The sequence below is a fragment of the Pseudomonas sp. HP_08 genome, from assembly GCF_055284095.1.
The window spans coordinates 1-56,568 of the sequence record NZ_JBTOQC010000054.1 but is presented as its reverse complement, the minus strand read 5'-3'; the positions used below and the strand labels follow the sequence as shown (position 1 = coordinate 56,568).

Genomic DNA, 56,568 nt, shown 5'->3' with positions numbered 1-56,568 from the left:
CGAGTTGATCACCCTGCAGCAGATCGAGGCGCTGAAAAGCGGCCGTATCGACATCGGCTTTGGCCGCATGCTGTTCGACGACCCGGCGATCACCCAGGAAGTGCTGCGCGAAGACCCGCTGGTCGCCGCCCTGCCCGCCGGCCACCCGCTGCTGGCCGGCCCCGTCAGCCTGGAACGGCTGGCCGAAGAGCCCTTCGTGCTCTACCCCGGCAACCCACGCCCCAGCTACGCCGACCATGTGCTGGGCATCTTCAACCGCCAGGGCTTGAAGATTCATGTGGTGCAAACGGTCAACGAACTGCAGACGGCGATCGGCCTGGTGGCGGCGGGCATCGGCATTACCTTGGTGCCTGCCTCGGTGCAGCGCTTGCACCGGGATGATATTGGCTATAGCGAGCTGCTCGACAGCAGCGCGACCTCACCGATTGTGATCAGTTGGCGAGCCGGGGATGGCTCGGAGTTGTTGCGGCAGTGTTTAAGGGAGGTACGGGAAATGTGACATTTCAGTCAAGGACGACAGGTTAACGGCCTTCGTGGCTAAAGCCGCTCCTACGAGCCAGTGCCAATCAGTAAGCCTCGACGCGGTCTGTGTAGGAGGCAGCTCTGCTGGCGAATACAGTGGTGCAACCGCTACAAATGTCAGGAATAGTAGTGCTCTAAAACCAAAAACACCCCGAGCCAGTCGAGGTGTTTTCACTCTGCCAGACAGCGCTTTAAATCACAGCGTCCATTTCAACGAGACCATCAGGTTACGCGGATCGCCATACACGCCACTGCCGGAACCGGTCGGGATGCCCTGCCAGTATTTTTCGTCGGTGACGTTGTTGAGGTTGACCCGGCCATCCCAGTTTTCATTGAAGCGGTAGCCGGCCATCAGGCCCAGTACGGCGTAAGAGTCCTGTGTGGCGTAACCGGTGCCAACGACGTTGAAGGTTTCGCTCTGGGCGAAGACGTCGGCGCCCACACGCCATTTGTTCAGGTTGCCCGGCAGGTTGTAGGAGGTGGCAACCTTGAACAGATGTTTGGGCTGATTAGGGGCGAACAGGCGGCCTTCGTTACGCTCGTTGGCATCTTTCACGTATTGGCTGAGCACATAGGTGTAGGACGCGGAGAACTGCCAGTCCGGGGTCAGCGCACCGGTCAGTTCGGCGTCGATACCGCGGCTGCGCACTTCACCGGCGGCCTCGTAGCAGGTGCGGTTTTGCGCCTGGCAAGCGGCTGGCTGGGCGGTCAACGCATAAGCGCGATTTTCCTGGGTCATGTCGAACAGTGCCACGGAAGCGTTCAGGCCTCCGTCGAAGTACTCACCCTTGATACCGATTTCGTAGCTTTCGCCGGTCATCGGGTCGAGCACCGTACCGCTGGCGTTCTCCTCACTTTGCGGCTTGAAGATCTGGGTGTAACTGCCGTACACCGAATAGGTGTCGTTGAGGTCGTAGATCACGCCAGCATACGGAGTGACTTCTTGAGTCACCTTGTACGAATCACCGCTGACACGGTTTTCGTAGTCGAACCAGCTCAGGCGGCTGCCAACGATGACATGCAGTGGTTCGATCGGATTGAAACGCGCAGCGGCGTAGACACTCTTCTCGATGCTGGTGTTACGGCCGGCATACGGGTTGCGTACAGCCGACGATGGCTTGGCAATCGCGCTGTGGCTGAAATTGTAGGGGTCGATAGCTGTGCCCTGCCCCCACCATCCGCCACTCTGGTCGAACTTCTCTTCGCGACGACTGGCACCGAACACCAGTTCATGTTCACGGCCCAGCAACTGGAACGGTCCGGACAGCGTGGCATCGAGGTTGGTCTGGTCGTCGGTGTTAAAATACTGGCCCGAGTACTGCTCCAGGACGGGGCCGTTGTAGCTCAGGTAACTGGAAAACGTATCCGCCTCGGCCCAGATCTTCTGCGCCGCCACCTTACCGGTCCAGCCGTTATCGAAGCGGTGGGTCAGGTCGGTAAACAGGCTGTAGTTGTCCTTGTCCCAGTACGACCAGTCGTTACTCAGGAAGGTCGAGCGCGAAAGCCCCAGGTTTTCACCATTCGGACCACTGGGCAGACTGCCCCAGTCGGAGGTGTTGTCGTCGCGCTGCTTGGAGGCCCCAATCGTCCAGGTGGTGCGCTCGCTCAGATCGGCTTCGACGATGCCGTAGAAGGTCTGGCGTTCACTTTCGCGCACATCCTGAAAGCTGTTGCCGGTCTGTGCAGCGGCCACGACACGGCCACGCAGGGTGCCGGATTCGTTGAGTTTGTTCGACGCATCCACCTCAAGGCGATAACGGTCCCAGCTACCGGCGCTGGTGGTCACGCTGACCTGCGGCGTGGCGGTCGGACGCTTGCGCACCAGATTGAGGGTCGCTGCCGGGCTACCGGCACCGGTCATCAGGCCGGTGGCGCCACGCACCACCTCGACCCGGTCGTACATCGCCAGGTCAGCCCCGGAAATAGTGTCTTGGGTGAAGCTGCCCACCGTGGTCGGCAACCCGTCGTACATCAGGTTATCGATCTTGAAACCGCGCGACAGGAATTCCAGACGGTCCGATCCGTACTTGCGCAGGGTGATACCGGGGGCGTACTTGACCAGTTCATTGAGGTCATTCATGCCCTGATCTTCGATGCGCTGACGGGTGATCACGCTCACCGACTGCGGGGTTTCGCGGATCGATAATGGCAGCTTGGTCGCGGTGCTCATGGCACCGGTGGTGTACGACTGCGTCCCTTCCGTGGTCGCAGCGCCGGCAAGGTTGCCCTGCGCATTAATGTTGACGCTGTCCAGGTTCACGGTGCCCGTCGCTGGCGGGGTGGTATTGACCGGAGCGGCCAGTGCGTGTGCCGAAAGCCCTAGGGCGATGGCGCCGGGCAGCATGGGCAAGAAGGGACGAATCATCTTGTTTTCCTACAGTGATCAGAGCGGTGGACTACGTGAAAGGCGGCGAGGTTAGCATCTTTTAACAACAGCAAATAGCAACGATTCGTACTTGCAGCCACATCCGGTCGGAATATTTGTTACAGGTTGTACGACGTCGCCTCTCTTCTGCTTATCCAATAGCTAGAGCCTTTAATCACTCCACAGGGGTTATTTTTGTTTTGTTAAGACAGACCTTCGCGTTAATCAGTTTTTTGCATAATAAAAAATCAGATAATTATTTATTTTCACTATTAGCTTATTCCTAAAAAGAATTTTCCAGAGCTTTTTTATAAATATACGATTCAAGCCAGATCCCCACCGGGCACCTCCCGGACCGCAAGCGACACCCGAGCGACCCCACCACCACCGCATCGCTCCAGAACAATCAGACACGCGCCGCACCGCTCACACACTTGGGTCGGGCAGGCGCCCAAAGCCAATACGGCATGCCGCCGCCAACCGGCATCGCCAACGCTGTCATCTGGAAATGCATTCATGAATCAACCGTTATCGATCACTGCGCGCCCCTTTCTGAAAACTGCTCCGGCGCGTGCCGGCATGGCTTTGTCGAGCCTGACGCTGGCCTGCCTGCTGGCGCCCGCGGTGCAGGCTGAAACCGCCGAGGATGCGCGCCTTGATACTGTCACTGTCATTTCCACCGGGGTGCGTGGGGCACAACGGACCGTGGCTGACAGCCCGACGCCGATCGATATCATCAACGCCGACCAACTGCTCAAGACCGGGCGTGCCGAGTTGTCGGAGGCCATTTCCAAGCTGCTGCCGTCGTTCAACTTCGGCGCCAACACCTCGGGCTTTCAGTCCACCACCCGGCCGCTGACCAACCGCGGCCTGGGCCCGGCCTACACGCTGGTGCTGGTCAACGGCAAGCGCCGCCATAACGGCGCGATGCCCTCTGGCGGTAACGTCGATACCAGCGGCGCCAACGCCGTGGACCTGGACCTGATTCCGGTCAGCGCCGTGGAGCGCATCGAGGTGCTGAAAGACAGCGCCGCCGCGCAGTACGGCTCCGACGCGGTAGCCGGTGTGATCAACGTGATCCTCAAGTCCGGGCCTTCCGGCGGCCACTTCGAGACCAGTTATGGCCAGTTGACCGATGGCCAGGGCGAGAACATCAAGTTCGCGGGTAACAAAGGCTTCGCCATCGGCGATGGCGGCTTCCTGCAACTGTCCGGCGATGCGCGCAAGCGCAACCAGGCGTTTTTGTACGACAAGGCCGATGCCAACTACCGTGGCTACGCGCCGGGCGATGCACGCCAGGACACCTGGGACCGTCGCGCCCTGAAGAACGGCGACCCGGACCTTGAGGCGTTCAACCTCGGTTACAACGCCGAGCTGCCGCTGACCGACAGCACCAAGGTGTATTCCTACGCCACCTACGGCGAGCGCGATGCACAGATTTACAACAACAAGCGCCTGGCCTACAGCACCGCGTCGATCCCGGAGCTGTTCCCCGATGGCTATGACCCGCTGAACAATATCAAGGACACCGACTGGCAGTTTCTGGTCGGCGGCAAGGGTGAGATCGGCGAGTGGAACTGGGACCTGTCGACCACTTACGGGCGCAACAAGAACCACCACTCCAGCGACCTGACCATCAACCCCACGTATGGCCCGTTGTCGCCGACCTCGTTCGATGACCTGGCCACTTTGCAGTTCGACCAGTGGGTCAATAACTTCGACATCACACGGCATTACGACAGCCTGCCGCTGCTGCCCTTCCCTGTGCAGGTGTCGGCCGGTCTTGAGCATCGCTGGGAACGCTTCCAGACCTTCGCAGGTTCCGCCGACGCCTACACAGTCGGCAGCTACACCTACCCGCAGTTTCTTGCCGATGGCAGCCGCAACCCGCTTTACACCCTCAGCACCAACAGTGGCCTGAGCGGCGGGCCGAGCCGTGGCGCGCAATCGGCGCTGGTGATCCGTCCCGAAGACGAAGCGGACCTTGACCGCAACAACTTCGCCGGTTACCTGGACTTCGGCCTGAACCCCAGCGAGCGCTGGTACATCGGCCTGGCCGGTCGGGTCGAGCATTATGACGACATCAAGAAGAACACCTTCGCCCTCAAGCTCAACTCGCGTTACGAACTGACCGACACCGTGGCCGTGCGCGGCACCATCGGCACCGGTTTCCGTGCCCCGTCGCTGACTCAGCTGGGTTACTCGGTGGCCGACAACCGCACCGGCGTCAATGCCGACGGCGTGGTGGTGCCGGCGCTGCGCTATACAGCAACGCCCGGCAGTGCGCTGGCCAAGGCCTTTGGCGCCAGCGAGCTGGACCCGGAGAAAACCCGCAACATCGGCCTGGGCCTGACCTGGCAACCGGCACGCCGCACCAGCGTGACCCTGGACGCCTACGTGGTCGATATCGACGACCGCATCGTGCTGTCGCAAGACATCTATGACCGCGGCAACGGCAGCATCAACAGCACCTTGCGCTCGCTGGGCGTGGCCGAAGGTTCGTGGGTGACTTACTACACCAACGCCTTCGACACCCGCACCCGTGGCCTGGACCTGGTGTTCGACCACCTGACGCCGCTGGGCGGTTTTGGCGATGTGCGCTGGAGCGCCGCATTCAACTGGAACAAGACCACGGTCGAAGGCCGCCGCGACACGCCAGCCGACCTGACCGCCTCGGGCATCTCGGTGGTCGGCCATGCCGCCGAAGGCAACCTGGTCGCCGCCTCGCCGAAAACCAAATGGGTGCTGGGTGCCAACTGGAGCATCGACAAGTTCGTGGTCAACCTGCAAACCACCCGCTACGGCAAAGTCGAAACCTGGGCACAGAACGCCACGGCCGACCGCAGCTTCGACGCCAAGTGGATCACCGACCTGGACATCGCCTACTCGGTCACTGACAACCTGACCGCCAGCGTCGGCGGCACCAACATTTTCAACACCTACCCGGAGCGCAACGGCGTGGTCGCCCTGCCTTCCAACGGCGGCCAGGGCGTGTACGGCAACCCGCCGTTCAGCCCGAACGGCGGCTTCTGGTACACCAAACTGGCGTACGACTTCTAACCAGGCAGCACAAACAATCACGTAGGAGCGAGCGTAGAGCTCGCGAATAGGCCGATAAGGCTCACATATCTTTATTGCCTGGCCGTAAGCATTCGCGAGCTCGCGCTCACTCCTACGGAACCAACTGAGCTTTTGCAAACGCTACACCGGCCCTAAACAAACAGAATTGATACAAGGACGAAACCATGACCAACGCTGTTTTCCCCGGCCGCCTGCTGGCCTCCTTCGCCCTGACCCTGGCCCTTGCGGGTTGCTCGCCATCAGGTGATGAAGCCGCCAGCAAAACCCTGAACATCGCCTTCTGGGGCGACAACACCACGCTGGTCAGTGTCGACCCCTTCCAGGTCTACTGGCTGGAACACCGCGTGCTGCTGCGCAACGTCGCCGAGTCGCTGACCGATCAGGACCCGGACACCGGCAAGATCATCCCCTGGCTGGCCAAAAGCTGGGAAGTCAGCAGCGACGCACTGAGCTACACCTTCACGCTGCGTGACGACGTGACCTTCAGCAACGGCGAGCGCTTCGATGCCAAGGCCGTGAAAGCCGCCTTCGACAGCAACAAGGCGTTCGCCACCGAACTGCCGGCCACCTTCGGCGCGACCTATCTGGCGGGCTTCGACCACGCCGAAGTGGTCGATGACTTCACGGTCAAGCTGGTGCTGTCGAAACCCAACGCGGGCTTTCTGCAAGCCACCTCCACCACTAACCTGTCGATCCTCGCGCCGGCCTCTTACAAGCTGAGCGCCAAGGAGCGTTCGCTGGGCAAGATCATCGGCACCGGCCCGTTCACCCTGGAACACTACACGCCGGAAACCGGCGCCAAGCTGGTCAAGCGCAAGGGGTATCACTGGGCATCAGCCAACAACAAGAACCAGGGCGAAGCCCATCTGGACACGGTGGAGATCAGCTATATCCCCGAAGAAAGCGTGCGCAATGGCCTGTTCCTGCAAGGCAAGGCCGACATTCTCTGGCCGCGCAACCCGTTCTCGGAAGTCGACCTCAAGCTGTTCAAATCCAAGGGCGCGACCATTCAGAGCCGCTCGCTGCCAGGCCCGTCGCTCAACCTGTTCCCCAACACCCGTGGCGAACGCCTGCTGAGCGACAAGCAGATTCGCCTGGCGCTGCAAAAAGCCATCGACCGCAAGACCTACGCCAGCACCGTGTACAACGCTGAATTCCCGGTGGTCACCGGAATCTTCGATGTCACCACGCCGTACTTCAAGGACCAGAGCGCCAAACTGGCCTACGACCCGGCCGGCGCCGAGAAACTGCTCGATACCGCAGGCTGGGCCAAGGGCACCGACGGCTACCGCTACAAGGACGGCAAGCGCCTGAGCCTGAGCTACAACATCAGCCCCGCCGAAACCGCAGGCGACGTGCTGATTCAGGACCAGCTGCGCAAGGTCGGCGTCGACCTCAAACTCAGTGTCGTGACCCGCGCCGAATGGGTGGCCAACAACTCCTCGGGCAACTACGACCTGAGCATCAACTACATGACCCGCGCCGACCCGATCATCCTGCAAACCATCCTCGACCCGCGCGCCGCCAACAGCGCAGCCCTGGCCACCAACATCTACGAGCCGCAAACCCTGGAAAAAGCCAAGGCCCTGTTCGACGCCGGCATCACCGCCACGCAAAGCGCACAACGCGCCCAGGCCTACGGCGAACTGCAAGACCTGCTGATTGACGAAGGCTCGGCGCTGCCGGTCTACGAGCGCGTCTGGCAAGCCGCAACGTCGGCCAAGGTGAAAAACTTCCGCTGGACCGCTGAAGGCTTCGCCCTGCTGGGTGATATCGAACTGGGTGGTAAAAACGAGGCCGGCAAACCATGAACCGCTATCTGATCGGCCGCGTCGGCCAGGCATTACTGGTGCTGTGGGGTGCCTACACCATCACCTACTTCATCCTCTACATGCTGCCGGGCGACACGTTGTCGATCATGCTCAGCGCCTCGGGTCTGGAGGCCGACGCGCTGTCGCCCGAAGACCTGGCCAAGGCCCGCGCCTATTACGGGCTGGACAAGGGCATCTTCGAGCAGTACTTCGACCTGGTCTGGCATGCGCTACAGGGTGACTTCGGTCAGTCGCTGTCGCTCAACCGCCCGGTCGCCGAACTACTTGGCGAGCGCCTGCCGCAAACCCTGGCGCTGGCCGGCATGGCCATCGTGCTGTCGTTGATCGGCGGAGTGGGCCTGGCCTACCTGACGTCCTACGTGCGCTTTGCACCGCTGAAAGTCGCCCTGGCGCGCTTGCCGTCGCTGGGCTTTTCGGTGCCGGTGTTCTGGATGGGCCTGCTGCTGATCCAGGTCTTCGCCTTCAGCCTGGGCTGGTTTCCGGCCACCGGCAGCAAAGGCTTTGAAAGCCTGATCCTGCCCGCCGTGACCCTGGCGATTCCGAGTGCGGCGGTGTACGCGCAAGTGCTGCAACGAGGCTTTCAAGGGGTCTGGAAAGAGCCCTACATCACCACCGCCTACGCCAAGGGCCTGAGCCGTGGCCAGGTGCAGTTGCGCCACGGCTTCAAGAACGCCGCCCTGCCGATCCTGACCCTGATCGGCCTGCAAGTCGGCAATACCGTGTCGGGTGCGGTGCTGGTCGAAACCATCTTCGCCCGTTCCGGCGTCGGTCGTCTGGCCCAGGAAGCGGTGCTGCGCCAGGACATTCCGGTGGTGCTCGGCATCGTTGCCGTGTCGGCGGCGGCCTTTGTCGTGATCAACCTGATCGTCGACCTGCTCTATCCCTACCTCGACCCCCGAATCACTCACGCGCCCAAGGTGTCGTAGCCATGATCCCCACCGATACCCGCCTGTTGCCTGAAAGCACCCTCAAATCCAGCGCCCCGTGGCGCCGACGCAGCCGCCTGCAACGCATCAGCACCGCGCTGCTGCCGTTGCTACGCCGCCCCGGCTTCACGGCGGCGGTGCTGATCGTCGCCTTTGCCCTGGTCGCCGCCCTGGTGCCGTCGTGGCTGACCAGCTTCGACCCGTACGCGACCTCGCCGGTCGACAAGCTCACCGCGCCGAACCTGACCCACTGGTTCGGCACCGATGAACTGGGCCGCGACCTGTTTACCCGCGTGGTGTACGGCTCCAGCCTCTCGGTGCAGGCCGCCTTGCTGGCGGTGGGCATCGCGCTGGTCGGCGGCCTGGGCCTGGGCGTGCTGTCGGGCTTTGCCGGCGGACGGGTCGATGCGGTGATCATGCGCTTCGTCGATGTGCTGCTCGCCCTGCCCGGCCTGCTGCTGGCACTGGCGATCGTCACCGCCATCGGCTTTGGCACCGTGCCGGTGGCCATCGCGGTGGGCGTCGGCATCATTCCGGGCTTTGCCCGTACGACGCGCGCCGAAGTGCTGCGGGTCAAGACCCTGCCCTATGTCGAAGCCGCGCGTCTGGGTGGCGCCAGTTGGGGCCGCACCTTGTTCCGGCACATCCTGCCCAATGCCTGGGGCCCGGTGGCCGTGCTCGCCACCCTGGATTTTGGCGCCGCGATTCTGGCCACCGCGGGCTTGAGTTTTCTCGGCTTTGGCGCTGCACCACCGGCCGCCGAATGGGGCACGTTGATCGCCAACGGCCGGCACTTTCTGATCACCGCACCGTGGGTCTCGCTACTCCCCGGTCTGTTTGTCGTGGCCGTGGTGTTCAGCCTCAACCATATCGCCCGCACCCTTGAGGAGAACCCGCGATGAGCCTTACGCCAGCCCTGATCGACATTCGCCAACTGGCCGTGACCTACGCCTCTGCCGGACAGACTACCCAAGCGGTGCGCGCTGTCTCGTTCAGCGTGGCCCAGGGCGAAACCGTCGCCATCGTCGGCGAGTCCGGCTCGGGCAAATCGACCCTGGCCAACGCCATCCTCGGCCTGCTGCCCGACAGCGCGCGCATCACCGACGGCCAGCTGTGGGTCGACGGCACTGACCTGAGCAACGCCAGCGAACGGCAGAAACGCCAGTTGCGCGGCCGCACCATTGGTCTTGTGCCACAAGACCCGATGGTCAGCCTCAACCCGACCCTGCGCATCGGCCAACAGATCGGCGAAGCGCTGATCCTCGCCCACGGCCGCCGTTACCCGGCGGTCGACGCCGACATCATCGAGCTGCTGCAACAGGTCGGCCTCGACAAACCCGAGCTGCGCGCCCGCCAGTACCCGCACGAACTGTCGGGCGGCATGCGCCAGCGCGTGCTGATCGCCATCGCGCTGGCCGGCAACCCACGGCTGATCATCGCCGACGAACCGACCAGTGCGCTGGACGTCACCGTCCAACGCAAGATCCTCGATCACCTGCAAGCGCTGGTCAGCGAGCGCGGCATCTCGCTGCTGATCATCACCCACGACCTGGGCGTCGCCACCGACCGCGCCGACCGCATTCTGGTGATGAAACAAGGCCAACTGGTCGAGCAAGGCCCGCCCAGGCAAATCGTCGCCAACCCGCAACACGACTACACCCGCGCCCTGCTCGCCGCCGCGCCCGCCTTCGGCCATCGCCGCCAGGCACCGCTGCGTGCATCGGCAGGTGTGAGCCCGATTCTGAGTTTGCAGGGAGTGGGCAAAGTGTTCGAGCTGCCCAAAGTCAAAGGCGAAGACAACCAGTTTGTCGCGCTGCACGACTTGAATCTTGAGGTCTATCCGGGGCAAACCCTGGCCATCGTTGGCGAATCCGGCTCGGGCAAAAGCACCGCCCTGCGCATAGCCCTGGGCCTGGAAAAACCGACCCACGGCCGGGTGTTGTTCGAACAGCAGGACGTCACCGATTTGAGCTGGCGCGAGTTTCGCCCGCTGCGTCGGCGCATCCAGCTGGTACAGCAAAACCCCTTCGCCGCGCTGGACCCGCGCTTCACGATTTTCGACAGCATTGTTGAGCCGCTGGTGTCGTTCGGCCTGCTCAAAGGCGAAGCACTGGAACAGGCGGCGCGGGAGTTGATCAGCCGCGTGCATCTGCCGGTGAGTTATCTGGACCGTTTGCCGAGGGAACTGTCAGGCGGACAACGCCAGCGCGTGGCGATTGCTCGGACTCTGGCGCTGAAGCCGGATTTGCTGCTGCTGGATGAACCGGTGAGCGCGCTGGATGTGTCGGTGCAGGCGCAGATTCTGGACTTGCTCGAAGAGCTGCAAAGGGAGTTGGGGATTGCGTATGTGCTGGTGTCGCATGACCTCTCGGTTGTGGCGAGTGTCGCGCATCAAGTGCTGGTACTGCGCAATGGCCAGGTGGTGGAACATGGCGGGGTGGATCGCGTGTTCAACGAGCCGGAAAGTGACTATACGAAAGAATTGATTGCCGCGATTCCTGGGCGGCCGGCGGAGAGTCTGGTGGCTTGAACATAGATATAAAGATCACCCCCACTCGTAGGAGCGGCTTTAGCCGCGATTGAGTGCGAAGCACTCACAGAAATCTGCGAAACGCTGAAAATTTACGGCTGCTAACGCAGCCGGTCGCGGTGGTCCGACATTCCAGCAAGCGCGCTACCGGCGCTGTGTTTACTGCTCGGCAGCGGTGTGTCAGCAACACAGCACTGCTACCTACAGGACAGTTCAAACCATGGAAATCCGTACCGTCAAGGATGAGGACGTCCCGCAGCTACTGACGCTCTACCGCCATCTCAACCCCGACGACACAGATACCGACCTGGCAGACGCCAAAACAAATCTCGATCTGCTAAACGCTATCCATGCAGCGATATCTTCATCGGCTGCCTGAATAAAAAAATCGTCGCGACCTGCACGTTGATCATCATCATCCTCAACCTCACCCGTGGCGGTAATCAATGAGTCGGACGGTTACGACTTTGATCCCTGTAAAGAGCGAGTGGTAATTGTCACGGTCAATGAGTTCCTCTCGTGGAATGGGCACGATGATGGATGCCTTCCGATTCGATGGCTACGCCAGCATGTCGCCCAACCGACGAAGCCAGCCCCGAACCTCCCCTTCAGGATCTCGCTCATCCAGCATTACCGCCGTCATACAAGGGAAGGCCTGCTGAGCAAGCTTCCTTTTCGCATTGGAATCTTTTAGAGGCTTTCCACTGCCAGAATAAGCTACGAATGCTTCCCCAAAGATCTTGGGTGTTGCTTTGCCCTCAACCGGATGATCGGTGACCTCGATACCGAAACCAAACGCCATCTGGATAGCATCCCTATGCAGGTAGCTTTCAATCTCGTGTTTGGTGGTGACAACTGCCCACGAGCCGTTCTCCCGCTCATTTACCTTCCTAGCGGATTCGGCATACTCAGGTACATCTCCATCATAGATATGCACCTCACGCTTGTTGAGGCCGCGCAAGTAGTGCTGGTTGACCCAATGCTCTAACGTACCTCCGCCGAGGACAACGAAAGCCAGGCGCTCATCAGATATTAGGTTCGGCAGCGTTGCATCAGCTTGATGTAGCGCATAAGACAGAGCCTTCAACGCCAAGACGTCGGTGGGCCCCTCGACGCACACCAAGACTTGGACACGGCTGTCCGGAGTTACGCCAAGCGCTTCTGCTACTTGGCCGAAGGCATCGACCCCTGATTGAATACGCGGTTTCTTAGTCTCAGGATGGCGCGAAACGTAGCGGATACTTTCCTGAGGCAGCGAGGAAGCGAAGCCGGGGCTGTGGGTAGTCAGAAGTACTTGGCAGCCTGGGTCTTCTGACAGGGTCTTGAATGAGTCGATAAGGATGCGTTGGTTATTCGGATGCTGCGCTGTTTCTGGCTCCTCAACAGCATAGATGATGCTGCGCTTAGCGCTGGTTTTGAGACGACGCTCCGCCTCCGCCTTGAAAAAACTGACTAAAACCAATCGCCGTACGCCGCTACCCCTTTTGTTCAACGGGATGCCGTCGTCGGTGTTCAAGCCAAGAGAGAACAAGCTCTGCCATTTTGCTGCGGTGGGCGGGCTGAACTCGGGTGTCAGTTCGCTGGCAAGGTTCGGATCAATCGTGGCTAATGCTGCGTGAGTGCTCTGCGCAATTTCCTCCGCCTTCTCACGCACCTTAGCTTGAATGCGCGCAATATCCTCCTGAACTTCTGCGATCGCAGCAGCTACGGCTGCCTTCATGGGGCTCTGGACCTCGTCATCGGAATCGCGACTACTCCGATCACTTTGGAACAACGCGAACATAGGCAAGTGCGGCTCAATCTGCTCCCAAATCCGCTTTACATCTTCTTTTGGCCTGCCCACCGGGATAGCGACCTCCTGGATCTGCAGGTCGTCGGCGGCGGCCCAAATAGCGCGTCGCATGCCGGGATTGCCCTTCAAAGGGACTTCAATTCCGAGGTCTCTGACTTTTTTCTGAAGCTCTTTCTCTTTCAGTTCTAGCAGATTGCCATAGGAGGCGGCAGTGGGATGGTTAGCGATGACCAAAACCTCTGCGGACGGTTTCTTGCTCGTACAATCGAAGGTCTTTCGGATCTTCAACTGCCCATCCTTGGTCAATAGGTATTCATCGGCCAAACTGGTTTCAGCGCCGGCATCTAGGGTGAGTGAGAGTGGAACATCCGAAAACTCGCATGTAATTGAGACGATTTTTTCAGAGTTGTGAACGTTTGCATCGCCTTGTTCCATGGAGACAATATCCCCGTTGAAGAAGATCTCCAAAGCTTCCAGGATGGTCGACTTACCAATATCATTTCGGCCTACAAAAGTCGTCAAATCGTCGAATACGACTCGAGTTTCTTCCCCATAGCAGCGGAAGTTAGTGACGCTGACTGCTTCTAAACGCATGTTATCGCTCTCCCTGAGCATCGTCTCAACAGCCAGATCGGCTACACGTCGAAAATGCCTTGGAGTAATTTGTGAGGTAACGGGAGTGAATGGATTAGAAAACGCCAGCCCGTCGCCCAAGCCTTAAACCGCACACAAACTCCCCGTTAAATTGATGCCCTTGAGCTAGTCACTTATCTCTCGGCGAGCCTAAAGAGCAAACTGCCGAGCATCAAGGGCACCCACTGACGAGAATCCGCCGCCCTTCTTGAAACTCATGTTATGCACAAAGTTCTTCATCGCATCCGACGGATCAACCGCCTCAAGATTAAGCCCTCCAACCGTGGCCCGTGAAAACGCAACGCTGAGAATCGGCTGTTCTTCCATATGCCCAGTTGCACCATTGATCATGTTATCCAGCGCAGTCACGATCACCAGGTCATCCGGCAGAATGGCCAAAAGCTCTCGCCCCACTCGAAGCGCACAGCTACAGACGTAGTCCTGATGCAATTCATTGAAACGTCCAACCGGCATGGCTTTGGTCGATAACTTTCCACTTTTAAGCAGCGACTTGATTTCTTTCGGAATCACGTGAGAGCCATGGATCGCCAGTCTAGCTTCAAGAACGCCGCTGTCATGCACGATAATATTTATCCCGGAGCCAAGATGCGAAACTTCAGAAAGCGGTTCAAACGCCTCAATGGCATCAAGCTTGGCTTGGTGATCACCACTGAGAATTCGTAAGGTGATGTCTCGCTCATCAGCCCATTCGGAGTGGGCTGTGTTCCACTCTTTGAGTTCTGCCTGATAACGATTTTGATCTTCGATCTGCGCGATTCCAATTTTTGCAATCAACGCATCACGTTGCCGGGTTTCCAACTTGAAAAGGCGCGCCCAAAAATTGGGTCGATACGTTTCTGAATCGTGCTTGGCCGCGAGCTCATGTGAGTCATTTTTCTCAGGTTTTACGGGTTCAGGCTTTGAGAGAACTTGCTTCCACTTGATGGTTTCTCCGCATTCCTTGTGCATGGAAAGGAGTACATCCAGGTGGTTTTCGTACACCTCAACTTCGTAAGCAGCCTGCTCAAGAGCCTCCATCCGGGAGTACTCTTTTTGCTTGCGTTCCAGCTCACGCTGTCTGCGATGAGCGTTGCGCTCTGCTCGCCGTGCCGATGCCTGAAGCGAACGTACAGTCCCTTTCCATCCCATTTTTGCTCTCCTTTGCTAATGGCAAGCATGATGGCACATTAGCGCAAGTCCAATCTAGATAGCAGATATCTACCCCTATCCCCTTAACGCCCCAATAATAAACGCATGCAGACTATTGACCGCCTTCGACCCACGAGAAGCCCGGCTGCGTAGAACCGACACGTCCATCGGTTCAATAGTCCCCACCCCATGCTCACCACTCAAAACCTGAAGCGAGGCCTGCACGCTGCACTGGGTAATCGCCGCAATCGCCAGCCCGCCCTCCACCGCCGCCACTTGCCCGGCAAGGCTGGAGCTGTTGTAGACCACTTTGAATTGGCGCCCCAACTGGGTCAGCGAGTTCACCGCATAACGCCGCGCCAGGCTTTCGCTTTCATACACGGCGATCGGCACCGGGTCTCGCCGCCACAGTTCGAACTGCGGTGAGCCGACCCAGACCATGGGTTCCTTGAACAGCAAAGTACCGGTTTGCGGCGAGTCTCTGGAGACCAATGCAAGGTCCAGATCGCCGCTTCGCACGCGCGGGATAAGCGTGGTCGATTGTTCACAGGTGAGTTCTATTTCTACGCCGGCATAGCGTGGGGAAAAACGCTTCAGCACCGGCGTCAGGTACCTGGCCGCGTAGTCTTCGGCAACGCCCAGGCGGATTCGACCGGTGAGTTCTTCACCATGAAAAGCCGCTTGAGTCTCGGCATGCAGGGCAAGCAGACGCCGGGCGTAGCTCAGCAATGTCTGGCCGTCATCGGTCAGTTGCAGGTGCCTCGGGCCACGATTCAATACCTGCCGTCCCAGTGCGGCTTCCAGCTTCTTCAACTGCATGCTGACCGCAGACTGCGAGCGGTTGACCTCATGGGCGGCGCCTGAGAGAGAGCCGGCATCGACCACGGCCACGAAGCATTTGAGCCAGTCGATCTGCAAATCACCGGCAGACATGGCGGCTTCCTCTATTCGTTAATCGAATGGTAAAGACGTGAATTATGCGCTTTTCATGACAGTAGCTCACTCGCAAGATGTTGCCCTGCATCACCCACTACTGGATTTGATCACATGCCATTCGAGACCTGGTTGCTTTATCTGATTACCTGCTGCGGCATCTCGGTGGTGCCAGGGCCCAATGCGTTATTGGTGCTGACCCACGGCGCCATCCATGGCAGTCGCAAAGCCCTGTTCACGATCAGCGGCGGCGTGCTCGGTTTTGCCATCGTGCTGGCGCTGTGTTCGTTGGGGCTGGGCGCACTGATCCAGGCGTCGGTCACCTGGTTCACGGTATTGAAAGTGGTCGGCGGGCTGTACCTGATCTGGCTGGGTTTCGGGTTGTGGCGCTCGGCACCGGTCAGCCTTGAGACGAGCGTGACTGCACACTTTCGCGGCTGGTCATTGTTTCGCCAAGGGCTGTTATCGGCCATTTCCAATCCCAAGGCACTGCTGTTGTTTGTCGCGCTGATTCCGCCGTTTCTGGACCCGCACAGAAACATCATTGCGCAGACGGCTGCCGTTGCGCTGACGTATGCGGTGGTGGAGTTTATCGTTGAGTATTCGGTGGCCAGCGCGGCGCATAAGGTCAGGCCATGGCTGGCGCGAACCGGGCGGCGATTCAATAAGGTGTGCGGTGGGTTTTTTGTGTTGTTTGGGGTGGCGTTACCCATTCATAGTTGAGGTTGAGGGTTGGGGTCATGGCGAACAGAGATGGAAAGATTTTTATCGGCTGGGACGTGGGCGGCTGGAATTGCGACAACAATCCGAAAAGTCGTGATGCCCTGGTCGTTCTCAACGCCGAGCGCCAACTATTGGGTAAACCGTGGCGCGGAAATCTGCGGTCGACCATTAACGCCTCTACCACGACGAAAGCGTTCGTTAACAGCCTGCTGACGCTGTGTGGTATCGAGATTCATGACCTGGAAGCCTGTAAGGTCACCCTGGCGATTGACACTCCTTTGGGATTTTCCAGACCGCTGATTGATCTGCTCACCTTGGGCAAGACCGCGCCGGCCATCGGCGCGGCTTCTGAAAATCCATATTTGCATCGTCAGACCGAGCACTTTCTGTTCAGGAAGGGCCTGTCACCTCTCTCTCCCATCAAAGACATGATCGGCAGCCAGGCCACCAAGGGCATGCATGTGCTGGGACGCTTTGCGCCTGTTCGAAAACATTGCGGGGTATGGACGGACGGCCAGTTACTGCAAGCCATCGAGGCCTATCCCTCGGCGACCAAGGCGTCTGCGTCGATGGCAAAACTACAGGCTTCGTTTTATAGGGACGCGGTCGTTGATGGCAAAACCATCAGGCAGTTTACTTCCGGCCTTGAACATATTGACCTTCAAGATGCTTTGACCTGCGCCTTGCTGGCATGGATGTTTGTGTTCCAGCCAGAAGCACTCGCACACCCTTTACCCGAGGTCGACCCTCTGGAAGGCTGGATATTTGTGCCTGCAGACGGCCTGAAACTCCAGGATTCTTGATAGCTCTGTTGGCCAGAGGACTGCGCAGTCAAACCCAGTCCCCTGCCCCACTCACATCACTACGGTGCAACCTCCCCATCCGGCACCGGCTCAGGCGGCAAATGATCGATCATCAAATCAATCATGCCCTGCGCCTGAGCAATCAAATGCGTCGTCGCCATGGCTAACGCACGCTGCTGGCCACTCAGACCATCGCCGCATTCATAGGCGGTCGCATTGGCGCAGTTCAGTAATTCCGAGGCGTGGTTCAGTGGGTCTTCAAAGGAAATCAGACACAGGCCCGGGATGGGCAGGAAGGGTGAATCGGGTGGATCTGGAACGATCTTTTTCATCGGGTAAACCTCTCTCGTGGATAAGGATTACCACCCTCTGTGCGGCCAAGCAGATTGGGTGGCAACTGTACAAGGGTTGGCCGACCGGGGAGAGAAGAAGACCCGGCACACCCGAAGGTGTCCCTTGTACAGTTGCCATAACATGCACGCGCAGACAGGCAGCATCCGCAACGGCATCACAAGCGACTGCAATCCTTCTCTCCAGTGGGCGGCCAAGCCCTTGTCGCCAAATCATCAGCGACGCGAGGCAGCCTAGAGAGTGAATTGAGCAGGCGCAAGCGGCCGGCATTTTCTAGGAAATTTCCTGCAAGTAAAAGGGAGGCGTCTTGCGATCAGTGGGTAATCTGGCGTTGAAATGCCGTGGAAAGAGCCCAGACCTTACCGCTGACACAACGCTTTCGCGCAGAAAACGCAGGGCTTGTAGGAGCGCGCTTGTCCCGCGAATGAGTGCGCAGCGCTCACAGAAATCGTCGAAACGCTGAAAACCTACGACTGCTGCGCAGCCGATCGCGGGCAGAGCCCCCTCCTACGGGCCCGTGTTTGATTCGCGACAGCGCGGCGCCAAGGCGGCGAGTGATCTCCTACGGGAGTGTGTGTGCCGCGTGATAGCGCGGAGTCAGTGCAAGAGCCCAGACCTTACCGCTGACACAACGCTCTCGCGCAGAAAGCGCAGGGCTTGTAGGAGCGCGCTTGTCCCGCGAATGAGTGCGCAGCGCTCACAGAAATCGTCGAAACGCTGAAAATCTACGACTGCTGCGCAGCCGATCGCGGGCAGAGCCTCCTCCTACGGGCCCGTGTTTGATTCGCGACAGCGCGGCGCCAAGGCGGCGAGTGATCTCCTACGGGAGTGTGTGTGCCGCGTGATAGCGCGGAGTCAGTGCGCATGGCGTGCTGAACGTATTTGAGAACCCGTTCGTTCTATCAAGCTCGATTAACGTTATTTCAGCCCGCGAAGCGCAGTTGATAGGATTCGTGCTACCGGGACACCGGACCCCTTGCGTACTTAACCTTCCAGGTGCGAACGATGTCCGATGTCGAGCGGCTTCACAGGCATGCGATTGGCGTGCTGTTCAATGATCATTACCAGTGGTTGTACGGCCGCCTGCGTCGTTACGTGCAGTGCCATGCCAGCGCCGAGGACATTGCGGCGGAGACGTTCGTGCAGATTCTGCAAACGCCCGGGCAGGTCACGACCCTTCGTGAGCCGCGCGCGTTGTTGACCACCATCGCTCAGCGCTTGATGTACCAAAACTATCGCCGACGCAATCTGGAGCGGGCGTATATCAGCGCCTTGGCCGAGGAAGGTGAAATGCTCGCCCCGGACCCCGAGCATCTGGCGCAGTTGCTGGAGGCGCTGGAGCGTATCGACCTGTTGCTCAGCCGCTTGCCGAGAAAGGTCAAGGCGACGTTTCTGTTGTCGATGGTCGACGGCATCACCTATGCCGAGATCGCTTGCACGCTGGGTATTTCCCTCAGTTCGGTAAAGCAGTACATGGCGCGGGCCATGGAGCGTTGCTATCAGGTGGGCCTGCAATGAGCCGCGCGGGCATGCCGCCGGCGGCGCAGGACCCGGTGGCCAAGCAGGCGATCGGCTGGCTGGTGTTGCTGCGTTCCGGCGAAGCGCAGGCGCTGGACCGCGAAGCGTACCTGGCGTGGCGGCGGGCAAACCCGGCGCATGAGGCGGCGTGTGCGCATCTGGAGCGCACCCTCGGCGTTTTCCAGAAAACCGAAGGCCACGGCGCCAGCGGCCGGGTGATTCAGCGCACGCTGGAATCGCGCCCTACCCGCCGCGATGTGTTGCAGCGGTCGTTGCTGGGCCTTGGGCTGATGGTCGGTGCCGGTCTGCTCGGCAATCGGGTGGTGCCGCTGCAAGGCTTGCTCGCGGATCTGCACACCGCCACCGGCGAGCGCCGGCGCTTTCGCTTGAGCGATGGCAGCGACCTGATCTTGAACGCGCGCAGTTCGGCTGACGTGCATTTCGACAGTACGGCGCGGCGCGTGCATTTGCACAGCGGCAGCGCGGTGATTCAGGTCGCCAACGACAGCCGCAGCGTTTTCACCGTGACCACGCTGGGCAGCCAGATCGACAGTTCGGGGCAGCGTTTCATGGTGCAGTCCGATAACGAGCAGGGACTGGCGGTGGCCATTCAGGGACCGCTGAAGGTGAGTAATGCGGCGGGCAATCTGTCGTTGCTCAACCCTCAATCGGTGAGTTTCAGCGCCTCTTCGCTCGGCAAGCCGCAGGCGTTGCAAGGCGGTGAGGATGCCTGGACGGACGGGTTCCTGGAGGCACGAAACCGGCCGTTGCTCGAGGTGGTCGAGGCGCTGCGGCCTTATCGCGCTGGCGTGTTGCAGGTCGATCCGCGTGTGGCGGCGCTGAAAGTCAGCGGCCTGTTCCCACTGGACGACAGTGACCTGGCGCTGGCGGCACTGGTGCAGACCTTGCCGGTGGCCTTGAAAATACGCACCGCGCTGTGGGTCGAGGTGGTGCCGAAGCAAACGGCATAAGCTCAGCACCCATCGATCTAGCCTTTTCTTTCGTCTCGCGCCACATCAATGAGTAAGTGCCACCGATACACGGTGGCCATCACTCATGGGGGACGGGATGTCTCGTATATCGGGGAGATTCAAACGGGCGACGCTGGCGCTGGTCATCAGCCAGGCGCTGGCCATGCAGATTGGCGCAAGTCATGTCCACGCCGAGACGGTCACGCAAAGCTACAGCCTGACCTCGGGTTCGCTGGAGCAGGTGCTGCTGAGCATTGCCCGGCAGAGTGGCAAGACCATCTCGTTCGACCCGTCGCTGGCCAATATTCCTTCGTCGCCGGTGGTGGGTCAGTACTCGGTCGAAGACGCGATTCGCCAGGCGTTGCGCGCCACCAGGTTGTCTTTCCGGCAGAGCACCGAAGGCGTGTTCACCGTGGTCGCCACGCCAGCGCCGACCACCAGCGTGCCGCACAGCACACTCGATACCGTGACGGTGACCGGCACCCGGCGCAGCGATGCCACGGTGCTCAACAGTTCGGCGCCGGTGAAGGTGATCACCGCCAGCGAGATCCAGGCCTCATCGGCCACCGACCTCAACGATGCATTGCAAAAGCTGGTGCCGTCGTTCAACTACCCGCCGACCCAGACCAACGCCCGCACCAGCGTCAAGGGCGCTTCGTTGCGCGGGCTGTCGCCGGATCAGACCCTGGTGCTGGTCAACGGCAAGCGCCGTGCGGCCAATGCCTTGCCGCGCACTTCAAGCGGCACCTTTCATGGTTCGCAAGCGGTGGATTTGAGCGTCATCCCGCTGGCGGCGATCGAACGTATCGACGTGTTGACCGACGGTGCCTCGGCGCAATATGGCTCGGACGCTATTGCCGGTGTGGTCAACGTGATCCTCAAGCGCGAACACAGCGGCGGCGCGGTGGATGTCAATTACGGGGCGTTTACCGAGGAGTGGGAACAGCGCAAGCAGATCAATGCCTGGGGCGGTTTCGAGTTGCCCAACGAAGGTTTCCTGACCCTCAGCGCCGGCCTGACCGACAGTGAAGACACCGACCGCGACCCCAATCCTGATTTGCAGCGCCAGTACTTTGCAGGTGACGCCCGCGAAGCCACGGCTGACCGCTATGTCGCCAAGAATAACGGTTCGCCGCGCTACCAGCGCTTGTCGGTGCTGGCCAATGCGGAAATTCCGCTGAGCGATCAGGTGCAGGGCTACGGCTATGTCAACTATGGCAAATACCTGGCCAAGGGCTGGAGCGCGGTTCGCCCGAACGCCGATAACAACGTGCGCGCCCTGTACCCCGACGGTAGCCGCAACTCCACCGAGGCCGAGAACGACGATATCGCCACGGCCTTCGGCGTGCTGTACGAAGACAGCGCGCTGGGCAATTTCGACCTGAGCCTGGCCTACGCCCGCTCTGAGCAAGAACAGAATGTCGATGGCGTGCTCAACCCGACCCTGGGCGTGGACAGCCCCGACTCGTTTCGCACCGGCACGCGCACCAATGAATTGCTCAACCTGAGCCTGGATTACACACGCGAGCTGAACGCGCCGGCCTTGTCCTTTCTGGCCAAGGCGCCGGTGGTCTCGGCCGGCATCGGTTACCGGCGAGAGGAATACAGCTTGAAGGCCGGCGAAACGCTGTCGTGGCTGCTCGGCGGCCAGCCGATTCTGGACGGTCCCAAGGCCGGCCAGTCGACACCGATCGGTCCGGGCATTCGCCCCGACGAGGCCGGCGATTACGCACGCAACGTCTGGGGCGGCTATCTGGGCATCGAGGGCGATATCACCGAAAAGCTTAAAGTCGGCCTGACCGGGCGTCGCGAGTCCTATTCGGACTTTGGCCTGACCGACACCGGCAAACTCAGCGTGCGCTACGACTTCACCCCGGGTTTTGCCCTGCGCTCTTCGTTGAGCACCGGTTACCGGGCGCCAGGGCTTGGGCAGATCGGCTTTGCGACCTCGACCGCGCAGCCGCAAACCGACGGCAGCATTCTGTACACGCGCACCGTGCCGGTCGGCAGTCCGATCGCCAATGCACTGGGTTTTCCGGATCTTGAGCCTGAAAAATCCAAGGGCGTTTCCGCAGGCTTCGTCTGGCAGCCCACCCACGCCAGCTACGTGACCTTCGACGCTTACCGCATCGACATCGAAGACAAGCTGATTCCTACCGACAACATCAGCGGCCCGCTGGTGCGGCAGATTCTCAACGACTCAGGCTACGGCGCGACCTCGGTGGTGCGGGTGTTCACCAACGCCGCCGACACCTCGACCAAGGGTTTCGATCTGGCCGGCAAGTCGCGTTTCGAGCTGGGCGAGTTCGGCAAGCTGGACCTGTCGGCCGGCTACAACGTCAACGTAACCAGGGTCACCAAGCTGAAAAAAGCGCCCGGCCTGCTCAGCGAGCTGAATGTGAACACGCCGGTGGTCACCAAGCTGCTGGAACACCAGTCGCCGCGCAGCAAGATCATTCTCGGCGCCGACTGGGGCCTGGATGACTGGCGCGCCAGTGTCACAGCGATTCGTTATGGCTCGGTCAAGCACATCAGCCTGACCAATATCGAAGCCCAGGATTACTGGCTGGACCCGCAATGGGTGGTCAATACCAGCGTGTCCTACGACGTCAGCCGCGACCTGACCCTGACGCTGGGTGCCAACAACGTCTTCAATTCATACCCCGACCGCTCGCCGTGGTTCGGCGCGACCTCGCCGCCCAGCTGGTCGATGATCACCCCGGACGGCTTCGACGGCCGCTTCGTTTACACCAATCTTTCTTATCGCTTCTAAGCCGCCACGACCCTTCCGCCACAGGAGTTTCACCATGTCCGTTGTCCTTGTCGGCGCGTTTGCCAAACGCGTCATAGACCCCGTTTTGCCCGAGTTACAGGATGAGCAGTTCATTTACGTCGAAAACCTGCGTGAAGCCATCGACCATGTGCATCAGGCAGACGTCATCGTCACCGCCGATCCGCATGCGCCCATCGGCGGCGCAGAGGCCTTGAGCGACTTTGCCCAGGCGCTGCAACAGCCGCACAGCAAGGTGAAATGGCTGCAAGTGCTGACCGCCGGTTACGAAAGCCTGTACGCCGCCGGCGTGCATGACCGGGTGCAGTTGACCCATCAGGGCGGCGCCGTTGCCCCACATGTGGCCGAGCATGCGTTGGGCCTGTTGCTGGGTTTGGCGCGGCAGGTCGATGGCATCACCGACAACACCCGCGCGGCGCGCTGGCAGCGTGAATTCGCCCGGCCGATCCGCTCGCTGTCGGGCAAGACCCTGGTGATCGTCGGCTACGGCCATATCGGCCGCGAAGTCGCACAGCGCGCCAAGGCCTTCGGCATCCACCTGATCGGCGTGTCGCGACGGGCGCCGCAGGACACCGGGTACCTGGATGAAGCATACCCGCTGTCGGCCTTGCCCGAGCTGTTGCCGCGCGCCGACCTGCTGGTGCTGAGCATCGCGCTGACGCCTGAAACCCGCCATCTGATCGACGAGCAGGCACTGGCACAACTCAAGCCTGGCGCCCTGCTGGTCAACGTCGCCCGCGGCGGGATCGTCGATACCCAGGCGCTGCGCAAGGCGCTGGAAAGCGGCCACCTCGGCGGCGCGGCACTGGATGTCACCGAGCCCGAACCGCTGCCCGCCGATGACCCGTTATGGCAGGCGCCCAACCTGCTGATTTCGCCGCACACCGCCGGCGCCGGCAACCTCAATATCGGAGCGCGGATTGGCGCGACCTTTGTCGAGAACCTGCGGCGTTTTCGCAGCGGTGAGCCGTTGCTGCATTTGGTCGCCGGCAGCGAGGTGGCGTCATGAAAATCGTCAAGGTCGAGGACTTTCATGCCTATGCCGGGTTGCGTAACGCCGCCTTCCTGAAGATCACCACCGATGAAGGCATCGTCGGCTGGAGCGAGTTTCCGTCCAACAAACAGGTGATTCCGGTCATCCACAGCTTTGCCGAGCGCTTGATCGGCCTTGATCCGCGCGAGGTCGGGCGCATCAGCACGCTGCTGCATGCCTCGACCTATCACGCCTTCGGCGGCCTCAATCACCTGGCCATCGCCAGCCTGGAAAATGCCCTGCTGGACATTCAGGCCAAGGCGCTCGGGGTGCCGGTGTACGCGCTGTTTGGCGGACCGTTTCGTACCCGGCTGGACCTGTACTGGACCCATTGCGGCAGCTTTCGTGTGGCACGGGCGAAGTTCTACGAAGAAGAACTGGGCCTGGCGCCGGTGCGCACGCTGGACGACTTCAAGCGCCTGGGCGAAGAAGCCGTGCGTGACGGCTTCCGGGCGGTGAAGACCAATCCGGTGATCTTCGGCCCCGACAAGCCGCGCATGTTCAATGGCGGCTGGCGGCTCGACGAGGGCCAGTTGTCGATCGAGCGCAACCCGCAGCGGCCCTTCATCCGCAGCATCCTCGAGCAACTCGAAGCGTTGCGCGACGGCATCGGCCCCGACAGCGACTTGATGCTTGACCTGGCGTTCAACCAGCGCACCGAAGGCATTCTGCGCATTGCCCGCGCACTGGAGCCGCTGGACCTGACCTGGCTGGAAGTCGAGACCAAAGACCCCGAGGCGCTGGGCGTGATCCGGCGCAGCACGCGCACGCCGATCGCGTCGCTGGAAACCCTGTACGGCATCAACGAGTTCCGGCCGTTCATTGCCGGCTACACGGTCGATGTGCCGATCATCGACGTGATGTATAACGGCGTCTGGCAGGCGGTGCGCATCGCCACGCTGGCCGATGCCTTTGAAACCAATGTGGCACCGCACAACCCCAGCGGTCAGTTGGCCAGCCTGCACAGCGCGCACTTTGCCGCCTCGATTCCCAACTTCCGGATTCTCGAATACCGCTGGGATGAAGCGCCATGGTCGGCGAGTTTTCTCACCCATCCCAATGTGGTCGAGAACGGTCAACTGGTGCTCTCGGACCGGCCCGGCTGGGGCTCGGACATCAACGAGGAGGCGCTCAAGGAGTGGCCGCCACGGCCGCTGCCATGAACGGCATGGCACAAAGAGCCTGGCGCTGGTTGCGCTGGCTGCCGTTGTTGGCGCTGCTGACGCTGGTGTTCCTGTGGCCGCTGGTGATGCTGCTGGTCGGCACCTTTCGCACCGCGCCGCTGGGCATCGGCGGCGTGTGGACCACCGCAGCCTGGGGCGACACTTTCACCACGCCGGGCACCGCCGGCGCCATCGGCAATTCGTTGCGGCTGGCGCTGACCTCGACCCTGTTTGCCACGCTGATCGCGGCATCGCTGGCGTTTATCGCCGAGCGCACCGACCTGGCATTACGGCGCTGGATCACCCCGGCGCTGATGCTGATGTTCGCCACACCGGCGCTGCTGTATGCGATGGGCTACAGCCTGATAGGCAACCCGCACAGCGGCATGCTCAACAGCGCGCTGGAGCATCTGGGCCTGCCGCGCCTGAGCCTGGACATCGAGTCGTGGGGCGGGCTGATCATGGTCAGCGTGTTGAAGAAGGTGTCGATCATTTATCTGTTTCTGATCGGCCCGTTCAGAGGCCTGAATGCCAGCCACGACGATGCCTCGCTGGTGTCGGGGGTCAGTCAGTTCGGCACCTTCTGGCGCATCAGCCTGCCCAGCCTGATGCCGGCGCTGAGCGGTGCGGTATTGCTGGGCATCATCGGCGGCTTGCAGGCGTATGAGATGGTCCTGATTCTCGGCGCACCTGCCGGCATCGAGGTGGTGTCGATGCGGATTCTGGACTTCATCAACGTCTCGATTCCGGCCGATTACGCCCGCGCCAGCGTGCTGTCGATCGTGGTCATCGCCATCGTCGCCCTGCTCTGCTTCCTGCAGGCGCGGCTGCTGGGCAATCGCAGCTTTATCACCCTGGGCGGTAAAGGCAGTGGCCATCGGCGGATTCGCCTGCAGGCCAGCCGCTGGCCGTTGAACGCCGTGGTCGGCGGCTTTCTGATTATCGCGGTGCTGTTGCCGATCGGCGCGGTGATCTTTGCGTCATTCCAGCCGTATCCGGGCCGCTATCAGGACTTTTCGCTGCAGCATTACCTCAAGGTCATCGACACCCCAAGGGTGCTGGACTCGCTGCGCATCACCCTGACCATGGCGATCAGCGTCAGCCTGAGCACCATGTTGCTGGCGGTGTGGGTCGCGCAATCGCTGCGCCGCCTGCGCGGGCGCAAGGCCGGCTGGGTGCGCTTTGCGACCCTGGTGCCGATGGCGATGCCTGGCGTGGTCACCGCGCTGGCCATTACCTGGGCATTTGTCAGCCTGCCCGGCTTCAAGCAGCTTTACGGCAGTTTGTGGCTGGTGATCATCGCGCTGCTGGTGGGCGCCACGCCGTTTGCGATTCAGGTCGCCAACGCCGCCATCGTGCAGATCGCCCCGGAGCTTCAGGAGTCGGCGCGCATCAGCGGCGCCTCGGCTTCGCGGGCAATGGTCGACATCGTGTTGCGGCTGATCGCGCCTGCGTTTTTTGCCGGCTGTTTCATGATCGCGATCATGGTCGTCAGCAGCCTGGAAGTGCCGATGATGCTCAAGGCGCCGGGCCTCAGCCCGCTGGCGGTGTTGATCTTTTCGATGAGCAGCACCGGCGACTATTCCGGAGCTTCCGCGCTGTTGATCCTGTTGCTGCTGACCAAGATCGTGCTGTGGTTCGGCGGCTATTACCTCTATCGCCTTTACAAAGGCACTCGCCAGCGGTTGCACACCCGCAACCTGCAACGCCTTGGCCTGGCACCCGCAACATCGCTGCCCGGCATTGTTTTGTACAAAGGAGCCCAGACATGAGTGGCGTGCAATTAAGCGGCCTGCGCAAGTATTTCACCGAAGACAACAAACCCGGCCAGCAGCCGAAACGCGGTGCCATCGATGGCCTGGACCTGCACATCGAAGACGGTGAGTTCTTTGTCCTGCTCGGCCCCAGCGGCTGCGGCAAGACCACGACCCTGCGCTGCATCGCCGGCCTGGAAGAACCCAGCGCCGGACGCATTGCGATTGGCGGCGAGACGGTGGCAGACCCGCAAAACCATGTGTTCGTGCCGCCGAACAAACGCAACCTGGGCATGGTGTTTCAAAGCTATGCGCTGTGGCCGCACATGAGCGTGTACGAGAATGTCGCCTACCCGCTCAAGCATTCCAGGCAGCACCTCAACAGCCATGAAATCGCCAACGGCGTGGCCCAGGCCTTGCGCCTTGTCGGCCTTGAAGGACATGCCTCGAAGTCCACCACCGAGTTGTCCGGTGGCCAGCAGCAACGTGTCGCACTGGCCCGTGCCCTGGCAGCCAAGCCGCGCCTGCTGCTGTTCGACGAGCCGTTGTCGAACCTCGATGCACAACTGCGCGTGCGCCTGCGCCATGACTTGCGGCGCATTCACGATGAAACCGGGCACACCTCGATCTATGTCACCCATGACCAGGCCGAGGCACTGGCCCTGGCCGACCGTGTGGCGGTGATGAACAACGGCCAGCTGGATCAGCTCGGCACGCCGGCAGAAATATTCCTGACCCCGGCCACCCGTTTCGTGGCCGAGTTCGTCGGCTACGACAACCTGATCGCCGCCCGCGTGACCGCGAGCACCGCCAGCGGTGCGACGCTGGCGCCTGAAGGCTGGCCGCGCGAGGTGCGGGTCAGCAGCCGCAGCCCGCTGCGCCCCGGCCAACGGGCCTGGCTGGCGATCCGCAGCGGCAACCTGCGGATCAATCCGGGTCCGGCGCCACAACTGCAAGAGAACGCGCTGACGGTCAGCCTCGACAAGATCACCTACATCGGCGAGCGCTATCAGGGTGAAGTGCGCCTGGGCGATACGCCGTTGCTGGGCTCGCTGTTTCTCGATCAATGGGGCCGCGGCGTCGACCACGACCGCAGGCTGATCGGCACCCAGGCGCACATTGCGTTTCTGCCCGGTGAAGCCGTCGCGCTGCCGTTCACCGACGAAGAGCTGGCGCAGACGGCGCTCAAGGAGGCGGTATGAATCGCGGCTGGTTGCTGTTGGGTTTAATGCTGCTCGCCGGCTGCGATCAGGCGCCCTCGGTTGCAGCCCACGCGGTGGCGCAGACTCAGGCTCAGCCCAGCGGCACCGCTGCCGAGCAGGCTGCCTTGCTCGATCTGTATCGCCAGGCACTTGCCGCAGGCGAGGACGAAATCGCCGTGTATGGCGCGGCCAGCGACACGCCGTGGCAGCCGCTGTGGCGTGAGTTCAGCATGGCCTTTCCGGGGCTGCGCATCACCTACCTGTTCGTCTCACCGGCGCAAGCCATGTCACGCATCGATGCGGAAGCGGCCACCGGCAAGCGTTACGCCGACATTTTGCTGCAACCGCAAATCGCGATTCCCGATGTGGCCAGCAAGGGTTATCTGGCCGCCTGGCAACCGCCGACGGCCAGCGCACTGGACGCGCATTACCGCGTGCCGGGCGACTATGCCTTCTCGCCGTTTTCCAAGGTCTATGGCCTGGCCTACAACACTGAACGAGTGAAGCCCGAGGAATTGCCGCAGAACTTCGACGAACTGCTGACCCCGCGCTGGAAAGGCCGCATCGGCCTGCTCAGCCCGCTGGGCGGCGCCGACATCGCAGTGGCGACCTTGCGTAAGCACGGCCGGATCACGGACGAACAAATCGGCCTGCTGGCCCAGTACGGCCGCCCGGCACTGGGCTCGGAAACCGGTCCCCTGGAACTGGCGCAAGGTCGGGTCGACCTGTACCTGTGGGCCTACCTGACCGTGGTCACGCGCCAACAGGCACTGGGCGGGCCGATTGCGATCAGGTTCATCCCCGACTTCACCTTCGACTCGCCGTTTGCGATTGCCGTGGTCAAGGACGCCGCGCACCCCAACGCCGCGCGGCTGTTCTCGGCCTGGCTGTTTTCGCCGCATGGACAAAGCGTTCTGGCGCGCGAGTCACACATGCTGACGACCATGCCCAACGCACCGGCTCCGCCCTTCTACCCGACCGAAGTGGCGCTCAGGGACAAGCTGTGGCCCGCCTTGCCGCTGGACCAGGCGCTGGTCGAAACGCGTAAGCAGCGCAATGACCTGCGCAGGCTGTTCTATCGTTGATGCCGTGGGCCTGGAATGCCCGCTACACTGCTGGCCACTTCTCACGGCCGTACCGGGGCTCGCGGTGAAACGCTCCCTGGTACTGCCAGACAGGGTGAAATTGGCCGCATTCGATACCGACGAGGAATTTCATGGCCCAGCGTCGAATCACTCTGATCATGCCTTCCAGCGCCGCTGACGCATTTGAAGCGTTTCACAACCATGCTGTGCGCAAGCAATGGGACACATTGCTGTCTCACGCCAGCGTGGAAGGGGGTGGCAGTCACCCTTATATAGGTGCGATTAGCGTGAATGAGGGACGAGGCTGGAAACGACTGTTTGCCATGCGCACCCGCTTCGTCAACTACCGACCCGCGCAGGTTGCCGCAGCGGTTCTGGTCGAGCCATCGGGTTGCTTCCACGGGTGGGCCGCTTCAATGCGGCATCGTGATATTGATGGGACTTCTTCAGAGTTGATTTACACGTTCAGTGTGCAGTTGAGGCCGCTGTGGCTGGGTCGCATCCTTGATCCGCTGGTCAACAGGATATTTGAATGGGAAACCCGGAATCGTTTCGCGGCGATGGCGGCTTATTTGCGGAGCCGATCTGAAAATTAGAAAACCTGGACGCTTCACCCCTGTATCAGGCAATAACGCTTGAGTTGCGCAGAGGAGTAGATCGCACACTACCCTCTGCTTCAGCAACTCCTTGGTTTATTGAGCCGTTTTCAGCTTGATCACATCACCGGATACCGTCGTGGTGTAGCCGTTCAACACATAAGCCCAAAACCACTTTTCCTGCACTTGCGTATTGATCAGCGCATCGCCGCCTTTGGCCTGGATGGCAGACGTCTGTGCACGGACAAACCGATCGTTTTGACGAATAGGGATGAAACCGAGCAGCATCAAGCCGGTAGCGCTGGCTTCGCTGTGACCCAGGACGGTGTACTGGCTGCTGTCGTATTGCTGAGTCTTCATAGGCGTGCCGGTGCAACCTGCCAAAACCAGACCACAGGCTGCAGACGCCATAATTTTGCTAAAAGACTTCATGTGTAGCTCCATCGAATAACGCCCGGATCCAATTCTCGAGCGGTGACACTGTACCGGCTGAGCTCGCGTTTATAACCTTCAAGCCCTGCCGTGCTGTTGGCGAAGCGGCAACCCACGCTGCCTGCTTCACTCACTTATCTGCCGTGGGTGATAAGGCCACCTTGGAGGGCGTGAATGCCTAAAAGTTCATAATCAAAGCTTTTGTTTTTAATGATTTTCTTGTTGGACCTCAGCTTTTCTTTCACGCCCTCTTTCACTATCGAGGGGTTGCAAGCGATGGCGCAATGAATAAATGCTGCAGGGTAGGAATAGTCTCTCGGCGAGTAAATGACATCATCGATAGTCCGTTCCCCAGGCAGTATGCAGCCGACTATCAGAGGAACATAGTATTGCTCAAGCGCACGCCGGATATGTTGACACACATCACTTGCGTGCTCAGGCCGGGGAACCGCTATCTCGCCGTAAATACTGGGACTGAATTTTTTATCCTGCCTGCCCGAGGTGATAAACGAAAAGCATGCATCACTGCCCAGGTTACTCTTGTAAGGCATGTCTATTTTGGACATGGCCTCAAAAACAGGTCCCCCAAAGACCCACCCCAACAAAGTGAATGCGTGCGCTTTCATCAAATACTGAAAATGCAGCTCCGCGACCAGCTTCTTTTCGAAGCGAAATTTCAGGCCTCTCTTGACGACCGTGACGACCAACTCCTTGCACTCGATATGCTTGAGTTCTTTTTGCAGCTCTTCTTCAAAATGAATCCGGTTTTCCTTGCTCATAGATCCCCACTGCATCAAGCAGATACCCTGCAAAACGGCTTTCCCAACCCACCTCAATTTGCTTCGAATAACGCGTATGCCTTTTCCTGAAGAGCGATCCCGATATCCTCATACCTCTGGATCTCACCCTCATCATAAAACTCATCTGCTGAATTCAACCCAACATATATATCCACAAAGGCCAGTGCCAAGCGTTTAGGAATCGCACTCTGACCTCTGTAATGAATAATCAGACAATCAATAGCAAAAAACAGCTCACTCACCTCCTCCTCGGACACCCGCTTTCTCGTGCGGATCTTCACCGGGATAGAGTTCTCTCCCAGCAGCCTTGCACACACCAATTCAACAGCGCTCTCTGCGTCCATACTCACCTCTCGACAGACGTTAACCTGAACAAAGCTGGCGTTTCCAGGCGACTTTGGCCGAGTGTCCGTTCGGGGTCGGTACCGACCGGAAACACTGTAGGCATCGTCAAAGTATCCGCATAGGCCAAGAACGTCGGGAAAAATACACGTTGCCATGATCGAGTACCGATACATTCCCTCGGCTAAAACCTTTTCGAAGTCAGGATCATCGAGAAGTTTTTCATGGGCTGCCGCCAGTGCATTATTCCCCCTTACCGTGTGTCATAACGTTTGCGAGCCGCATTAAACCCCTCCGACTGTTCGATCACCCACGTCCACAGCGGAATCATCTGCACCAATAACCCCATTCCAAGCTCGGTCAGAGCATATTCGACACGCAAGGGCTTTTCGCCAAAGTCGCGACGAGAGATCAGGCCGTCGCGCTCCAGCTGACGCAGCGTGTGAGTGAGCATGCGTTGAGTGACGCCGTGCAATCGGCGACGTAACTCCGCGTGACGCAAGGGGCTACTCACTCCTAGCGCATGCACCACACCTAGTGACCATCGGTTACCGGAATGACTGAGGATATCGCGCTTGAGACCATCCTCGTCTTCGCTGAGTTCGCGACAGGCATTCTCTGAAAGGCGCACGATTTCCTGAGCATCCAGCCCGCTCGGTATCACCGATGTACCTACTTTTTGCGCATCGATGTCCATGACAAGATTCCTGGCTTCAAGTTAAGTACGTCAAACAGGGGCTCACCATGCAGGCTGCTATTTCAAACGTCAAACAACGTATTCTGGTATTGGGGGCCGGTGAACTGGGGCTTGCCGTGTTGCAAGGACTGGCCGGCCGATCAACCGAATCGGCGAGCATTTCCGTGCTGCTGCGTGAAGCCACTGTGCAGAACTCGTCAATGGAAAAACAACAGGACATTCAAGCCATCAGGAAGCTAGGGGTTGCTGTTGAGACAGCCGACATCACTAATGCCTCCATCGAAGAGCTTGCGGCGGTGCTGGGGCGCTTCGACACAGTGATCAGTTGCGTAGGGTTTGCTGCGGGCCGTGGCACTCAGCTTAAACTGACTGAAGCCGCGCTCACGTCGGGTGTGAAACGTTATATTCCATGGCAGTTCGGTGTTGACTACGACTTGATTGGTCGTGGCAGCCCTCAAGACCTGTTCGACGAGCAACTGGATGTTCGCGACTTGTTGCGTGCTCAATCCCGGACTGAATGGGTGATTATTTCCACCGGCATGTTCACCAGCTTCCTGTTCGATCCAGCTTTCGGGGTCGTTGACCTGGCCGCCGGACAGGTCAATGCGTTAGGCAGCTTTGAAACCATGGTGACGGTGACAACACCGCAAGACATCGGCACGCTCACCGCCGCCATTGTCCTGCACAGCCCGCGCTTTATTAATCAGGTCGTATACACCGCTGGTGACACCCTCACCTACGGCGATTTGGCTGATCTGGTTGAGCGAGTCATCGAACGGAAAGTCGAGCGCCGAGCACTTGGCGTGCAACAGTTGCTGGCAGACCTTGCAGAAAAACCTGACGATAACTTACGAAAGTACCGGGCAGTTTTTGCGATCGGCCGTGGTGTCGCGTGGGATGTAACGAAAACATTCAACGCACTGCATGGAATACCCGTGACCCGCGCAGAACAATGGGCGCAATCAAGTTTGCGTCATGGCCACGGTCGGCAGACGCGCGTTGAGTAGCTGCTTTTTTTCGCCGTACTTGCTGCCGGTCACCTGGTTCCAGTTCGCGGTTTTCTCGCCCCACTTTGTACAAGGCCACGATGCAGTGCAGCACTTTTTCGGCGATCTGGCGCTTGTTGGTCTCGTGCAAGTCGAAGAACTTTCGACGTGCATGGGCCATACATGTCCACCGCATCAAGCAGATGCTGGCAAAATTTTCGGCTCTATGTCGAGGTTCAGGCGAACGCGGTCAAGCGTAAATCGCTCGCCATGACCACGGTTTTTGCCTTGTTCTAGGCTTTGGCAGCAATGACAAGCAATTCGACCAGCAATCGCGAATCAGCCAGCTTTGCCTCGCCACACGCTCGTGCCGGTGCATGTCCTTCGGGCACCCAGGCGTCCCACACTTCGTTCATCGCTGCAAAGTCAGCCATGTCAGCCAGCCAGATGGTCACTTGTAGCAGATGCTCGCGTGACGACCCTGCTTCCTTCAAAAGCGCATCGACGCGTGATAAGGCGGTACGAGTCTGGTCGGCAACCGATTCATGTTTGTCGCCGACCTGGCCTGCCAAATATACCGTCTCGCCATGAGTCACGATTTGGCTCATTCGCTTGCTGGTATGTTGGCGCTTAATGGTGCTCATCAAAAATCCCCTATGGACTGTATCGTTTAAAATCGGCTGACCGAGAAGTGTTGCAGCCAGTCAGGCGCGTTTCCTGCAATGCATTGCGCTACCAGTTCTCCAGTTGCGCCTGCCAGAGTCAACCCGAGGTGTTGATGGCCAAAGGCATAAATCACTCGGGGATCATTTGGCGAAGGCCCTATCACCGGCAGGGAATCTGGAAGGGATGGGCGGTAACCAATCCATTGACGTGCCACTGGTGCAGTGATGCCCATGACACGACGGACGTGGCGCTCCAGATAGTCAAATCTTTTAGGGTTCGCGGGGTCTTTGATTGAGCCTAGCTCGACAGTGCCCGCGACCCTCAGGCGGCCCTCCATCGGCGTCATGTAAAATGCGCTCTCGACAGGGCAGCAGGGTCTGCTGACCAATGGCTGATCCATATCAAACTCGATGTGATACCCACGCTCTGTATCCAGCGGGACGCGGTCACCCAGTTGGGCGGCCAGCAACGCTGACCATGCGCCACTGCATACAACGATTCGGTCTGCCTTATAGGTTTCACCGCCGGCGCCGGACAGCGTCACACCGTCTGCCTGCGACTTAATTCCCGTGATGGTGGCCTTGATGAGTGAGCCATCGGCGACCAGAGGAGCTGCAAGTGCCTCGATGAACGCTTTGGGGTCGTTCATGTGGGATGAGTTCGGGAACATCAGGCCTGCGACAGACTTGCCTTCCAGTGCAGGCTCCATTTGGTCGACTTCTGAAGCCGTGAGCACTTGCTGAGCAATCCCCAAGGCATGGCGCCATTCGATGGCTTGCCGGGCGCCTGCAAAACCGGCATCCGTGCCGTAGCTATAAAGGCATCCGTTGTGGCTCAGACGCCGATTCGCTTGCGGGCACTCATCCAGAAGTGGCGCATAGCCGGTGTAAACGTGCTGGAGAATCTGGTGCAAGGCTTTTGAGTTCGCCTCGAATCGTGAGGTTCTGCATTCGTTCAAAAACCTGAGCAACCAGGGCATCAGTTTGGGCAGCCGGGCCCAGTTGATTACGAAGGGTGACTCGGATGAGAACAGTAGCGACGGCAGCGACGCAAGTATCGAAGGCTGAGCGATAGGCATCACGCCATAAGGCGCCAACGTTCCCGCATTACCAAACGATGCGCCCGAAGCAATGGAGTCGCGCTCGATCAGTAAAACCTTGTAGCCCTGACGTCGGAGCCACAAGGCGGTTGAAACGCCAACAACTCCGGCCCCAATGACGGCCACATCACCGTTGATACGCTGAGTCATCTGTTCAGATCCGGTTGTGCATGTAGAGGTGACCCTGCCGGGCGAGCTGGCTGATCACTTTCAACGCTTTAACAAGGTGCTCTCGGGAAAGAGCGGCCGAGATATTGATGCGCACCGCTTGAGGTGAAAGCTCGGACCTCAGCGTGAATGCGCCTGCGGCAAGCAAGATCACGCCTCGTTCCTGGCACAGGAGCGCAAAGCGTGAGCCAATCCAGGGTTCAGGCAAAACGAGCCATGCATGAGTGCCCGTGGGGCTGTTCTGAAACTCCAGGCCATCCAGATGTTCTGCGAGCAATGACTGGCGTTCGCGTAACTCTTCCTTCTGCTCGGTAACCAGTTGTTCCGCGTGACCTTCTTCGATCAATTTCGCCGCAATCAGCGATGTCAGCGGAGATGTGCTCCAGCAATCGATTCGTTGCATCGTCGATATGTCCTGGACCAGATGCGGCGGCGCAAGAACGAACCCCATCCGCAGCCCTGGCGCAATACATTTTGAAAGAGCAGAAATATAGATCGTCCTGTCCGGCAGCAGGCTCACAAATGGAGGTGGAGAGCTATCCAGCAAAGGGCGATATACATCGTCCTCAATCACCAGAAGGTTGGTCGTGCGGATCACAGCGGCCAGTTCTTCCCTGCGCTCCAGGTCCAACGTGATGGCTGTTGGGTTCTGAATGGAGGGGACCAGAAAAACAAGGCGCGGATCATATTCGTCGCATGCGTTTTTCAGGGCCTCTGGTGACATGCCCCTGGCATCCCCATCGACGCCGATCAGCACCAGGCCAAGTGACCGGCACAGGGCGTTGATCCCCTGATAGGTCACGCTATCGGCCAGCACCACATCGCCTGCATTCGCAAGGCTTCTAAGGGTGCTTGCGATTCCATGCTGGGCGCCTTCAACGATCAGCATGCGTGATGCTTGCGCGGGTACGCCGGTATGGCAAAGCCATTGGGCAGCGGCTTCACGGGCCCAAAGGGGACCTTCTGAAGGATGGTAATCCTTCATATCGATGAAGCGCGGATCGGTGTGGAGCCGAGGTAGCAGCGCGGCTAAAACCCGATTGAATCCAGTTGTCGCGGGTCGGTTGACGCTCAGATCGACCGTGTCCGGATCATTGCTCGGCGCGGACTGGAATTGAGCGGCGGGATGGCGAGCAAGTGATACCTGCGTTCCGCGACCAGGACGGCTTTGCACCAGTCCTTTCTGCTGAAGGACTGCCATGGCCCGGGTCACGGTGGTGATGTTGAGCCCGAGTACGCTTGCGAAGTCCCTGTGCGGCGGCAAACGGTCACCCGGCTGCACCTTACCGCTCTCGATAGCTTGTGCCAAAGCGTCTGCAAGCTGCGCATAGAGCGTCTCGCTATTGCCGCGCTGCAAAGCGGCGCTGGCTTTCAGGTCGTCCAGTAATTGATCAGATGCATTCACGGCGTGCTCTTCCCTATTGTCATGCTTGTAATGCAACAAACGAGACAACTAACAATGTTGTAGTGATTTTTATCCGATAAAACGACCGTTGACAAGCAAAAAGACTCTCTTTAAGGTGGATATTGTAATGCTTGTCATGGTTACAAACAAAAAGACCGGCTGCTACGTCCAGCTTGAATCGAGACCCACGTAACAATCGAACCCATTCTGCCAAGCTCATCATTTTTCGTAGGTGATCTATGTCTGACTCAACATTTGTTACGCAGGGCTTCTCCAGGCGCGGCTTTCTCAAAGCGACTGGCTACGGTTCAATGGCTGCTATTGCATTGGGAGCCTTGGGCCCTGTGTCCAAAGTTTTCGCTGCGGGTGAGCCAATCAAAACCATTCGTCCTGGCTACCTGACGGCGGCATGCCTCGGGGAAATGCCATTGGGTGCGATGCGGGACGGAATGCCAGTGGGTACCGACCTGGAACTGCTCAAAGTCATCGCCGACCGATTAGAACTGAAGCTGGATGTTCAGACTATGGGTTTCCCTGCGGTGGTTGAGGCCGTTCGCTCGGGTCGTGCCGATTGGTTCGGCGGCAACTTCGCCTGGAACCCCATGCGCTCGAAAATCCTGCTCCTGACCGACTCGGTTTTCTACACCAGCGCCTACCTGCTGATGCGTGAAGACGAGCCTTTCACCACATCAATGACCGTGGATGACCTCAAGGGTCGCACCATCGGTAGCTACACCGGCTATTTCTCGATCCCTGACATGAAAAAAGTGCCGGGTGTGAAAGAGGTCAAGCTGTACGACGGCACTGATGCCTGCCTTCGTGACGTCCGGGCCGGACGCCTTGATTTCGCTGTGCTGGACGCCCCGACAATCGACTACATGATCCTTCAGGACCCAAGCCTGAAGCTTAAACAAGTCCCCATCGTTTTCGATGAAAAATACCCGGCCCTGACCGGTAAGTTCGAGGCGATCTGGGGCATTCATCCGCAAAACCAGGACCTGTTCGATGCCGTGAACCAGGGTCTTCGCTGGATGAAGTCTACCCATCAGATCAAGCCTATCCTCGCCAAATACGGCATCAAGAATGACGACTACCTTGTGCCGATGGCCAAAGATGGTCGACTCGGCGTAGACCGGGATGAGAAAGGCAATGTTATCGGTCCGTTCAAGCACGAACCTCGCGACTTTAGCCAAGCCTTCGCCTGAAACGGCGCTGTTTTAACACCTGTCTCATCACTTACGGATAACGCTCATGGCTGTATTGAACCCACTGGTGCGCGTCGAGGGATTACACAAATCCTTCGGTAGTTTGAACGTACTCAAAGGCATCGACCTTACCGTGCAACAGGGCCAGAAGATTTCGCTCATTGGCCCCAGTGGGTCCGGCAAGACCACGTTACTTCGCTGCATCAATTATCTGGAGGAGCCCACTCAGGGCAGTATCTACCTGGATAACGAGCTGATCGGCCAGCGGCTCGTGGGTAACCGCAAGGTGCCCATGGGAGACAAGGACCTGGCCCGTATGCGTGCCGAGATGGGCATGGTCTTCCAGCGCTTCAATCTGTTTCCACACCTCACCGTCCTGGAGAACATCATCCTGGGCCCCATGAAGGTACAGAAGCGCGAGAAGAGAGAGGCCATCGATCATGCTGAAGAGCTTTTGAAGAAGGTCGGTATGCTGGCCAAGCGTGATGCCTACCCAGAGCAGCTTTCTGGCGGGCAGCAGCAACGGATCGCAATCGCACGCTCGCTGGCAATGCGACCCAAGCTGATGCTGTTTGATGAGGCGACTTCGGCGCTCGACCCAGAACTGGTCGGTGAAGTGCTGAACGTGATGCGAAGTCTTGCGGATGAAGGAATGACGATGATTATCGTCACTCATGAAATGCGCTTTGCTGAAAGCGTTTCTGATCAGGTGGTGTTCATGGCCGATGGGAACATCATTGAGCAAGGGCCTCCCCGGCAGATTTTCCATGACAGTGAAATAGAACGAACCCGCTCGTTCATTCGAGCAGTTCAGGAGCACTGATCATGGTTGATAGCAGTTCCTTCGGCAAAGCCTTCGAGATGTTGCCGTATTTCCTGAATGTGCTCGGCATCGGCGCATTGACCACCGTCGGGCTGACCCTGGCTGCTTTCATCGTCGCCGCAGTGCTAGGTTTTTGCCTGGCATTGATGCGGCTTTCACGCCACCGCACGCTGGGTTTTCTCGCCAGCTGTTACCTGGAGGTATTTCGCAATATCCCGATCCTGACACAGCTGTTCATCCTGTATTTTGGCCTTACCTACATAGGCATCACATTGCCTGCCGTCGGCGCCGCGATCATCGGGTTCGGGCTCAACGGCGCAGCGATCCTGTCCGAGGTTTTCAGGTCCAGCATCAAGACTATCGACAAAGGACAGGCGGAAGCTGCGTATTCCATTGGAATGACTCGAAGCATGGCGATGCGCATCATCGTGCTGCCGCAGGCTTTCAAGATTTCCATTCCAGGCATGGCGAACTTTGCCATCGGCCTGCTCAAGGACACCTCACTGGCATCCGCTGCGGCGGTTCCAGAGATGACCTTCAAGGCAAAAATGCTGGTGAGTGAAACCTATCAAACCAACCTTATCTACTTTCTGCTGGCGATCATCTACCTCGCGCTGAGCCTGTTCATTGCCTACTGGGCCTCTCGCACCGAGCGCCGCCTGAAAGTCGTCAAGGAGAATTGAGATGGGATACGGCGAACTGTGGGATGCAACCCACGTAGAACTCCTGGCGGCCGCACTGGCTACCTTGCAGATGGCAATCGGTGCACTGGTGATCGGCTTGATTGCAGGGCTGGCCCTGGCGCTGGCCAGACGCTCATCAAGCGTTCCACTGAGGCGGGCGGCCTCGATCTATATCGAGATCTTCAGAGGAACGCCCGCGCTGGTACAGCTGTTCATCATTTACTTCAGCCTCACGGCCGTGGGGATCGAGTTCAGTTCGTTCATTGCAGCGATTATCGGTTTAGGACTGAATGCTGCTGCCTACCTTGCGGAGATCTACCGTGCCGGTCTTGAAGCGGTGCCCAAGGGCCAGGTTGAAGCAGCCAAGGCCATCGGCATGCCACGGGCGCAGGTGATGCGTTGGGTCGTACTCCCTCAAGCCATCAGGATCGTTCTCGCGCCTATTGGCAACGTCGCGATTTCGCTGCTGAAGGACACCTCCGTCGCCTCACTGATCGCGGCACCCGACCTGATGTTGAGGGCACAAGATCTCAGCGCGGTGTACTTCATGCCGCTGGAGACCTACATCCTGGTGGGCGCGATGTATTTCGCCCTGTGCTTCCCGCTGTCTCTGGGCGTACGATTCCTGGAACGCAAGGGCAAGCGCTGACAACACGGTGCTGATCTGCTGTGCTGTACCGGCACAGCACGAGGACGGCATCCAGCCTGTGGTGCCGGACTTGTAACCACTGACCTTTCACCCACCGGGAGCCAGCACGATGTCTACCCCTGAAATCCTTCAACCTGTTCCGCCCTTCACCCACGAATCGGCCACGCTGAAAGTGCGCCTGGCCGAAGACGGCTGGAACAGCCGCGATGCCGCCAAGGTGGCCTTGGCTTACACCGTGGAAACGCAATGGCGTAACCGCGCCGAGTTCGTGAACGGACGTGCCGAGGCGCAGGCATTTTTGCAGCGCAAATGGAACAAAGAGCTCGATTACCGTCTGATCAAGGAACTGTGGGCGTTTACCGATAACCGAATCGCCGTGCGTTATGCCTACGAATGGCACGACGATTCGGGTAACTGGTTCCGCTCTTACGGCAACGAGAACTGGGAGTTTGACGAAAACGGCCTGATGGCCCATCGGTTCGCCTGCATCAATGACCTGCCGATTCAAGAGTCTGAACGCAAGTTTCGCTGGCCCTTGGGCCGTCGCCCCGATGATCACCCGGGGCTTTCGCAGCTGGGTCTTTAGGCCTACGCCGCAAACCCGCCGTCCACCGTCAGCGCAGCGCCGGTGACCATGCCTGCATTGGGCCCGGCCAGCCATGCCACCAGGGCTGCGACTTCGCCACCGGTGGCGTGGCGTTTGATGGCCATGAAGCTGTGCATGGTGTCTTTCATCGGGCCATCGGCCGGGTTCATGTCGGTGTCGGTCGGGCCGGGTTGCACGACGTTGACGGTGATGCCCAGCGGGCCAAAGTCGCGCGCCAGTCCCTTGGCCATGCCGACCAGCGCGGCCTTGCTGGCGCTGTAGGCCGACAGGCCCTCGATGGGCACACGATCGGCGTTGGTTGAGCCAATGAAAATAATCCGCCCGCCGGTGCGCATGCTGCGGGCGGCCGCAACGGCGGCGTGGTATGGCGCATTTACGTTGATATAGAACAATCGGTCGATATCGTCGGGATCAAGGGTCAGCGGATCACCCGCGACCAGAATGCCGGCGTTGATCACCAGCACATCCAGCGGGCCCTCGGCTTCCAGGGTCTCGAACAGTGCTGCCCGGTCCATGTTGTCGAGTTGCAACGCCCGGCTGCCGGTTTCCTGCGCCAGTTGCCGGGCGGCGGCTTCAGAACTGGACCAGGTGAAACTCAAGGCGCCGGCGTTGGGCGCCAGGGTCCGCACGATGGCGGCACCGATGCCACGGCTGCCGCCCACTACCATTACGCGTTGGTCACTTTGCTTGTTCATGGTGTTTCCTCAGGTTCATGTCAGTGAGTCACGACGGCGCCATGGCGGCTGCCGGAGGTAAATCCGTGGCGATGCGCCGCTGATGTAAAGCCGAAGGCAATCAGAACCAGCGCCAGCACCGCCCAGGGGAACGACTGCACGCCGAAGGTTTCCAGCAAGGCGCCACCGGCAACGCCAGCGGCGGCAATGGCGCTGTTCCAGACCACCACGTTCATCGACAGGGCGTCGTCGGCCTGTGGTCCTGCGCTGTCGGCCAAAGCGGTTTGCAGCAGCGTAGCGGCACCGCCGAAGCTCAGCCCCCAAATCAACGTACCGCCCAGCAGAATGGCCGGCGATGGCGCGGCCAGCGCGAACAGCAAGGCAACCAGGGCAAAGGCCGCCAGGCTGGTCAATACCGCCTGGCGCAGGAAACGGTCGACCAATCGCCCGGTGATATAGATGCCCAGCAGGGAGGCGGCGCCGAAGGCCAGCAGCACCTTGTCGACGTGTTCGGCCAGCCCCGATTGCGCCGCGAAAGGCGCGATATAGGTGTAGAGGATGTTGTGCGCCAGCATCCAGCTGACCACCACCGCGAGGATCGGCCGAATGCCCGGCAGGCGCAGCACGCTGAACACCGAGCGGCGCTGACGGGTGTCTTCACCCGGATAGTCCGGCACGCTGAGCAGTATCCAGACGATCAGCCCCATGGCCATGAACGTCATGACCCCGAATGCCATGCGCCAGCCGAGCAGGTTGCCCAGCCAGGTGCCGGCGGGCACGCCCAGCGACAGCGCAATCGGTGTGCCGACCATGGCAATCGCCATCGCCTTGCCTTGCTGGGAGACATCGACAATGCGCCGCGCGTAGCCGGCCAGCAGGCTCCAGGCCAGACCCGCTGCAGCGCCGGCGCCAAAGCGCGCCACCAGCGTCAGCGCATAACTGGATGACAGTGCCGTCAGGCTGTTGAAGACCATGAAGCCCACCACGGTGGCGAGCAATACCCGCCGCCGCGACCAGCGCCGGGTGGCCACGGTCAGGGGAATGGCCGCCAGCAACGAGCCGAGCGCATACAGGGTGACGGTTTGTCCGGCCAGGCTGACCGGCACGTCAAGCCCGGCGCTGATGGCGGGCAACAGGCCGGCGGGCAAGGTCTCGGTCATGATGCAGATGAAACCTGTCATCGCAAAAGCCAGTAGCGCGCCGATCGGCAGCCTGGCGGGTGATGGTGCGGGGGTCATGAACATACTCCAGAGTTATATACTGATCGATATATATGTAGCCATCATCACCTCAGGCTCGTCAACGACTTTTGTATCGATTAGTATTTAAGTCCCTTCCCTTTCAGGATGACCACCCGCCATGGCACAGATGGGACGCCCCCGCCGCTTTGATCGAGACCAGGCCGTCGAGCAGGCCTTGTTGCTGTTCTGGGAGCACGGTTATGACGCGACATCACTGAACCAGTTGAAAGCCGGCATCGGCGGCGGCATCACAGCGCCGAGCTTTTACGCCGCCTTTGGCTCGAAAGAGGCGTTGTTTCATGAGGTGGTCGAGCGCTACATGAGCAGCTATGGCCGTGTGAACGATCCGCTGTTCGAGGAAGACATGGGACCTCGCGAGGCGCTGGAAACCTCCTTGCGTCAGTCGGCGGCCATGCAATGCGCGGCCGGCCATCCCAAGGGCTGTATGGTCGCGCTCGGCACCATGAGTGGATGCGTGCCGGCCAGTGCCGAGGTGGCGGCACCACTGACCCGCGCCAGGGCCCGCACCCGCGTCGGCATACGCTTTTGTATCGAACGCGGCGTGGCCTACGGCGAGCTTGAGGAAGAGACCGACATCGATGGGCTGGCAGCGACGTTCGAGAGTTTCATGCTGGGTATCTCGCCCATGGCACGCGATGGCGTGGCGCTGGAGGTTATCGAGCGCGCGATTGAGTGCGTGATGAGGCTTTGGCCACGATAAATTAGTTTGATAACACCTTATGGCGTTTCTGCATGGCCTTTCAAATTCTGGCGGAATTGCTCATAGGCCTGGGTCATGACTTCCCAGGTTCTGGCATCGGCAGGAATCAGGTGCTCGATACGCAGCGATTCCATCGTGATGTCCAGAGGCATGCCAAATGTTGTAAACGTTGACATGAACGTCAGTTCCCCGTGCCTTGAATCAAGCCGCGTCAGCACCAACGGAGGAGGTTCGTTTGTCATGGTGGAAGCCTCTTGAGGCGTGGGCAGCGTTTGCAGAAGCCTGGCGAGCTGCGGATTGCTCAACGCCTCTCTCGCAGCCCTTTGCCAGGCAATCAATCGGATTTCCTCGACGTTGTTGAGGTGGTCGCCCAACCCTCCTGGCTCCAGCAGCGTCACTAGCAGATTCAGCCCTTCTGCTGCATCGGCGCTAAGGCCGACCAGATCGAATAGCACTCCAGTGCTGGCGTTGGCTGCCAATACCTCCCACTGACTCCCCAAGACAACCGCCGGTGCGGGGTTATTGGCATGAAGCAGGTGAGTAATGGCATCACGAACGGCCTCCATGCCTGGCGAAGTCAGAGGCGTTGCCTGATAGCGCGGTGCATAACCACTCGCAAGAAAGACAGTGTTGCAGTGCTCCAGAGGCGCATCGAGTGCCATCAGCAGGTTATGCAGCGTGCATGGGCCAGGCCTGGCGCGGCCGGTCTCGATGCAACTGAGGTGGCGCTGAGAGATACCTGACATCAAGGCGAGGTCGAGCTGGCTCAGTTTTGCCTGACGTCGCAGCTGACGCAACTGCTCACCGGCAGGGGTTGAGGGTGTGGCTCGAGGAAAAGGTCGGGTGCTCATGGTTCGACTCTGACGGCGTAAATTGGCTGAGTCCATGACCTGTGAGGTCATTGATCCAGTGGTGACCCTATCACCACACTTGTCAGTGTTGATCATCGTTTCTTGCTCAAGGAGGACAAATGAAAAGACCCTACCTGTCACTTGCTACGCTGGTGGTTTTTTCCTTGTATACGGCGGGCACTCTGTTCGTTGCCGAGCAATCGCTCATCGACTTCGGCATTGAGCTCATCTCCAGCCCGGACACTGCCCAGGTAGTCATCGACCTCTATCTGCTCGGTGTCCTCGCCTGCATCTGGATGTATCGGGACGCTCGCTCCAAAGGCCGGTCTCTGGCATCGGTGGTGCCTTACTTCCTGATAACGGCAGTCTTCGTATCGATTGGCCCGTTGCTCTATCTCGTTGTTAACGGATTCGCCAGGAAGAAACTGCCGTTGCGCAGTCACCCCGGCTAGATCAGGGGCGCCGATCAGCCCAACAACCCGCTAATCCACTGCACCTGACACTTGAGCGCTTGCAGCTTCTCTTCAGGCACCGCTTGCCGGGCGTTTTCCAGCGTCGCCAGCACCTTGTGCTTGTGCTTCAACTTGCGCTGCCACTTGGCTAAAAACGCCGGGCTGCGAGTCTGTATTTGCAGCGGGCCGAAGTACAACTCTTGCGCGCTGTAAGCCACCGGCCCGCTGCGTTCGGCGACGATGATTTCGTAGTCGAAGCGGTTTTCGCGCAACACTTCTTCGCTGAGAATCCGGTAGTCGTTGTCCATCAGCCATTGGCGCAAGGGCTGTTCGCCGCCGTTGGGCTGCATCACCAGGCGTTCTTCGCCGCTCAGGCGCGCCTTGCCGCTGGCGAGGATGTCGCGGATCGTCTCGCCGCCCATGCCGCACAGGCTGATCACGGTGATGCCGTCGTCGGGTTCGATGGCCGCCAAACCATCGGCCAGGCGCACGGTGATGTGCTGTTCAAAGCCGTTTTCGCGCACGCTGCGTTGCGCGGCATGAAACGGCGTCAAGGCCAGCTCACCCGCCACCGCTGCGATGATGACGCCGCGGCGCATCAGCGCCACCGGCAGATAGCCGTGATCCGAGCCGATATCGCCCAGCCGTGCGCCGGCCGGCACCTGCGCCGCCACACGTTCCAGGCGCATCGACAAAGTCTGCTCGTTCAACTGCGGCTCCTTTTCAAAGGTCCGGCAGTGTCAGCCGGATCGGGGCGCGACTGTAGCGGGCGGTGCGCTGTATTTCAAATCGGCTCTCATGCGGCACTGACCTTGAACATAGCGACCTTGTCGGACAGACGACTGGCCAGTTGCGCCAGTTCGCCGCTGGCCGAGGCGACCTGAGACGAGCCGGTGGCGGTGTGCACGGTGAGTTCATGGATGTGGCTGATGTTTCTCGACACATCATCGGCCACGCTGCTTTGCTGCACCGCCGCGCTGGCGATCTGCGCATTCATGTCGTTGATGGCGCCCACTTCGTGGCGAACCTTGGCCAGTGCCGCCTGCGCATGGCGGGTCTGGTCCACCGTGCGGCTGGCCAGTTCGCAGCTGTCGCGCATGGTCTGTGCAGCCGCCTCGGTGCCGCTTTGCAGGGTGCTGATCATCTCGCGGATTTCCTGGGTCGACTGCTGGGTGCGGTTGGCCAGCGAGCGCACCTCGTCAGCCACCACGGCAAAGCCGCGACCATGCTCACCGGCGCGAGCCGCTTCGATGGCGGCGTTCAGCGCCAGCAGGTTGGTTTGTGCGGCAATCGAATTGATCACCTCGATCACCGTCTCGATCTGCTCGCTGTCGCGCGACACTTTCTCGACGGTGTCAGTGGTCTGGGTCAGGGTCGCAGCCAGGGCTTCGATGGATTGCGAGGTGTCGGCCACCAGTTGGTTGCCACTGGCGACTTCGGCGTCGGCCAGTTGCGTGGCGCTGGCAGCTTTCAAGGCATAGCCGGAGACTTCGCTGACGGTCGAGGCCATTTGCGTGATGGCGGTGGCGACCTGCTCGGCTTCACGGGTCTGGCGGCTGATGTGCTCGTTGTTCTGCGATGAAGTGGCGGTCAGTTGCGCCGACGCCTGGCTGACTTCCTGCGCCGCCACGCGCACTTGCGTGATGGTTTCCGACAACTGCCCCAGCGCCGCCTTCAGTACGCCCATCACACTGGCCGGGTAGCGCGTGCTCAGGGTTTGCTGCAAATCACCGGCCGCCAGGCGCTCGATGGCCTGGGCCACTTCGGTCGGTTCCGCGCCCAGGGTCGAGCGGATGAAACGAATGATCTGCGTGGCCAGCAAAATGCTCAGCAGCAAGGCGACACCGGTCGCCAGCAGCATCAGGCCACGAAAGGCACTGGCGGTGGCCTGCACATCGTTGAGCTGGGTTTTGATCGACGCCTCTTCAGCGTCGATCAGCGTATTGATGCGCTTGAGCCATTCGCTGTACAGGCCCGAAGTGCGCTGCAGCAATAACGCCTGGCTGCCGGCAATATCGCCGGCCTGGCGCAGATCAAGCAGCGTGCGCGAAGACGCCAGGGTTTGCTGTTCGATGTCCTTGATGGCGGCCAGCAGGGTTCTTTCTTCGGCGCTGACGCTGCGGGTGCTGAACAGCTGGTCCATGGGCGCGGCCGAGTCGGCGTAGTCTTTTTCCAGACGGGCGATGTCTGCCAGATGGCGCGTCAGGTCCTGCGGGTTATCGACCAGCACCGCGTCGCGAATGGCAATGGCCCGGTTGTGTACGCTGCCGCGAAAGTTGATGGCGTAGCGCTGGACCTTGGCGGCGTTGTCACTGACGTTGGCCAGCGTGCTGTCGATATAGCCGACGCGCTGAATACCTACGGCGGTGATCAGCACCAGCAGCGAAACGATGGCCGCAAATGCGAAGCCGATGCGTGTCGAGAGGGCAAGAGGTTTTTTCATTCGCAGGGCTCAGTGGAAGTCGACAGGGAAAACACTCGATATCAAATTGATATCTCACGCCGGGCGACGTTAAGCCAGGGAGGTGAAAAATGCCTAATTAATATTGCCGGTGTTGCTGATAGTTAACGGTAATGGAACGCCTCGCACAGAGGCAGGCTTGATCCGCTGCAAGCAGTCATGTTTCCCTCTGAGGCTTCAAGCAGTGATGCGAGCCCGATGAGTATTGAGCAGAACTACCCGCAAGAGTGGGGTGAACACCTTGGCGCCGGGGCGTCGGTAAAGGCCCAGCAGCACATCACGCCCAAGGCCTTCAACACCTTGCTGTTCGAAACCATGGACGGGCAAACCTTCGAGCAATTGTGCTGGTGGCTGTTGCAGAAGGACCACACCCTGGCGGGCTGTCAGCGCCTGGGCCACAAGGGCAATGTGTCGCAGCACGGCATCGATATCTTTGCCTTTGATCGTCTGCACCGAAACCGTCTGGCTGTATTCGAATGCAAATGCTGGCATCGATTCGGCCCCGCCGACCTGACCCAGACCGTGGATCGCTTTCTGCTCAATGAATGGGCAGACGTCGCCGGACGCTTCACCCTGATACTGGCGCAAAGCTCGATCAAGTCGCTGGACCGCGCCTGGGTGGCGGCGCATCAAAAGCTGTCGGCACGCGGTATCGAAGCCGACCTGTGGACCGCCGAGCACCTGACCGAAAAGCTCAAGGACGCTCCCGATGTGCTTACCCGCTTCTTTTCGGGCCCCGACATTCAGCAGTACTGCAACCACTGGATGCAGAAAGTCGGCTTTCACGACACATTGCTCAAAGCCATTACCGACCCACGGCAGGAAGTTTCTGCCCTGGCGCAAGCGTTTCTGGCCAAGGGCGCGATCCTCGACGAGGAGCTCACGACCCGTTACAGCAACGGCCGGCAATGGTCATTGCGCCAGCCCTGGATCGACGTCTCGGCCTTTCTGCCCAGTGCCGAGGAATATCAGGGGTCAGCGCTCATTTCGATCAAGATGCCAGACACTGAAGGGGTCATGGTGGTTCTGGATCAACCCTGGTTGCTCAAGCGCTTTCTGGGTAATCAAGGCGAACCTCTGTTGCCGAAGGTACGACCGTTTCTTCAAGGCGTGACCGGTACGCAACGCAATAACCACATCATCGACCTGAAAAACTGCCGGTTCCTGCTGCCCCGCCAGGCCGCCGAAGCGGTGGCCAGTGTCGCGGACGAGTTTTCGCAGGCCTACCTCCAAAGCCTGCGTGAAGTCGAGGCGCAGTGGCAGTCGCAGAACTTTCCGTTGGTGAAATGGATGGGCGCCCGCGTGGTGCTCTGCAAGGTCAAGCCGTGGGTCTGGAATGCGCTGCTCGAATTCGCCCATGTTCATGACACCGATAACGGTACGTCCGAATGGCACATGTTTCACAACACGCATAACCGATTGATGCCGGTGTCTGCCGCCGGTTACCACGGGGTGATCTTCGGCGCAAACATCGCTGAATTTTGTCACGGCGATGAGATAGCCATCCTGTGGGAGCCGCAGAGTGCGCAACGCTGGCCATTCGATAAAGCCGGCTGGTCGTGCATGACCACCTATCGATGGCTGACCAACGACCTGTTGCCTGCCGTGGGCCGCTGGCGGGCACGGCACATCGGGCGCTATTGGCGCAACTGGCTGCACCCGTTGGCCACCCGCCGAGAAATGGCCCGCGAGGTGCAATTCTGGAACAGCACCGAAACGTTTACGGATGTGCGCAGCGTGCCGCTGGTCGAGGCCGCGCATTATCGAGCGCTCGGCACCATTCAGACCCTGCAGGCGCTTCAGGGGTTTTACATCAGCAGCTCAAGCAACCGAGCCTGGTTTACCCCGCCGCAACGGGCCGGGCTGTATGAGGCGCTGTCGGTATTGCTTGACGGAGGCCGTGGCCATCTCGGTTACCTGACCTCAACGCTGAGCATCAGCACGCCGTGCAATGATCGCGATGCGCTTCGCGCAGCCGTTGGCGATCTGATCAGGCAGGTGCAGGTCGAGCCAGACCTTGATGTCGATCATGTACTGCGCGCCATGCTTGAAGCCGCGGGCGACAGCAATGACTGGATAACCGCAACGGCACGCGAAACGATCTTCGAAAAGCTCATGCCGTTCATGGCGTTCCATGATCAGCAGTTATTGATCGAGCGGCACAGCGAATACCTGTAAAGCAGTTGGCCCAGCTTTTGTGCAGCGTTGCGGGCCTGGGCGCGGGTGAGCGCGGCAAAGCCCACGACAAAGGCAGGTTCAAGCTGAATCTGCCGGCATGATTGCCGGAGCGGTTGCAGCAGCACGCCGGATTTTGCGGCTTCGTCGATCAGGGTCTGTTCATCGTGCTCAGGCGACAGCCAGAGGATCAAGTGAAACCCCGCGTGCTCACCGCTGATGCGATAGCAGCCCGGCGCTTCAGCCTTCAGGGTGTCCAGGACGATGTCGCGCAGGGTCTGGTATTCCTGGCGCGCGCGGCGCAGATGCCGCAAAAAGCCCGGACCGCTCATGAACTGCGCCAGACCCAGTTGCTCCGAAACCCCGACGCTGCGACCCACCGTGCTCCAGAGCGCCAGAATGCGAGTGTGCAGCACCGGTGGCGCCAGCAAGTAACCCAGCCTCAGGTTGGAAAACAGCGCCTGATTGAAGCTGCCGCAGTACACGACCCGGTGCATGGAGTCGATGGACTTCAACGCCGGCAACGGCGCCGCCTGGTAATTGAATTCGCTGTCGTAATCGTCCTCGATGATCCAGGCGTCATGACGCTGCGCCCAATTCAACAGCTCCAGTCGGCGGGTGGCCGACATGATCACGCCCAGCGGCGATTGATGAGCCGGGGTCACATACGCCAAGCGACAATTGTGCGGCTCGACCAGCCCGCGCAGGTCGAGCCCTTGATCATCGATGGGCGCATAGCGAAGTGTGGCGCCCGCCTCTTCGAAGATCCGGTGTACCGCCGCGTAGCCTGGGTCTTCAACGCAAACATGATCGCCAGGCCCCAGTAAGCAGCGCGCAATCATATCGATGCCATGGCGAATGCCGTTGGTGATGAGCAACTCATGCGCCTGACAATCGATGCCGCGATGCTGACGCAAATAACGGGCGATCTGCTCGCGCAAGGCCAATGAGCCTTGTGGCTCGGCGCTGCACATCTGCTCAGGCTGCATCGCCGCCATGGCGCGTTGCAAATGCATCGCCCATTCGGCCGGGGCGATCAGCAGCGGGTTGGCCAGCCGCGCTACAAACGGCACGCCCACTTGCGCCCGCAACCCGTCACGCTCGTGCGGCTTTTGCAGGGGCGGTGGATCAAGGCGGGTGGCGCGAGCAGCACTGACCGCCTTCAAATAGCTGTCCGGAATCACGGCGCTGACACGGCTGCCGGAACCGACCTGACGGGTGATGTAGCCCTCCAGTTGCAGGCGCTCGAAGACACTTTCCAGCGTGCCCCGCGCAATCGCCCAGCGTTGCGCGAGCTGCCGTGTCGACGGCAACCGGTCACCCGCCTGCACCAGGCCTTTGAGAATCGCATCGCGCAGGGCGAGATAAGCGCGCTCTTGCTTGGTCGCGCCAGTGCCATCGGCGGGCAATGGAAGCTCCAGCGCCAGCGTCACTTTGCCCTTGCTCATAATGGTCCATACCTGAATGGCTTATATGGCACTGCTAACCATACCAATTGCGCCGTAGTGTAGCGGCATCTCTGCAGTGGGTTCAGCCAAGGGTTTGCCATGTCATTCACGGACTATGTTTTATTCGCCTTGATCGCGATTGTTCAGGTGGGCTCGCCGGGGCCTTCGACGATTTACCTGATCAACAACGCGCTGGTCTATGGCCCAGGCCGGGCGGTGTGGATCCTCACCGGGGATTTGCTGGCGATTGCCGTACTGGCAGCCTGCGCACTGTTAGGCATCGATGCCGTGCTGGTCGCCCATCCGGGCGTGTTCATGGCCATCAAACTGGCCGGTGCGGCGTACCTGGTGTGGCTGGGTATTCAGCAGTTTCGCCTGGCACAGGGCAATGGCTTGCCCACTAAACAGCCGGCACTGCCGGAGCGCCTGTCGGTGCTGTGGGGCAAGTCGTTTGTGGTAGGGATCAGCAATCCAAAGGCGATTCTGTTTTTTTCGGCCTTGCTGCCGCAATTTGTCGGCAACCCGCAGGAATCGAATCTCGGCACATTAGTCGGCCTGATTGTGCTGTTGCTGCTGATCAAGCTGCTGGTGTCAGGCACCTATGCGCTGACCGCAAAGAAGATGGCTGACCGTCTGGCCAGGCCCGGCGCCGCCGTGTGGGGCAAGCGGATCACCGGGCTTGTGTTGGTGACTTTTGGCGTGGTGATGGGCAGCACGACCTAAGGCGCTGCTTTGCGATTTACACCCGCACCAGCGCGATGGCCAGGCCCTGCCCTACCCCCACACACATGGTTGCCAGACCGTATTGCTCACCGCGCGCTTCAAGGGCGTGAACCACGGTCATGACCAGGCGTGCGCCGCTCATGCCCAACGGATGCCCCAGGGCGATGGCGCCACCGTGCGGGTTGACCTTCGGGCTGTCGTCCGCCAGCCCCAGCCCGCGCAGCACCGCCAGGCCCTGGCTGGCAAAGGCTTCGTTGAGTTCGATCACATCGAAATCGCCAATGTGCATTTCCAGCCTGGCCAGCAGCTTTTGCACGGCAGGCACCGGACCGACGCCCATGACCCTCGGCGCCACGCCGGCACTGGCCATGCCCAGCACTTTGGCGCGTGGGGTCAGGCCGTACTGGGCGACGGCCTCGGCTGAAGCCAGAATCATGGCGGCGGCGCCATCGTTGACGCCCGAGGCATTGCCGGCCGTGACGGTTTTACCAGGGCCGTTGACCGGCTTGAGGCCTTGCAGGGTCAGCAAGGTGGTTTCAGGCCGCAGGTGTTCGTCCTGATCGACCACGATTTCGGTTTTTTTGCTACGCACCGTGACCGGCACAATTTCTTCAGCAAAAAAACCCGCTTGCCGGGCGGCGGCTGCGCGTTGCTGGCTGCGCACGGCAAACGCATCCTGATCGGCACGGGCGATGCCGAACTGCTCGGCGACGTTATCGCCGGTCTCGGGCATCGAGTCCACGCCGTACTGCGCCTGCATCAGCGGGTTGACGAAGCGCCAGCCGATGGTGGTGTCTTCCAGCTTCATATTGCGCGAGAAGGCGGCGTCGGCCTTGCCCATCACGAACGGTGCCCGCGACATCGACTCGACACCGCCGGCAATCACCAGCTCCATCTCGCCGCTGGCAATGGCCCGAAACGCCGTGCCTACCGCATCCATGCCGGAAGCACACAAGCGATTGAGGGTGACGCCCGGCACCGATTCCGGCAGCCCGGCCAGCAGCGCCGCCATGCGTGCGACATTGCGATTGTCTTCGCCGGCCTGGTTGGCGCAGCCGAGAAACACCTCGTCGATCTTCGCCCAGTCAATCGAAGGGTTGCGGGCGATCAACGCCTTGATCGGCACGGCCGCCAGGTCGTCGGCGCGCACGCCCGACAAGCCGCCGCCAAAGCGGCCGATCGGGGTGCGCACGGCATCACAGATAAAGACATCACGGGTCATCAGGGTTTTCCTTGTGGGACCGTTATTCAGGCGCGCGCAGCAGATGGCGTGACCGCCACAGGCTTGCCCGCTTCAGGCGGAGTACCGAGCACGATGGCGGCGGCACCGGCAAGCATCAGCAATCCATAAGTGACCTGGGATGCGGCCAGGCTGCCGGTGGCTTCGATCAGCCAGCCGACGATCACCGGCAGAAACACGTTGCCGATACCCGACAAGGTGGTGACAAGGGCGATGGCGCCGGCAGCGGCCTTGCCGGTCAGCAGGCTGCCCGGCAAAGTCCAGAACGGACCAGTGGCGCCAAGTACCGCCGCAGTCGCCACGATCAGCAAGGCCACCGAAACACCGGTAGAAGGATGCACCAGAGACAGCGAAAGCCAGCCGATAGCGGAAACGCTCAGGCAGATCGCAACATGCCAGCGGCGCTCCATGACTTTGTCGGAGTGGCGGCCCACCAGAAACTGCACCACGATACCGACCAGGAACGGCAGCGCCGACAATAGGCCGACGTGGAACAGGTCGGTGACGCCGGTGCGCTTGATAATGGTCGGCACCCAGAAGGCGGCGGCCACCGCACCGCTGAACACCGCCAGCGCAGTGAACGCCAGCACATACACACGGCGGTCTTTCAGCGCATCCAGCAACGAATGGTGTTTGTCGGTGGTGGCGGCAGCGTCTTTGGCCAGTTCGTCCTTGATGACCTGCTTCTCTTCGGCGCTGAGCCATTTGGCCTCGGCGGGCGAGTTATCCAGCAGCAGATAGGCGATCACGCCCATGACGCACGCCGGCAGGCCGGCGACGATAAACAGCACCTGCCAGCCCTTGAGGCCGAACGTGCCGTCCATGTGCTGCATGATCGAGCCGGCGAACGGCCCGCCTAGGATCCCGGCCAATGGCAGTGCCGCCATGAACAGCGCGGTGACGCTGGCACGGCGGTGACGCGGCACCCACAGGGTCAGGAACAGCAGCACGCCGGGAAAGAAGCCGGCCTCGGCGGCGCCGAGCAGGAAGCGGAAAATGTAGAACTCGGTCTGGCTGTCCATCAAGGCAAAGGCCGCGCAGGCCATGCCCCACAACACCATGATGCGCAGTACCGTCTTGCGAAAGCCGATGCGTTGCAGCATCAGGTTGCTGGGAATCTCGAACAGGATATAGCCGATGAAGAAGATCCCGGCGCCGATCCCATAGACCACTTCGCTGAAGCCCAGGTCCTGCATGAACCCCAGACGGGCAAAGCCGATAACGTTGCGGTCAATCAAGGCCAGTACGTAGCAGATGATCAACAGCGGGAGAATTTTCCACTTGACCCTGGCGAAGGTCCGGTCGGCGAATTGCGCCTCGGTCTCCACAGCGGTGCTGATTTTTGCATCCTGACGGACTGTGTTCATCGTAGGTAACCCTGTTGTTTTTATAGGAGGCGCCAGCCTGGGGTCGTCGCCCCTGTCGGTGTCCTTCGCGGGGAAAGACAGCTTGACGCATTCGAGCCACCTCAAGGTAGCGGCAGCGAATCGATTTAACGCGTCGGCCCCTATAAAAGTCAATAGGCCATTTGTATGACCTATTGACTTTTAAATGCACTTATCCGGTAATGCTCGCCAGCTCTGCGTGTGCGCGGCGTTCCCACGCTATCGCTCAGGCGGGCTCCGATACGACGAATTCAGGCGAATAACAATGACAATAAAACTCCGCAAAACCGCCCTGGCTCTTGGGGTGGTGAATGCCTTGGCGTTCAGCGCCGCGCAGGCCGATTTTCTAAAAGACGGCAAGGCCTCGATCGACACCCGCAACTTCTGGTTCAGCAATGATTACCGCGAAGACCCAGGCCAGAACAAAGCGCAGGAATGGGCACAGGGCCTGACGTTCAAATACCTCTCCGGCTTTACCGAGGGCGATATCGGCTTCGGGCTGGATGCCGCGCTGATGGTCGGCATCAAGCTCGATTCCAGCCCCGACCGCAGCGGCTCAGGGTTGCTGGCCCGCGATGCACAGGCGCGCAGCGGTGGGCCGAGCTATTCCAGGCGTGCCCAGGACGAATACTCCAAGCTGGCGCTGACCGGCAAGGTGCGGCTCTACCGCGACACCGTTGTGCAATACGGCGCCCTGACGCCGAGCCTCGGGGTGCTGCAACCCAGCTCCACGCGCTTGTTTACCCAAGGGTTCGAGGGCGCGCAGGTCACCAGCAAGGCCTTCGACAAGCTGACCCTGTCGGCCGGGCGACTGGACAAAGTGCGCCAGCGAGACTCCACCGATTACCAGGACATCAGCATCGCCTATGCCAGCGGCCAGTACGTGCAGACCTCAGGCGGCAATGCCTTCAATTTCGCCGCCGTGGACTATCAACTCAGCCCGCAGCTGAACCTGACCTACAACTACGGCCAGCTCGAAAACGTCTACGGCCAGCATTACCTTGGGCTCAAGGCCAAGGTGCCGCTGGGGCCGGGCAATGTGGTCGGCGATATGCGCCTGTTTTCTTCCAGCGACATCGGCGGCTCCGAGGCCGGGCGTATCGATAACCAGGTCTACAGCGGCATTGCCGGCTACAGCCTGGCCGGCCATACGCTGCAAGGCGGCTATCAGAAGATCAAGGGTGATGGCGCCTTCCCGTTTCTGGACGGCACCGCGACCTACCTGCTGACCGAACTGATGGTCACCAATTTCACCAAGGCCGAGCAGCGTTCGTGGCTGCTGCGCTACGACTACGACTTCTCGGCCATCGGCGTGCCCGGCCTTGCGTTCACCCTGCGCTATGTGAAGTCCGACCAGGCCGAGGTGGTGCGGGTCGCCTACGAAGGCAAGGAACGCGAGCTGGACACCGACCTGGGCTATGTCGTGCAAAGCGGCACGTTCAAGGATCTCGGTGTGCGCTGGCGGCATGGGGTGATGCGCAATAACTACACCCGTGACAGCGACCAGGATCGGCTGATCGTCGATTACACCTTCAAATTCTGAAACGGACTGACGAACATGACCTGTATTCGCACATTGAGCCTGAGCGGTCTCATGGCCCTCACGCCGCTGGCACTGGCGGCGCAAATGGACCACAAATCGGTAACGACGCCGCAGTCGACGATTGCTTACTCCGTGCAAGGCGCCGGCCCTTTGGTGCTGCTGATTGCCTCGACCGGGCGCGGCACCGCCGAATTCAGCCCGCTGGCCGACAGGCTGGTCGAGCGCGGCTACCGGGTCGCGCTGCCAGAGCCACGCGGCATTGGCGGTTCTCACGGGCCAATGAAAGGCGCGACCTTTCACGACTTCGCCAATGACTTTGCCGCCGTCATCAATGCCGAAGGCGGCTCGGCGATCGTTGCCGGCCACGCCTACGGGCAGTGGATCGCCAAGACCCTGGCCGCCGATCACCCGGCCCAGGTCAAAGGCGTGGTCCTGCTGGCCGGCGGCGCACGCAAATGGCCGGCCGAATTGTCCGATGCCATCACCCTGATCAACTCCCCGACCGCCACCCGCGAACAGAAGCTGGCAGGGTTACGCCTGGCGTTCTTCGCGCCGGGCAATGACCCTGCTCATTGGCTGGAAGGCTGGTACCCGGCAGTCACTGAAAGCCAACGGGCCGCGCGTACGCTGACGCAGCAAGACCGTTGGTGGGCCGGCGGCAGCGCGCCGATGCTCGACCTGCAAGCCGGCGCCGACCCGTTCCGCCCGGAGAGTTCGCGCATGGAGGTCAAGGAAGAGTTCGGCGAGCGCGTCACCGTGCGCGTGGTGCCGAACGCCAGCCACGCCCTGCCGGCCGAGAAGCCCCGCGAGACCGCCGATGCGATGGCCGACTGGGCCGATACGCTGGGCAAGTGACCTAAAAAAACCGGCGAAAGCCTAATGCCGATCAGTTAAGCGCAACACCCCCCTGTAGGAGCGCGCTTGTCCCGCGACCGGCTGCGTTAGCAGTCGTAAATCTTCAGCGTTTCATCAATTTTTGTGAGCGCTTCGCACTCAGTCGCGGGCAGAGCGCGCTCCTACCAGTTCGGTGCCAGACGGAAAATGGGTAAGAGCCGCCTTGACTGATCGGCATCAGGCAAAAGCCGGTTTTTATGCCTGCCGCTTAGCGACCGACAAACACCGGCTTGCGTTTCTCGACCAGCACACAACACCAGCCACGCCCTGCCGGCCGAGAAACCACGCAAGACCGCCGATGCAGATACGCTGGGCAAATGACCCAAAAAAACGTCGAAAGCCTAATGCCGATCAGTTAAGCGCAACACCCCCCTGTAGGAGCGCGCTTGTCCCGCGACCGGCTGCGTTAGCAGTCGTAAATCTTCAGCGTTTCATCAATTTTTGT

50 protein-coding genes and 2 pseudogenes (1 of these 52 only partly in view) are annotated in these 56,568 nt (G+C 60.2%); 30 read left to right on the top strand and 22 right to left on the bottom strand.

What is annotated here, in order from left to right; translation table 11 throughout:
* On the top strand, positions 1-499 hold the 3' portion of the coding sequence (locus ACYAS9_RS30610; RefSeq protein WP_463572253.1) for a LysR family transcriptional regulator. The gene continues 368 nt to the left of window position 1, outside the view; the window shows 499 of its 867 coding nt (coding positions 369-867); its start codon lies off the left edge, out of view; it ends in the stop codon at positions 497-499.
* A 219-nt stretch (positions 500-718) separates the two neighbouring features.
* Here ACYAS9_RS30610 and ACYAS9_RS30605 read toward each other — a convergent pair whose 3' ends face one another.
* Entirely contained in the window at positions 719-2,887 is a 2,169-nt protein-coding gene (locus ACYAS9_RS30605) for a TonB-dependent siderophore receptor (protein ID WP_463572252.1), read from the bottom strand.
* Positions 2,888-3,403: 516 nt separating this feature from the next.
* Between ACYAS9_RS30605 and ACYAS9_RS30600 the strand changes: the two genes are divergently transcribed.
* The 6 genes from ACYAS9_RS30600 (at position 3,404) to ACYAS9_RS30575 (ending at position 11,635) form a co-directional block, all read left to right on the top strand.
* Entirely contained in the window at positions 3,404-5,947 is a 2,544-nt protein-coding gene (locus tag ACYAS9_RS30600) for a TonB-dependent receptor plug domain-containing protein (protein ID WP_463572251.1), read from the top strand.
* 185 nt (positions 5,948-6,132) lie between these two features.
* Positions 6,133-7,779 carry an ABC transporter substrate-binding protein gene (locus ACYAS9_RS30595; RefSeq protein ID WP_463572250.1) on the top strand — a complete coding sequence of 549 codons (1,647 nt, stop codon included), beginning with the start codon at positions 6,133-6,135 and terminating at the stop codon, positions 7,777-7,779.
* A complete protein-coding gene (locus tag ACYAS9_RS30590; protein ID WP_459744307.1) occupies positions 7,776-8,726 on the top strand; it encodes an ABC transporter permease in 951 nt (316 codons plus the stop codon). The genes ACYAS9_RS30595 and ACYAS9_RS30590 overlap by 4 nt, the downstream gene beginning before the upstream one ends.
* A 2-nt stretch (positions 8,727-8,728) precedes the next feature.
* On the top strand, positions 8,729-9,628 hold the full coding sequence (locus tag ACYAS9_RS30585; RefSeq protein WP_463572249.1) for an ABC transporter permease: 900 nt from the start codon (positions 8,729-8,731) through the stop codon (positions 9,626-9,628).
* Positions 9,625-11,256 carry a dipeptide ABC transporter ATP-binding protein gene (locus ACYAS9_RS30580; RefSeq protein WP_463572248.1) on the top strand — a complete coding sequence of 544 codons (1,632 nt, stop codon included), beginning with the start codon at positions 9,625-9,627 and terminating at the stop codon, positions 11,254-11,256. Before ACYAS9_RS30585 ends, ACYAS9_RS30580 begins: the two co-directional genes overlap by 4 nt.
* 220 nt (positions 11,257-11,476) lie before the next feature.
* Positions 11,477-11,635, top strand: a complete 159-nt coding sequence (locus tag ACYAS9_RS30575) for a hypothetical protein (RefSeq protein ID WP_463572247.1) — start codon at positions 11,477-11,479, stop codon at positions 11,633-11,635.
* 180 nt (positions 11,636-11,815) lie between these two features.
* On the opposite strand, the gene ACYAS9_RS30570 is transcribed toward ACYAS9_RS30575, so the two are convergent.
* From ACYAS9_RS30570 to ACYAS9_RS30560, 3 genes are all read right to left on the bottom strand, one after another.
* The gene (locus tag ACYAS9_RS30570; protein ID WP_463572246.1) at positions 11,816-13,642 is read right to left on the bottom strand and encodes an ATP-binding protein; all 1,827 of its coding nucleotides are present in this window, start codon (positions 13,640-13,642) and stop codon (positions 11,816-11,818) included.
* A gap of 189 nt (positions 13,643-13,831) precedes the next feature.
* A complete protein-coding gene (locus ACYAS9_RS30565; protein WP_463572244.1) occupies positions 13,832-14,830 on the bottom strand; it encodes a hypothetical protein in 999 nt (332 codons plus the stop codon).
* Positions 14,831-14,905: 75 nt separating this feature from the next.
* Positions 14,906-15,763 carry a LysR family transcriptional regulator gene (locus ACYAS9_RS30560; protein ID WP_463572243.1) on the bottom strand — a complete coding sequence of 286 codons (858 nt, stop codon included), beginning with the start codon at positions 15,761-15,763 and terminating at the stop codon, positions 14,906-14,908.
* Between the two features lie 114 nt (positions 15,764-15,877).
* Here ACYAS9_RS30560 and ACYAS9_RS30555 point away from each other — a divergent pair, with 114 nt between their 5' ends.
* Together ACYAS9_RS30555 and ACYAS9_RS30550 are read left to right on the top strand one after the other, a co-directional pair.
* Positions 15,878-16,486, top strand: a complete 609-nt coding sequence (locus tag ACYAS9_RS30555; protein WP_463572242.1) for a LysE family translocator — start codon at positions 15,878-15,880, stop codon at positions 16,484-16,486.
* A 17-nt stretch (positions 16,487-16,503) separates the two neighbouring features.
* Complete coding sequence (locus ACYAS9_RS30550) at positions 16,504-17,289, top strand: hypothetical protein (protein WP_463572240.1); 786 nt, start codon at positions 16,504-16,506, stop codon at positions 17,287-17,289.
* A gap of 59 nt (positions 17,290-17,348) precedes the next feature.
* On the opposite strand, the gene ACYAS9_RS30545 is transcribed toward ACYAS9_RS30550, so the two are convergent.
* Positions 17,349-17,621, bottom strand: a complete 273-nt coding sequence (locus ACYAS9_RS30545) for a DUF6124 family protein (protein ID WP_463572239.1) — start codon at positions 17,619-17,621, stop codon at positions 17,349-17,351.
* Positions 17,622-18,645: 1,024 nt separating this feature from the next.
* On the opposite strand from ACYAS9_RS30545, the gene ACYAS9_RS30540 reads away from it, so the two are divergent.
* The 9 genes from ACYAS9_RS30540 to ACYAS9_RS30500 all read left to right on the top strand — a co-directional run bounded on the left by ACYAS9_RS30540 (position 18,646) and on the right by ACYAS9_RS30500 (position 29,753).
* Positions 18,646-19,158 (top strand): sigma-70 family RNA polymerase sigma factor, encoded by a 513-nt coding sequence (locus ACYAS9_RS30540; protein ID WP_463572238.1) that lies wholly within the window; start codon positions 18,646-18,648, stop codon positions 19,156-19,158.
* Positions 19,155-20,129 carry a FecR domain-containing protein gene (locus tag ACYAS9_RS30535; RefSeq protein WP_463572237.1) on the top strand — a complete coding sequence of 325 codons (975 nt, stop codon included), beginning with the start codon at positions 19,155-19,157 and terminating at the stop codon, positions 20,127-20,129. The genes ACYAS9_RS30540 and ACYAS9_RS30535 overlap by 4 nt, the downstream gene beginning before the upstream one ends.
* Before the next feature lie 97 nt (positions 20,130-20,226).
* Entirely contained in the window at positions 20,227-22,902 is a 2,676-nt protein-coding gene (locus ACYAS9_RS30530; RefSeq protein WP_463572236.1) for a TonB-dependent receptor domain-containing protein, read from the top strand.
* A 34-nt stretch (positions 22,903-22,936) separates the two neighbouring features.
* On the top strand, positions 22,937-23,929 hold the full coding sequence (locus ACYAS9_RS30525; RefSeq protein WP_463572234.1) for a D-2-hydroxyacid dehydrogenase: 993 nt from the start codon (positions 22,937-22,939) through the stop codon (positions 23,927-23,929).
* Positions 23,926-25,116 carry a mandelate racemase/muconate lactonizing enzyme family protein gene (locus ACYAS9_RS30520; protein ID WP_463572233.1) on the top strand — a complete coding sequence of 397 codons (1,191 nt, stop codon included), beginning with the start codon at positions 23,926-23,928 and terminating at the stop codon, positions 25,114-25,116. Before ACYAS9_RS30525 ends, ACYAS9_RS30520 begins: the two co-directional genes overlap by 4 nt.
* A complete protein-coding gene (locus ACYAS9_RS30515; RefSeq protein WP_463572232.1) occupies positions 25,092-26,888 on the top strand; it encodes an ABC transporter permease in 1,797 nt (598 codons plus the stop codon). The genes ACYAS9_RS30520 and ACYAS9_RS30515 overlap by 25 nt, the downstream gene beginning before the upstream one ends.
* On the top strand, positions 26,885-28,072 hold the full coding sequence (locus ACYAS9_RS30510) for an ABC transporter ATP-binding protein (RefSeq protein ID WP_463572231.1): 1,188 nt from the start codon (positions 26,885-26,887) through the stop codon (positions 28,070-28,072). The genes ACYAS9_RS30515 and ACYAS9_RS30510 overlap by 4 nt, the downstream gene beginning before the upstream one ends.
* Positions 28,069-29,157, top strand: a complete 1,089-nt coding sequence (locus ACYAS9_RS30505; RefSeq protein ID WP_463572229.1) for an ABC transporter substrate-binding protein — start codon at positions 28,069-28,071, stop codon at positions 29,155-29,157. The genes ACYAS9_RS30510 and ACYAS9_RS30505 overlap by 4 nt, the downstream gene beginning before the upstream one ends.
* 131 nt (positions 29,158-29,288) lie before the next feature.
* Positions 29,289-29,753 (top strand): hypothetical protein, encoded by a 465-nt coding sequence (locus tag ACYAS9_RS30500; protein ID WP_463572228.1) that lies wholly within the window; start codon positions 29,289-29,291, stop codon positions 29,751-29,753.
* A gap of 96 nt (positions 29,754-29,849) precedes the next feature.
* Here the strand turns inward: ACYAS9_RS30500 and ACYAS9_RS30495 are convergent, their stop codons facing one another.
* The 4 genes from ACYAS9_RS30495 to ACYAS9_RS30480 all read right to left on the bottom strand — a co-directional run bounded on the left by ACYAS9_RS30495 (position 29,850) and on the right by ACYAS9_RS30480 (position 32,024).
* Positions 29,850-30,185, bottom strand: a complete 336-nt coding sequence (locus tag ACYAS9_RS30495) for a hypothetical protein (RefSeq protein WP_459744289.1) — start codon at positions 30,183-30,185, stop codon at positions 29,850-29,852.
* A 134-nt stretch (positions 30,186-30,319) separates the two neighbouring features.
* The gene (locus ACYAS9_RS30490) at positions 30,320-30,964 is read right to left on the bottom strand and encodes a hypothetical protein (protein ID WP_463572227.1); all 645 of its coding nucleotides are present in this window, start codon (positions 30,962-30,964) and stop codon (positions 30,320-30,322) included.
* Between the two features lie 53 nt (positions 30,965-31,017).
* Positions 31,018-31,329 carry a hypothetical protein gene (locus ACYAS9_RS30485; RefSeq protein ID WP_463572226.1) on the bottom strand — a complete coding sequence of 104 codons (312 nt, stop codon included), beginning with the start codon at positions 31,327-31,329 and terminating at the stop codon, positions 31,018-31,020.
* A 251-nt stretch (positions 31,330-31,580) separates the two neighbouring features.
* Positions 31,581-32,024, bottom strand: coding sequence for a winged helix-turn-helix transcriptional regulator (locus ACYAS9_RS30480; RefSeq protein ID WP_463572225.1), 444 nt, complete (start codon positions 32,022-32,024; stop codon positions 31,581-31,583).
* A gap of 47 nt (positions 32,025-32,071) precedes the next feature.
* Here ACYAS9_RS30480 and ACYAS9_RS30475 point away from each other — a divergent pair, with 47 nt between their 5' ends.
* A complete protein-coding gene (locus tag ACYAS9_RS30475) occupies positions 32,072-33,031 on the top strand; it encodes an aromatic alcohol reductase (RefSeq protein WP_463572224.1) in 960 nt (319 codons plus the stop codon).
* A 1-nt stretch (position 33,032) separates the two neighbouring features.
* Here the strand turns inward: ACYAS9_RS30475 and ACYAS9_RS30470 are convergent.
* From ACYAS9_RS30470 to ACYAS9_RS30455, 4 genes and pseudogenes are all read right to left on the bottom strand, one after another.
* Positions 33,033-33,194: pseudogene (locus ACYAS9_RS30470) on the bottom strand (IS66 family transposase); the annotation flags it as partial.
* Between the two features lie 109 nt (positions 33,195-33,303).
* Entirely contained in the window at positions 33,304-33,654 is a 351-nt protein-coding gene (locus tag ACYAS9_RS30465) for a RidA family protein (protein WP_463572223.1), read from the bottom strand.
* Positions 33,655-33,680: 26 nt separating this feature from the next.
* Positions 33,681-34,925 carry an NAD(P)/FAD-dependent oxidoreductase gene (locus ACYAS9_RS30460; protein WP_463572222.1) on the bottom strand — a complete coding sequence of 415 codons (1,245 nt, stop codon included), beginning with the start codon at positions 34,923-34,925 and terminating at the stop codon, positions 33,681-33,683.
* A 4-nt stretch (positions 34,926-34,929) separates the two neighbouring features.
* A complete protein-coding gene (locus tag ACYAS9_RS30455; RefSeq protein ID WP_463572221.1) occupies positions 34,930-36,348 on the bottom strand; it encodes an aminotransferase-like domain-containing protein in 1,419 nt (472 codons plus the stop codon).
* Between the two features lie 239 nt (positions 36,349-36,587).
* On the opposite strand from ACYAS9_RS30455, the gene ACYAS9_RS30450 reads away from it, so the two are divergent.
* The 5 genes from ACYAS9_RS30450 (at position 36,588) to ACYAS9_RS30430 (ending at position 40,294) form a co-directional block, all read left to right on the top strand.
* Positions 36,588-37,553, top strand: a complete 966-nt coding sequence (locus tag ACYAS9_RS30450; RefSeq protein WP_463572219.1) for a substrate-binding periplasmic protein — start codon at positions 36,588-36,590, stop codon at positions 37,551-37,553.
* Positions 37,554-37,599: 46 nt separating this feature from the next.
* On the top strand, positions 37,600-38,376 hold the full coding sequence (locus tag ACYAS9_RS30445; RefSeq protein ID WP_463572218.1) for an amino acid ABC transporter ATP-binding protein: 777 nt from the start codon (positions 37,600-37,602) through the stop codon (positions 38,374-38,376).
* A 2-nt stretch (positions 38,377-38,378) separates the two neighbouring features.
* Positions 38,379-39,059 carry an amino acid ABC transporter permease gene (locus tag ACYAS9_RS30440; protein WP_463572217.1) on the top strand — a complete coding sequence of 227 codons (681 nt, stop codon included), beginning with the start codon at positions 38,379-38,381 and terminating at the stop codon, positions 39,057-39,059.
* A gap of 1 nt (position 39,060) precedes the next feature.
* Complete coding sequence (locus ACYAS9_RS30435) at positions 39,061-39,708, top strand: amino acid ABC transporter permease (protein ID WP_463572216.1); 648 nt, start codon at positions 39,061-39,063, stop codon at positions 39,706-39,708.
* A 109-nt stretch (positions 39,709-39,817) separates the two neighbouring features.
* The gene (locus tag ACYAS9_RS30430; protein ID WP_463572214.1) at positions 39,818-40,294 is read left to right on the top strand and encodes a nuclear transport factor 2 family protein; all 477 of its coding nucleotides are present in this window, start codon (positions 39,818-39,820) and stop codon (positions 40,292-40,294) included.
* A gap of 2 nt (positions 40,295-40,296) precedes the next feature.
* Here the strand turns inward: ACYAS9_RS30430 and bdcA are convergent, their stop codons facing one another.
* Both bdcA and ACYAS9_RS30420 read right to left on the bottom strand, forming a co-directional pair.
* Complete coding sequence (gene bdcA, locus ACYAS9_RS30425; protein ID WP_463572213.1) at positions 40,297-41,010, bottom strand: SDR family oxidoreductase; 714 nt, start codon at positions 41,008-41,010, stop codon at positions 40,297-40,299.
* 20 nt (positions 41,011-41,030) lie between these two features.
* On the bottom strand, positions 41,031-42,227 hold the full coding sequence (locus ACYAS9_RS30420) for an MFS transporter (RefSeq protein ID WP_463572212.1): 1,197 nt from the start codon (positions 42,225-42,227) through the stop codon (positions 41,031-41,033).
* A 121-nt stretch (positions 42,228-42,348) separates the two neighbouring features.
* On the opposite strand from ACYAS9_RS30420, the gene ACYAS9_RS30415 reads away from it, so the two are divergent.
* Positions 42,349-42,951, top strand: coding sequence for a TetR/AcrR family transcriptional regulator (locus ACYAS9_RS30415; RefSeq protein ID WP_463572211.1), 603 nt, complete (start codon positions 42,349-42,351; stop codon positions 42,949-42,951).
* Positions 42,952-42,968: 17 nt separating this feature from the next.
* Here the strand turns inward: ACYAS9_RS30415 and ACYAS9_RS30410 are convergent, their stop codons facing one another.
* Positions 42,969-43,802 (bottom strand): MmyB family transcriptional regulator, encoded by an 834-nt coding sequence (locus ACYAS9_RS30410; RefSeq protein ID WP_463572210.1) that lies wholly within the window; start codon positions 43,800-43,802, stop codon positions 42,969-42,971.
* Between the two features lie 119 nt (positions 43,803-43,921).
* On the opposite strand from ACYAS9_RS30410, the gene ACYAS9_RS30405 reads away from it, so the two are divergent.
* Positions 43,922-44,254, top strand: coding sequence for a DUF2834 domain-containing protein (locus tag ACYAS9_RS30405; RefSeq protein ID WP_463572208.1), 333 nt, complete (start codon positions 43,922-43,924; stop codon positions 44,252-44,254).
* 14 nt (positions 44,255-44,268) lie between these two features.
* On the opposite strand, the gene ACYAS9_RS30400 is transcribed toward ACYAS9_RS30405, so the two are convergent.
* From ACYAS9_RS30400 to ACYAS9_RS30390, 3 genes and pseudogenes are all read right to left on the bottom strand, one after another.
* Positions 44,269-44,964 carry a tRNA (adenine(22)-N(1))-methyltransferase gene (locus tag ACYAS9_RS30400; protein ID WP_463572207.1) on the bottom strand — a complete coding sequence of 232 codons (696 nt, stop codon included), beginning with the start codon at positions 44,962-44,964 and terminating at the stop codon, positions 44,269-44,271.
* An 86-nt stretch (positions 44,965-45,050) separates the two neighbouring features.
* Complete coding sequence (locus tag ACYAS9_RS30395; RefSeq protein ID WP_463572456.1) at positions 45,051-45,764, bottom strand: methyl-accepting chemotaxis protein; 714 nt, start codon at positions 45,762-45,764, stop codon at positions 45,051-45,053.
* Between the two features lie 417 nt (positions 45,765-46,181).
* Positions 46,182-46,697, bottom strand: a pseudogene (locus ACYAS9_RS30390) (MCP four helix bundle domain-containing protein); the annotation flags it as partial.
* Between the two features lie 216 nt (positions 46,698-46,913).
* Here ACYAS9_RS30390 and ACYAS9_RS30385 point away from each other — a divergent pair.
* Positions 46,914-48,893: a hypothetical protein gene (locus tag ACYAS9_RS30385; RefSeq protein ID WP_463572205.1), complete on the top strand. Its 1,980-nt coding sequence runs from the start codon at positions 46,914-46,916 to the stop codon at positions 48,891-48,893.
* Here the strand turns inward: ACYAS9_RS30385 and pdxR are convergent.
* On the bottom strand, positions 48,854-50,338 hold the full coding sequence (gene pdxR, locus ACYAS9_RS30380; RefSeq protein WP_463572203.1) for a MocR-like pyridoxine biosynthesis transcription factor PdxR: 1,485 nt from the start codon (positions 50,336-50,338) through the stop codon (positions 48,854-48,856). The two genes, ACYAS9_RS30385 and pdxR, sit on opposite strands and share 40 nt — an antisense overlap.
* Before the next feature lie 99 nt (positions 50,339-50,437).
* On the opposite strand from pdxR, the gene ACYAS9_RS30375 reads away from it, so the two are divergent.
* A complete protein-coding gene (locus ACYAS9_RS30375; RefSeq protein ID WP_463572202.1) occupies positions 50,438-51,061 on the top strand; it encodes a LysE family translocator in 624 nt (207 codons plus the stop codon).
* Between the two features lie 16 nt (positions 51,062-51,077).
* Here ACYAS9_RS30375 and pcaF read toward each other — a convergent pair whose 3' ends face one another.
* Both pcaF and ACYAS9_RS30365 read right to left on the bottom strand, forming a co-directional pair.
* Positions 51,078-52,283, bottom strand: a complete 1,206-nt coding sequence (gene pcaF, locus ACYAS9_RS30370) for a 3-oxoadipyl-CoA thiolase (protein WP_463572201.1) — start codon at positions 52,281-52,283, stop codon at positions 51,078-51,080.
* A 26-nt stretch (positions 52,284-52,309) separates the two neighbouring features.
* Positions 52,310-53,668 (bottom strand): MFS transporter, encoded by a 1,359-nt coding sequence (locus ACYAS9_RS30365; RefSeq protein WP_463572200.1) that lies wholly within the window; start codon positions 53,666-53,668, stop codon positions 52,310-52,312.
* A gap of 283 nt (positions 53,669-53,951) precedes the next feature.
* Between ACYAS9_RS30365 and ACYAS9_RS30360 the strand changes: the two genes are divergently transcribed.
* Together ACYAS9_RS30360 and ACYAS9_RS30355 are read left to right on the top strand one after the other, a co-directional pair.
* Entirely contained in the window at positions 53,952-55,229 is a 1,278-nt protein-coding gene (locus ACYAS9_RS30360) for an OprD family porin (protein WP_463572199.1), read from the top strand.
* A gap of 15 nt (positions 55,230-55,244) precedes the next feature.
* Positions 55,245-56,084, top strand: a complete 840-nt coding sequence (locus ACYAS9_RS30355; protein WP_463572198.1) for an alpha/beta fold hydrolase — start codon at positions 55,245-55,247, stop codon at positions 56,082-56,084.
* Positions 56,085-56,568: the final 484 nt, after the last annotated feature.

What these genes read in the sequence shown, in the direction of transcription:
- ACYAS9_RS30605 (WP_463572252.1), bottom strand. Translation starts at nt 2,887, where the DNA reads ATGATTCGTCCCTTCTTGCCCATGCTGCCCGGCGCCATCGCCCTAGGG.
- ACYAS9_RS30600 (WP_463572251.1), top strand. Translation starts at nt 3,404, where the DNA reads ATGAATCAACCGTTATCGATCACTGCGCGCCCCTTTCTGAAAACTGCT.
- ACYAS9_RS30595 (WP_463572250.1), top strand. Translation starts at nt 6,133, where the DNA reads ATGACCAACGCTGTTTTCCCCGGCCGCCTGCTGGCCTCCTTCGCCCTG.
- ACYAS9_RS30590 (WP_459744307.1), top strand. Translation starts at nt 7,776, where the DNA reads ATGAACCGCTATCTGATCGGCCGCGTCGGCCAGGCATTACTGGTGCTG.
- ACYAS9_RS30585 (WP_463572249.1), top strand. Translation starts at nt 8,729, where the DNA reads ATGATCCCCACCGATACCCGCCTGTTGCCTGAAAGCACCCTCAAATCC.
- ACYAS9_RS30580 (WP_463572248.1), top strand. Translation starts at nt 9,625, where the DNA reads ATGAGCCTTACGCCAGCCCTGATCGACATTCGCCAACTGGCCGTGACC.
- ACYAS9_RS30575 (WP_463572247.1), top strand. Translation starts at nt 11,477, where the DNA reads ATGGAAATCCGTACCGTCAAGGATGAGGACGTCCCGCAGCTACTGACG.
- ACYAS9_RS30570 (WP_463572246.1), bottom strand. Translation starts at nt 13,642, where the DNA reads ATGCGTTTAGAAGCAGTCAGCGTCACTAACTTCCGCTGCTATGGGGAA.
- ACYAS9_RS30565 (WP_463572244.1), bottom strand. Translation starts at nt 14,830, where the DNA reads ATGGGATGGAAAGGGACTGTACGTTCGCTTCAGGCATCGGCACGGCGA.
- ACYAS9_RS30560 (WP_463572243.1), bottom strand. Translation starts at nt 15,763, where the DNA reads ATGTCTGCCGGTGATTTGCAGATCGACTGGCTCAAATGCTTCGTGGCC.
- ACYAS9_RS30555 (WP_463572242.1), top strand. Translation starts at nt 15,878, where the DNA reads ATGCCATTCGAGACCTGGTTGCTTTATCTGATTACCTGCTGCGGCATC.
- ACYAS9_RS30550 (WP_463572240.1), top strand. Translation starts at nt 16,504, where the DNA reads ATGGCGAACAGAGATGGAAAGATTTTTATCGGCTGGGACGTGGGCGGC.
- ACYAS9_RS30545 (WP_463572239.1), bottom strand. Translation starts at nt 17,621, where the DNA reads ATGAAAAAGATCGTTCCAGATCCACCCGATTCACCCTTCCTGCCCATC.
- ACYAS9_RS30540 (WP_463572238.1), top strand. Translation starts at nt 18,646, where the DNA reads ATGTCCGATGTCGAGCGGCTTCACAGGCATGCGATTGGCGTGCTGTTC.
- ACYAS9_RS30535 (WP_463572237.1), top strand. Translation starts at nt 19,155, where the DNA reads ATGAGCCGCGCGGGCATGCCGCCGGCGGCGCAGGACCCGGTGGCCAAG.
- ACYAS9_RS30530 (WP_463572236.1), top strand. Translation starts at nt 20,227, where the DNA reads ATGTCTCGTATATCGGGGAGATTCAAACGGGCGACGCTGGCGCTGGTC.
- ACYAS9_RS30525 (WP_463572234.1), top strand. Translation starts at nt 22,937, where the DNA reads ATGTCCGTTGTCCTTGTCGGCGCGTTTGCCAAACGCGTCATAGACCCC.
- ACYAS9_RS30520 (WP_463572233.1), top strand. Translation starts at nt 23,926, where the DNA reads ATGAAAATCGTCAAGGTCGAGGACTTTCATGCCTATGCCGGGTTGCGT.
- ACYAS9_RS30510 (WP_463572231.1), top strand. Translation starts at nt 26,885, where the DNA reads ATGAGTGGCGTGCAATTAAGCGGCCTGCGCAAGTATTTCACCGAAGAC.
- ACYAS9_RS30505 (WP_463572229.1), top strand. Translation starts at nt 28,069, where the DNA reads ATGAATCGCGGCTGGTTGCTGTTGGGTTTAATGCTGCTCGCCGGCTGC.
- ACYAS9_RS30500 (WP_463572228.1), top strand. Translation starts at nt 29,289, where the DNA reads ATGGCCCAGCGTCGAATCACTCTGATCATGCCTTCCAGCGCCGCTGAC.
- ACYAS9_RS30495 (WP_459744289.1), bottom strand. Translation starts at nt 30,185, where the DNA reads ATGAAGTCTTTTAGCAAAATTATGGCGTCTGCAGCCTGTGGTCTGGTT.
- ACYAS9_RS30490 (WP_463572227.1), bottom strand. Translation starts at nt 30,964, where the DNA reads ATGAGCAAGGAAAACCGGATTCATTTTGAAGAAGAGCTGCAAAAAGAA.
- ACYAS9_RS30485 (WP_463572226.1), bottom strand. Translation starts at nt 31,329, where the DNA reads ATGGACGCAGAGAGCGCTGTTGAATTGGTGTGTGCAAGGCTGCTGGGA.
- ACYAS9_RS30480 (WP_463572225.1), bottom strand. Translation starts at nt 32,024, where the DNA reads ATGGACATCGATGCGCAAAAAGTAGGTACATCGGTGATACCGAGCGGG.
- ACYAS9_RS30475 (WP_463572224.1), top strand. Translation starts at nt 32,072, where the DNA reads ATGCAGGCTGCTATTTCAAACGTCAAACAACGTATTCTGGTATTGGGG.
- ACYAS9_RS30465 (WP_463572223.1), bottom strand. Translation starts at nt 33,654, where the DNA reads ATGAGCACCATTAAGCGCCAACATACCAGCAAGCGAATGAGCCAAATC.
- ACYAS9_RS30460 (WP_463572222.1), bottom strand. Translation starts at nt 34,925, where the DNA reads ATGACTCAGCGTATCAACGGTGATGTGGCCGTCATTGGGGCCGGAGTT.
- ACYAS9_RS30450 (WP_463572219.1), top strand. Translation starts at nt 36,588, where the DNA reads ATGTCTGACTCAACATTTGTTACGCAGGGCTTCTCCAGGCGCGGCTTT.
- ACYAS9_RS30445 (WP_463572218.1), top strand. Translation starts at nt 37,600, where the DNA reads ATGGCTGTATTGAACCCACTGGTGCGCGTCGAGGGATTACACAAATCC.
- ACYAS9_RS30440 (WP_463572217.1), top strand. Translation starts at nt 38,379, where the DNA reads ATGGTTGATAGCAGTTCCTTCGGCAAAGCCTTCGAGATGTTGCCGTAT.
- ACYAS9_RS30435 (WP_463572216.1), top strand. Translation starts at nt 39,061, where the DNA reads ATGGGATACGGCGAACTGTGGGATGCAACCCACGTAGAACTCCTGGCG.
- ACYAS9_RS30430 (WP_463572214.1), top strand. Translation starts at nt 39,818, where the DNA reads ATGTCTACCCCTGAAATCCTTCAACCTGTTCCGCCCTTCACCCACGAA.
- bdcA (WP_463572213.1), bottom strand. Translation starts at nt 41,010, where the DNA reads ATGAACAAGCAAAGTGACCAACGCGTAATGGTAGTGGGCGGCAGCCGT.
- ACYAS9_RS30420 (WP_463572212.1), bottom strand. Translation starts at nt 42,227, where the DNA reads ATGACCCCCGCACCATCACCCGCCAGGCTGCCGATCGGCGCGCTACTG.
- ACYAS9_RS30415 (WP_463572211.1), top strand. Translation starts at nt 42,349, where the DNA reads ATGGCACAGATGGGACGCCCCCGCCGCTTTGATCGAGACCAGGCCGTC.
- ACYAS9_RS30410 (WP_463572210.1), bottom strand. Translation starts at nt 43,802, where the DNA reads ATGAGCACCCGACCTTTTCCTCGAGCCACACCCTCAACCCCTGCCGGT.
- ACYAS9_RS30405 (WP_463572208.1), top strand. Translation starts at nt 43,922, where the DNA reads ATGAAAAGACCCTACCTGTCACTTGCTACGCTGGTGGTTTTTTCCTTG.
- ACYAS9_RS30395 (WP_463572456.1), bottom strand. Translation starts at nt 45,764, where the DNA reads ATGGCCTCGACCGTCAGCGAAGTCTCCGGCTATGCCTTGAAAGCTGCC.
- ACYAS9_RS30385 (WP_463572205.1), top strand. Translation starts at nt 46,914, where the DNA reads ATGAGTATTGAGCAGAACTACCCGCAAGAGTGGGGTGAACACCTTGGC.
- pdxR (WP_463572203.1), bottom strand. Translation starts at nt 50,338, where the DNA reads ATGAGCAAGGGCAAAGTGACGCTGGCGCTGGAGCTTCCATTGCCCGCC.
- ACYAS9_RS30375 (WP_463572202.1), top strand. Translation starts at nt 50,438, where the DNA reads ATGTCATTCACGGACTATGTTTTATTCGCCTTGATCGCGATTGTTCAG.
- pcaF (WP_463572201.1), bottom strand. Translation starts at nt 52,283, where the DNA reads ATGACCCGTGATGTCTTTATCTGTGATGCCGTGCGCACCCCGATCGGC.
- ACYAS9_RS30365 (WP_463572200.1), bottom strand. Translation starts at nt 53,668, where the DNA reads ATGAACACAGTCCGTCAGGATGCAAAAATCAGCACCGCTGTGGAGACC.
- ACYAS9_RS30360 (WP_463572199.1), top strand. Translation starts at nt 53,952, where the DNA reads ATGACAATAAAACTCCGCAAAACCGCCCTGGCTCTTGGGGTGGTGAAT.
- ACYAS9_RS30355 (WP_463572198.1), top strand. Translation starts at nt 55,245, where the DNA reads ATGACCTGTATTCGCACATTGAGCCTGAGCGGTCTCATGGCCCTCACG.